Raw genomic sequence first — 57,671 nt, forward strand, 5'->3', positions numbered from 1 at the left:
ACGGGTATCTGAAGGAGAACATCGATGAGCAAAAAGGAATGCATCGCAATGCTCCTCGCAGGAGGACAGGGCAGCAGGTTGGGAGCGCTCACCTCTAAGATCGCGAAGCCCGCGGTCTCGTTCGGCGGAAAGTACCGCATCATCGACTTCACGCTGTCGAACTGCGCGAACTCCGGCATCGACACGGTGGGCGTGCTGACGCAGTACCGTCCCTACCAGCTGCATGCCTACCTGGGATCGGGCAGCGCATGGGATCTGGACGAGAAGGGCGCGGGCGTGTCGATCCTGCCGCCGTACGCCACCCAGGAGGGCGGCGCATGGTACGCGGGCACCGCGGACGCCGTGACCCAGAACCTCGACTACATCAAGTCGCATGACCCCGAGTACGTGCTCATCCTCTCCGGCGACGCCCTCTACCGCATGGACTACCGCGCCATGCTCGACTCACATATCGAGAACAACGCGGACCTCACCATCGCCGTCATGCCCGTGCCCTGGGAGGAGGCGAGCCGCTTCGGCATCCTCACCGCCGACGACGAGGGCCGCATCACCCGCTTCGACGAGAAGCCCGAGAAGCCCGAGAGCAACCTCGCCTCGATGGGCATCTACATCTTCACCGCCGACTTCCTCATCAAGGCGCTCGAGGAGGACGCTATCGACCAGCGCTCGAGCCATGACTTCGGCGGCGACATCATCCCCAACGCCCTCGCCGAGGGCAAGCGCCTGTTCGTCCACGAGTTCCACGGCTTCTGGCGCGACGTGGGCACCATCGCGAGCTACCACGAGACCTCGATGGACCTGCTCGGCTCGAACCCCGCGTTCGACCTCTTCGACAATGCCGTGCCCGTGATGTCGAACGACCTCACGCGCCCGCCTCACTACATCGGGCCCGAGGGCCGCGTCGACGACTGCCTCATCTCCAACGGCTGCCGCATCCTCGGCACCGTGCGCCACTCGATCATCTCGACGGACGCCGTCGTGGGCGAGCGCGCCGTGGTGGAGGACTCCGTGCTGCTGCCGGGTGCCGTCGTGAAGAGCGGCGCCTACGTGAGCCGCGCCATCCTGGGCGAGAACGCCGTCGTGGAAGAGGGCGTCAAGCTCGGCTCCGTCGACACCACGAAGGACACGGCCGTCGTCGGAAACGACGTCGTCATCGGGAAGGGGGAATGAACCGATGATCAACCAGAAGGCCATCGGCTATATCACCGCTAACTACTCGAGCTCGGAGAAGAGCATCCTCGTCGAGAACCGCTCCATCGCCTCCGTGCCGTTCATGGGCCGCTACCGCCTCATCGACTTCCCGCTCTCCAACATGGCGAACGCCGGGATCAGGACCGTGGGGCTCGTGCTGCCGGGCAACTGGAGATCGATCCTCGACCACGTGGGCCACGGCAAGGACTGGATGCTCGACCGCAAGAAGGGCGGCCTGTTCCCCGTGCCGGGCAACCCCTACGGCACCACCAAGCAGGGTATGCGCTTCCTTTTGCGCGACATCATCTCCAACAAGGAGCTCTTCCAGCGCTCCGACAAGCCCTACGTGGTCATGATGGCGTCGAACATCATCTTCAACCTCGAGCTCGACGAGATCATCGATGCGCACGAGCGCAGCGGCGCCGGCCTCACCATGGTCTACGTGCATGCCGAGCGCGCGCACAAGGACTGCTCGCGCCTCATCATCGGCGACCGCGGCCGCGTCCAGAAGGTCGAGCCCGGCTGCGAGTACGGCGACAACAAGTTCATCGACTGCTTCGTCGTGAACCGCGACCTCCTGCTGCAGATCATCGAGCGCTACGAGAGCGCCGACTACCTCGATATCTTCGAGGCCATCGCCGGCGACTTCGGCCTCATCGACGTGTGCAGCTATGAGTTCAAGGGCTATGCGATCGGCATCTTCAACGAGAAGACGTACTACGACCGCAGCATGGAGCTGCGCGACCCGCTCTTCGCCGACCAGCTCTTCCGCAAGGACCGCCCGATCATGACCAAGGCGCACGACGCGCCCCCGGCGAAGTACTCCGCCGGCAGCAACGCCACCAACTCCCTCATCTCCGCCGGCTGCGAGATCGAGGGCACGGTGCGCGGCTCCATCCTCGCCCGCGGCGTCATCGTCGAGAGCGGCGCCAGCGTCACGAACAGCATCATCATGCAGTCCTGCGTCGTCAAGAGCGGCGCGCGCGTCGAGAACGCCATCATCGACAAGGGCAACGTGATCCCGGCCAACACCGAGCTGCGCGGCACGCCCGACGCGATCCTGGTCGTCGGCAAGAACCAGATGCCCGCGTAGAGCGCGAGCAGCGAAAGCGTTACCATAGAACCGCCGCCCCGCCCCGCGCGTGGCGGCGGTTTTGGAATCCGAAGGAATCGGGGGATTCATATGTCCGATAAGAAACTGCAGGTGGTGATCGCCTCCGCCGAGTGCGCGCCGTTCGTCAAGACCGGCGGCCTGGGCGATGTCGCCGGCTCCCTGCCCCAGGCGCTCGTCGCCGCCGGGGCCGACGTGATCGTGATGGTGCCCAAGTACGGCTCGATCCCTGCGCGCTACACCGAGCGCATGGAGCACTTCCGTGACTTCTACGTGAGCCTCGGCTGGCGCAACGAGTACTGCGGGCTGGAGCGCCTGGACATGGGCAACGGCGTCACCTACCTGTTCGTCGACAACGAGCACTACTTCCTGCGCGACTACCCCTACGGCTTCTTCGACGACGGCGAGCGCTTCGCGTTCTTCTCGAAGGCCGTGTGCGAGAGCCTCCAGTACCTCCCCGAGGGCTTCGAGTGCGACGTCCTGCACTGCAACGACTGGCACACCGCGCTCGCGCCCGTGTTCCTGCGCGAGTTCTACCAGGGCCTGCCCCTCTACGAGCGCGTGAAGACGGTCTTCACCATCCACAACATCGCCTTCCAGGGCCAGTACTCAGACACCATCCTGAACGACATCCTGGGCCTCGCGCACATCCCCGCCGCCGCGGGCCAGCTGCGCTGCGACGACCGCTCCATCAACTACATGCAGGGCGCCCTCAAGTACACGGACGCCATCACGACCGTGAGCCCGAGCTACGCCTGGGAGATCCAGACGCCCGAGTACGGCGAGGGGCTCGACGGCATCCTGCGCGAGCGCTCGAGTGTGCTCTCGGGCATCCTGAACGGCATCGACACGGACGCCTGGAACCCGGCGACCGACACCGCCATCGCTGGGAACTACAAGGTCGGCGACATGGCGGGCAAGGCCGCCTGCAAGGCCGCCCTCCAGGAGGAGCTCGGCCTCGAGGTGCGCGACGACCGCCCGCTCATGGTCATGGTCACGCGCCTCACGCGCCAGAAGGGCATGGACCTCGTGACCTACGCGCTCGACCGCATCCTCTCGGGCGGCGTGCAGGTGGCGGTGCTCGGTACCGGCGACTACGAGGAGCCCATGCGCTACTTCGCCGACAAGTACCCCGGCACCATGGCGGCCCGCATCACGTTCGACTCCGCCCTCTCCCACCGCATGTACGCCGGCGCCGACCTGTTCCTCATGCCGTCGCTCTTCGAGCCGTGCGGCCTCTCCCAGATCATCGCCATGCGCTACGGCACCCTGCCCGTGGTGCGCGAGACCGGCGGCCTGCGCGACACCGTCATGCCCTACAACCACTTCACCGGCGAGGGCACCGGCTTCTCGTTCGCCAACTTCAACGGCGACGAGATGGGCGACGCCGTCTTCCGCGGGGCGCGCCTGTTCTGGGACGACCGCGCCGCGTGGAACCAGGTCGTCAAGCAGGCCATGGAGACCGACTTCAGCTGGACCCGCTCGGCTGCCGCCTACCTGGACCTCTACCGCGGTCTGCATCCCGAGTGCGCCTTCGTCGTGCCCGCGCCGGCCGCCGAGCCCGCACCTGCCGCCGAGCCCGAGCCCGCCGCGGCTCCCGAGCCCGAAGTGAAGCCGGCTGCGGCGCCCGAGCCCGAGGTGAAGCCGGCTGCCGCGCCCGAGGCGAAGCCCGCAGCCGCGGCCGAGTCCGCGGCAGATGCGAAGACGGCGCCCGCCCCCGCCAAGAAGCCCGCCGCCAAGAAGGCGCCCGCGCGCAAGACCGCCGCGAAGAAGGCCGAGCCCGCGAAGGCCGAGGGGAACGCCCCCAAGAAGGCCGCGCGCACGACGGCGCGCAAGACTGCGGCCGCCGAGAAGGCCACGACCGCGACCGCTGCGAAGAAGCCCGCCGCGAAGAGCACCGCCGCCAAGGCCGCCCCGGAAAAGCCGGCGACCAAGACGGCTTCCGCGAAGAAGGCGACGGCCAAGGAGGCCGCCACCGCGATCGAGACCGCGGCAGCCGAGACACCCAAGGCGACGACCGCGAAGAAGACCGCGACCAAGCGGGCCACCGCCGCGAAGGCCGCTCCCGCGAAGAAGGCCACCCCGGCACCCAAGGCGGCAGCTGCCGCCGAGGAGCCGGCGGAGAAGCCCGCGCCCAAGGCGCGCACCGTCTCGGCCGCCCGCAAGACCACGCGCAAGCGCTCCTCGTAAGCCAGGAGGCGCTGCCGTCCACCCCGGGCGCGAAAGATGGCGGCACGCCGCGAACGCGCCATAACATGACCGGGCGAGCGCCGAGACGGCGCCCGCCCGGTTCTGCGTACCCGAGTACCCCGAGCGTAAGGAGCCACCATGTTCTGCAACAAATGCGGCCGCGAGCTCCCCGAGGGCGCGGCGTTCTGCAACGCCTGCGGCGCCTCCGCATCCCTCGGCGCAGACGCCGCGGCAGCAGCCGACGGCAGCGCAGCCACGGACCGACAGGCCGGAGGCGACCCCTCCCCCTCGTCGGCGCCCGGCGGTGGCACCGGCCCCGCGGCATCGGGCGCCGTCCCGCCGCCGATCCCGCCCCAGGCGGCCGCCCAACCCCAGGCGCAGCGGACGCACAACGACAACGTCGCGCTCGCCTCCCTCGTCTGCGGCGTGATCGGCCTGTTCTGCAGCCCGACCCTCATCATCGGCATCGCGCTCGGCATCATCGCCATCGTGCTCGCCTCGTCCCATCGCAAGGCGGGCGGCACCAGCACCCTTGCCACGGTCGGCAAGGTATGCGGCATCATCGACCTCGCGCTGGCCGCGATCCTCTTCATCCTGTTCACGACCGTGGGGTGCACCACCTTCGCGATCGTGGGCAACGCGGCGCTGGAGAGCTCCTCGCGCGCCGAGAGCACCGAGAGCGGGACCGACACGATCGAGAACGGGAACGGGACCGGTGGAACCACCGGGACCTCAGAGCCGGCGACGGTCGAGCTCTCGGACGCCGAGGTCGAGGATATCTCCAACCAGGTCGCCGCCTATCTCGACCCAATCTTCGCGCAGGACAGCGAGGCGGTCGATGAGCTCGCCGCGCTCGCGGACAGCGAATTCCAGGAGGTCTTCGGGTTCGGGCTCGATGAGGCCGGCGTGGGGGCGCGCGAGTACGTGCTCTGGCGGCTCGAGGGCATGAGCTGGGAGATCTCGAGCATCGAGGCCTACTCCGACGGCACGGCGATAGCGAACATCACGCTCAACTCCTGCTACAGAAGAGACGTGCACAGCGCGTTCGCATACCTCATGGACGTGTACTTCGAGCGCGGCGGCGACATCCACGACCCCGAGCGGGTGGGACAGGTGCTCGCGGCATCTCAGGAGATGTTCTATAACACGGACGTCCCGGACTGGAGCGGCATCGACAGGACATCGGTCCCCTTCAGGTTCGTGCAGCTGGGCGATGGCTCATATGGGCCCCAAACGAACACCTGGGACTACCAGATGCGCACCACCTTCGCGCCGCTTAACGCCGACAGCATAGAAATCGTCCTTGCGGACGAGGAGCTGTGCCTGACCTACGAGATGTATCCCCCCGAGGAGTACGCCGACCCCTATCTCGAGGGCATCATCTAGCAGGCGCGCTCCGGCCGGTCCCTTCGCCTGCGCGCCGCGCCGCATGCCCTAGGACGATAGGCGGCGCGCCTGCGGTTCCGGTATACTGTTCTGCTGGTATACCGCCCGCAGGGCCTGCTGCATGGTGCCCTGCGCGATGATAGATCGGACCGACCATGAGACTTACCCATAACAGCCGCCTCGAGCGGTTCCGCTCCCCCTTCGGCGCGGTGACCGTGGGCACGCCCATCCGGCTCGCCCTCGAGGTCGAGGACGCCGACCCCGCATCGGTCGCGGCGACGCTGCGCATCTGGATCGACGGGCGCGGCGAGGAGCTCGTGCCCATGGAGCACGTGGGCGCCGGCCGCTTCGAGGCGACGATCCGCTACGACGACCCTCTCATCGTGTGGTACAGCTTCGCGGTGCGCTGCGGCGACACCGAGCTCCACTGCGGCGCCGCGCACGGGCGCACGGGAGGCGTGGGCGCGACCTACGACTACGCCGAGGTCCCCTCCTTCCAGATCACCGTGTACCGCCACCGCGCGACGCGCCCCGCCTGGTACGAGCGCGGCATGGTCTACCAGATCTTCCCCGACCGCTACCGCCGCGACGACGCCTGGCGCGAGCGCTGCGAGCGGGCGCTCGCCGAGCCGCACAACGGCATCCCCCGCCGCATCGTCGAGGATTGGAACGAGCCGCCGGTCTACGAGCGCGCCGCGGACGGCTCCATCGCGAGCTGGGACATGTACGGCGGGTCCTTGAAGGGTATCACGGGCGACCTCGACCGCCTCGCCGAGATGGGCATCACCGCGATCTACCTCAACCCCATCTTCAAGGCGGCGAGCAACCACCGCTACGACACGGCCGATTACCTCGAGATCGACCCCATGCTCGGCACCGAGGAGGACTTCCGCGAGCTCTGCCGTGAGGCCGAGCGCCGCGGCATCTCGATCATCCTGGACGGCGTCTTCAACCACACCGGCGACGACTCCGTCTACTTCAACCGCTACTACAACTTCCCCGAGCCGGGCGCCTGGCAGGGCCCCGAGTCGAAGTGGTACGACGCCTACTGCTTCAACGAGGACGGCACCTACCGCTGCTGGTGGGGCATCGAGAACATGCCCGACCTGAACCAGAGCTCGCCGCTCGTGCGCGAGCTGCTGCTCGGCGAGGGCGGCGTGATCCGGCGCTGGACGCGCGCCGGCGCGCGCGGATGGCGCCTCGATGTGGCCGACGAGCTGCAGGAATCGCTCATCGAGGACATCAAGGCGACGCTCCTGTCCGAGAAGCCCGACGGCCTGCTTCTGGGTGAGGTCTGGGAGGACGCGTCGAACAAGATCAGCTACGGCAAGCCGCGCCACTACCTGCTGGGGTCCGAGCTCGACTCGGCGATGAACTACCCGTTCCGCGATATGGTCCTGGGCTTCTTGCTGGGCACGATGACCGCCTCGGACGCGGCCGAGGCCATCGAGACGCTGCGCGAGAACTACCCGCCCGAGGCGCTCGCCTGCTGCCTCAACCTCCTGGGCAGCCATGACCGGCCGCGCATCGCCTCGCTGCTGGGCGGCGGGCCCGACGAGAGCAAGCTCCCCGAGGAGGAGCGCGGCCGCTGGCGCCTCTCGCCCGAGGCCATGGGCCTCGCCAAGGGCCGCTTCTGGCTCGCCACCCTCATGCAGATGACCTTCCCGGGCGTGCCCTCGATCTACTATGGCGACGAGTACTGCCTCGAGGGCCTCTCCGACCCCGGCAACCGTCGCACCATGCCGCTCGAGGAGGACATCTACGACCGCGACATGCAGGACATCATCCGCAACGCCGCGGCGATCCGGCGCGCGCTCCCCTGCATGGTCACGGGATCCATCGAGGCCTTCGTCCCCGAGGGCGCCGGCGACGACGTGCTCGCCTACACCCGGCGCGGCGAGGACGGCGAGGTCGCCTGCGTGCTCGTGAACCGCAGCCTCGACGCGACGCATACCGTCCGCATCCCCGCTCCGGCAGAGGCCGCGACCGATGTGGTCTCGGGCGCCGAGCTCACGGTCGAGGACGGCTCCGTCGAGGTCACGCTCTGGCCGTTCGGCTCGTCGGTCGTGTACTTCCACCCCGTCCAGCGCCTGCAGAAGCCGCTCGAGGACGGTGCGGGCGTCCTCTGCCATATCACCTCGCTGCCCACGGGCACCGGCAGACCCGGCACGCTCGGCGAGCCCGCGCGCCGCTTCATCGACCATCTCGCCGCCATGGGCATGCGCTACTGGCAGATCCTGCCCGTGAACCCCACCGACATGTTCCGCTCGCCCTACTCGGGGCCGTCGGCCTTCGCGGGCAACATCGCGCTCATGGAGGAGACCGAGGACGAGCTCAGGCGCGACTTCGCCGCCTGGCAGGCCGCCGGCGACGGCGCCGTCGACCGCGAGTTCACCGCCTTCTGCCGCGCCAACGCGAGCTGGCTCGAGCCCTACAGCGCGTTCATGGCCATCAAGCGCGCGCTGCTCGAGACCCCGCGCAGCGAGTGGCCGGCGGAGCTCCAGACGTACGACCCGGCGTTTCTCACCGACGCCCGCTTCGCCCGCGAGGCGAAGATCCAGGCCTACCTGCAGTACCGCTTCGAGCGCGCCTGGCGCGACACCCGGGCGTACGCGCACGCGCGCGGCATCCAGATCGTCGGCGACATCCCCATGTACGTCGCTGACGACTCCGCCGACGTGTGGGCGGCGCCCGAGCTCTTCTCGCTCGACCGCGACGGGCGCCCGACCCAGATCGCCGGCGCGCCGCCCGACGGCTTCGCCCCCGAGGGCCAGATCTGGGGCAACCCCACCTACCGCTGGGACGCCATGAAGGCGGACGGCTACCGCTGGTGGCTCGCGCGCTTGAGGCGCGCCTGCAGCCTCTATGACCGCGTGCGCCTGGACCACTTCCTCGGATTCCACAACTACTTCAGCATCCCCGCGGGCCAGAAGGGCAACGCCGGCCGCTGGCTCCCCGGACCCGGCCGTGAGCTCTTCGAGCTCGCCGCGCGCGAGCTCGGGCCGCTCCCCTTCATCGCCGAGGACCTGGGCATCCTCACGCCCGGCGTGCGCTCGCTGATGGCGAGCTGCGGGTTCGCCGGCATGGACGTGCTCGAGTTCTCCGACTACGACGTGCGCCAGGGCCTGCACCCGCACCCCGGCAAGGTCTTCTACACCTCGACGCACGACACCTCGACGCTCGTGGGCTTCTGCACGCGCTCCTTCCAGAGCATGGGCACGCTGCTCGGCGGGCGCGAGCTCGCCGCCGAGCTGGTGAGGGAGGCGCTCGCGAGCGACGCCGGCGTCGTCATGATCCCGCTGCAGGACCTCCTCGGCCTCGGCGACGGGGCCCGCATGAACGTGCCCGGCGTGGCCGACGGCAACTGGCGCTGGCAGGCGCACGAGGATGACGTCGCCGACTGCGAGCGGCGCATCGCCGACCTCATGGTCGAGACGGGCCGCTTCGCCCGGTAGCGGCCGCGCCGCATCCGACCCAGATGGAATCTATCGCCCCGCGTTTGCGCGCGGGGCGATTTCGGGTACAGTATCCCCTGGACATTTCGGGATTCATAAGGAGCTTTGAGCATGGCACGTTATGACTACCGCTGCACCTCGTGCGGCGCGGTATTCGAGGTCGAGCACGCGATGACGGAACGCCCCGAGGTGAGCTGCCCCACCTGCGGCGCGCCCGCCGAGAAGGTCTTCAGCGCGAGCGGCATCAAGTTCGTGGGGAGCGGCTTCTACAACACCGACCAGCGCGGCGGGGGCTCCTCGACCGCTGCCACGTCGGGCACAGGCGACGGCGCCAAGGCGGATGCGGCCGGCACCTCGACCCATTCCTGCGAGAACTGTCCCCACAAGAACGACTAGCGGACGATCGCGCGATGCCCGTGCTCACCGTGCGGCGCGCTTAGGCCCTGCGGACGAGTCGGGCGCAGAAGTGCCCGTCGAATTCTCCGGGAGCGGGGCATGACCTGAAGAGCCCGCGCGCGGTCCCATGGGCCCGCGCATAGGTGGCGGCATCGGCGAGACCCTCGTGTCCGAAGATCTCCACTTCGGAGAACGCGGCGATCTCGAACCCGCGGCCGGCATCGCTCTTAAGAAAGGCGTCCACCACACCCTCGTCCTCCTCCTCGAGCACGGAGCAGGTCGCGTAGAGGAGCTGGCCTCCCGACGCGACGCGGGCGGCCGCGGACGCGAGCAGGGCGAGCTGGAGGCCCGGCAGGCTATCGCGGGCGCCCATCTCCAGGTCCTCCGGCACGAGGCGCCACGGGATCTCCGGGTGGCGGCGCATGGTCCCCGTCCCCGAGCACGGCGCGTCGACGAGCACGCTCGAGAAGAGCGCGCGCTCCCCCATCCCCCTATCGATCCGCTCGAGGGCGCGGTCGAGGTCGCAGCCGTCCCCGGTGATGCAGCTCACGCCGCCATCGAGCCCGGCCCGCTTGAGGCGGCGAACGTTGAGCCGCGTCTTCTTGCGCGACAGCTCGAGCGCCACCGCGGCGCGCTCGACACCCAGGCGCGCCGCCTGCGCGGCCATGACGAAGGTCTTGGTACCCCGGCCCGCGCCGACCTCGAGGCAGCTGCCCGGCGCGAGCGCGGCCGTGGCGATGAGCTGCGCGTTGAGGTCGCAGACCGCGAGCCCCGACCGCCTGAGCGCCGCGCTGTGGACGACGTCGGCGCCCGCGACGCGCACCAGCGCGCCGGCGAGCGGCGAGGCGGGAGCCGGTGCCGCCGGGACGCCCTTGGCGGCGTCCCCGAGGCCCATGAGCTCGGCTGCGGCATCGTCGTCGAGGGGGTTCAGGTGGACGGCGACGGGAGCCGGGTCGAATTGCGACGCGGCCAGCTCACAGGTGGCATCGAAGCCAATGGAGTCCGCGATCCGGGCGGCAAGCCATACCGGCAGGCCGCCGGCCCGGGCGAGCGCGACGACGCGGCGCCGCGACGGGCTCGCGACATCGACGGCATCGAGATACGCATAGCGATCCTCGGCGATACGGCGGAGCACCGCGTTGGCGAACCCCGCGGCGCCCCTTGTCTGCGTCCTGACGAGCTCGACGCCCTGGCTCACCGCGGCGCGGGGCTCCCGCTTAAGATAGACGAGCTCGAAAGCCGCGATGCGGAGCGCCTCGCGCACGCGCCCATCCATGCGGTCGGGCCGGGCGGCATACGTGTCGATCAGCTCGTCGAGGCAGCCGAAGGAGGCGACGACCCCCAGCACGAGCCGCATGGCAAGGCCGGCGTCCCTCCGGTCGAGCGCGCGCACCGCGGGCGAGGCGTCGAGCGCGTCGCGGGCGTAGGCACCCGTCTCCTCGAGCTCGAGCAGGAGGTCGAGCGCCACGCGGCGCGCCGGCGAGAGCTCCGTCATGCGAGGGGCCCCCAGGTGCCGCTGCGGTCGCGCTGGCCGGCGGCCCAGGATGCGGCGTCCATCTCGCGCTTCCCATCGGGCTTGAGGGCGGTGACCTCGAGCGCGCCGTCGGCGGCGCCGAGCACGAGCCGCTTGCGGTCGATCTCGAAGGTGCCGGGAGCGGGCACGGGGACCTCGCCAGCCGCCGCGACGGGCACCGCGGCCGTGATGCGCACCGGCTTGCCGGCGAGCATGCAGCGGGCGGGCGCCGCATCGGAGGATGCCAGCACGCGGCGCGCGTTCGCCGTCGCCGTGTCGGCGGGATCGAGCCTGAGCTCCGCCTTCGAGATCTTGGCGGCATGGGTGACGAGCGCCTCGTCCTGCTCCTGCCAGGAAGCCGTCCCGTCGACGATGGCGGGCAGCATCTCGACGAGCAGCTCGCCCCCAAGCGCGGCGAGCTCGGAGGTGAGCTCGTCGGCCGTCTTGCCGGCGACCGTGCAGGACGCCTGCGCGCAGAAGGCGCCCGTGTCGACGCCCTTGCCGATACGCATGATCGACACGCCGGTCCGCTCGTCGCCGGCGAGGATCGAGCGTTGGATGGGCGCCGCGCCGCGCCAGCGGGGCAGCAGGCTCGCGTGCACGTTCACGCAGCCCGCAGGCGCCATGGTGAGCACCTCGTCGGGAAGGATGCAGCCATAGGCGGCGACGCAGAACACGTCGGCCTCGGCGGCGCGCAGGGCACCGAGCGCCTCCTCGGTCATGCGGGAGGTCTCGAGCACGGGGAGGCCGAGCTCGAGCGCGCGCACCTTGACCGGCGAGGGCTCGAGCTTCTTCCCGCGCGAGCGCACGGCATCGGGGCGCGTCACGACGAGCGCGACCTCGAACGCCTCGGCGAGCGCCGTGAGCGAGGGCACGGCGAAGGCGGGTGTACCCATGAACACAACCCTCATGGCGGGTCTCCTTTCCGGCGCCGGCCATGCGGCCCTTCGGCGCCCGAGGTCGGATGGCGCGAGCGGCCGGTGGCTACTCGGTCTCGCCGGGCTTGGCGCCGCGGGCGAGCGCCTCCTGGTAGTCGTGCAGGGCTTTCACGCGCTGGCGGGGCTCCAGGCGCTCGAACATCGTGATGCCGTGCAGGTGGTCGATCTCGTGCTGCAGGCACACGCAGAACAGGTCACCCTCCGCCTCGTAGCGCATGAGGTTCGCGTCGAGGTCGTAGGCCTCCACCACCACGCGGTCGGGCCGGCGGATCTCGCAGTTGATGCCGGGGATCGAGAGGCACCCCTCCGAGGAGGGCACCAGGTTGTCGGACTGCTCGACGATGACGGGGTTCACCAGCACGAAGGGGTCGTAGTCGTCGCGCGAGCGGTAGTCGGTGTCCACGATGACGAGCTGGATCATCTCGCCCACCTGCGGGGCGGCGAGGCCGCAGCCGCCGTTCGCGAACATCTCCTCCTTCATGCGCTCGGCGAGCTCACAGATCTCGGGCGTGATCTCCTCGATCGGGGCGCACTCCTGGCGCAGGCGGGGGTCGGGCGACAGGACGATGCCGTTCACTTCCATGACGTTCCTTTCACGACGAAGTACAATCCCCATCATTGTATCCGCTACGGGGCGCGCCCATGCGGATTCACCGGAATACCGCCGCCGGGGCGGGCCGCTACATCATGTCGTAGGCGTCGACATCGACGCTCACGTCGATACCGGGCCTCGAGCCGACATCGGCCAAGGCGAGCGAGATAGCGGAGGACACGTCGAGGCCGAGGGGCGCCTTCACAAGGAAGTGGTAGCGGTAGCGGTCCTTCGCCCGCTCGATCACGCACGGCGTGGGCCCCAGAAGCTGCGGCCCCCGCATGGCCGCGCCGCCGTCCACGCCGCCCGCATCCCCGTCCGACACCTGCGCCCGGCCAGGGTCGCCCGGCCATTCCGGGATGGCGAGCCGCTCGCGCACCGCGGCGGCGAGGACCCCGATATAGGAGGCGACCGCCCGCTCATCGCGCCCGCGGCACACCACGTTCACCAACCTGACGAAGGGCGGGTAGCAGGCGTCCCCACGGGTGGCGAGGTCGTGCTCGGTGAAGATGGAGCGGTCGTGGGCCACGACCGCGCGGATGACGGGGTTGTCGGGCAGGTAGGTCTGGATGATGACGCGCCCGGCCCGCTCGCCGCGGCCGGCGCGGCCGGCGACCTGCTCGAGCAGGTCGAAGGCGCGCTCGCCGGCACGGAAGTCGGGCATCTTCAAGGCGTAGTCGGCGTTCACCACGCCCACGAGCGTCACCTCGGGGAAGTCGAGGCCCTTGGCGATCATCTGCGTGCCCAGGAGCACCGCGCACTCCGCGGCGTCGAAGCGCTCGAGCAGCCTGGCGTGGCCGTCCTTGCCGCGCGTCGAGTCGGCGTCCATGCGGATCACCTCGACGTGCCCGGGCATGAGCTGGCGAAGCGCGTCCTCGACCTGCTGGGTGCCGAGCCCCATCTTCGCGAGGTAGGGGCTGCCGCACTTGGGGCAGCGCGACCCCTCGGCGGGATACGGCCGCACGCGGTAGGTGGCGCCGCAGGTGTGGCACTCGAGCGTATGGGTGCGCTCGTGGTAGGTGAGCGCGGTCGAGCAGTGGCGGCACGTGGGCACGCAGCCGCACTCGCGGCACATGAGGAAGGGCGCGAACCCGCGCCGGTTGTGCAGAAGCACCGCCTTCTCGCGGCGCTCGGCCACCTCGAGCAGGGCATCCGAGAGCTCGCGCGAGAAGATCGAGCGGCCGCCCCCCATGAACTCGCGCCTGAGGTCGCAGACGGTCACGCTCGGCAGCTGCGCGCCGCCGGGGCGCTCGGGCATCTCCACGCGGGTCCAGCGCTGCCCGCCCGCGCCGCCGCGCGCGCAGCGCGCAAGCGCCTCGAGCGAGGGGGTGGCGGAGCCCAGCACCAAGGGGCAGCCGTGGCGGCGCGCCATCTCGGCGGCGACCTCGCGCGCATGGTAGCGCGGGCTCGAGGACTGCTTGTAGCTCTGCTCGTGCTCCTCGTCGATGATGATGATCCCCAGGTGCTCGAGCGGGCAGAAGAGCGCCGAGCGCGCGCCCACCACGACGCGGGCCGCGCCCGAGCGGACCATGTCCCACTGGTCGAGGCGCTCCCCTGCCGAGAGGCGCGAATGGAACACCGCGACCATGTCGCCGAAGCGCGAGCGGAACCGGCCCACCGTCTGGGCCGTGAGCGAGATCTCGGGCACGAGCACGCAGGCGGAGCCGCCGTCGGCGATGACGCGCTCGATGGCCGAGAGGTAGACCTCGGTCTTGCCCGAGCCGGTGACGCCGTCGATCACGACCACGTCGCCCGCGCGCGCACGGCGGGCGTCCTCGATGGCGGCGAGCGCGCGCTCCTGGCCCGCGGTGAGGCGCTTAGGCGGGCGGGCGGTCGCCGACGAGAGGCGCGCCGCGCCGGCACCGCCCCCGCGCCAGGCGCGCCGCTCCTCGACCGTGACGACGCCGCGCCTCTCGAGCGCGCGGATCGCCGCCGACATGTCGGTATAGAGCGCGTTGAGCTCGTAGGTGGTCACCGGCCCGCAGGAGAGCGCCTCGATGAGCTGGCGCTGGCGCGTCGCGCGCTCGGGCGGCTCGAAGGCGGCCCCCTCGGGAGTGAGCGACACCCAGCGGGCGCGCACCTCCTTCACGGCGGGCTTCACGAGCTCGTAGCGGCCGTCCTCGCCGCGGCGCAGCCTGGGCGTGGCCCCGGGCGGGAGGAAGAGCCTCAGGCACTCCGCCGACGAGGCGACGTACTCGCGCGCCATCCAGAGCGCGACCCCAGCCGACGTCTCGGAGAACGCCGGCGGCGCGAGCACGTCTTGCACGGGCTTGACGCGCGCCGGTTCGAGCCCGGCCGTCCCGGGCAGCCCCTCGAGGTGCGCGGCGCGTGAGACCACGTAGCCGAGCGCCGGCCGCCTGCCGAAGCTCACGAGCACCGTGCACCCCACCGTGCAGGCGTCGGCAAGGCCGGCGGGGACGGCGTAGGCGAAGGGCTCCGCCAGCGAGCGCGTGGGGATGTCGACGAGGACGGACACGAAGGCGGCCCCGGAAGCGGCGGGAGCACCGCCGGCGCGCGCCTCCCCATGGGATCCGCGCTCCCGCGGCGTCTCCTCGAACAGACTCACCTGCTTCACCGGTCTCCTCCTCATGCGCATGCGCGGCCGGGCCCCGCCCTGCCTACAGAAGCGCCTCGTATTCGCGCCGTTGATGGAACACGCCGTACAGCGTGACGCGCCGCCGGCGCGCTGAAGCGGCCCCTACGCGCGCAGGTCGAGCTCCATGAGGTGCGCGGCGTGCACCACACCGTCCTCGTAGTGCAAAACGAAGACACCGCGGTCCTCGTAGCCGTGCGCGCGGTACAAACGCACCGCCGGCTCGTTGTTGTCGAACACGTCGAGGCGCAGCGTCGCGAAGCCGCGCTCGCGCGCCGCGGTGCTCGAGGCCTCGAGCAGGACGGGCGCGATACCCTGCCCCCGGTGCGCAGGGTCGACGACGAACAGGTGCAGGACGCCCACCTGGGGCTGCGGCGCATCGATGCGCCACGGCGCGACGGCATAGGTGGGGTCGTCGGCGTTGTCGACCACGCACGCGCCCACGACCTCCCCCGCGAGCTCCGCGACGATGAGCTCGCCGGCGGCGATGCGCTCGAGGAGCCCCTCACGGGTGGGGTAGTTCCCCCAGACCCACTCGATATCGAACGCGGTGCCCGCCATGTCGCGGCAGGCCGCCTCGTAGACGGCGCAGACCGCATCCAGGTCGGCCGGCGCCGCGGGCCGCACGCGCAGGTCGCGCGCGGGCGTCTTCCCAGCATGCTCGCAAGCCATGGAAACCCCCTAGAGGCCGCAGGCGGTGCGCAGCTCCTCGACGCGGTCGAGGCGCTCCCAGGTGAAGTCGGCGTCGTCGCGGCCGAAGTGCCCGTAGGCGGCCGTCTTCCCGTAGATGGGGCGGCGCAGGTCGAGGTCGCGGATGATCGCGCCCGGGCGCAGGTCGAAGACCTGCTCGACGGCGCGCTCGATGGCAGCCACCGGCACCTGCTCGGTGCCGAAGGTCTCGACCATGATCGAGAGCGGGCGCGCCACGCCGATGGCGTAGGCGAGCTGCACCTCGCAGCGGTGTGCGAGATGCGCGGCGACGACGTTCTTGGCGACCCAGCGGGCGGCATAGGCGGCCGAGCGGTCGACCTTCGTGCAGTCCTTGCCGCTGAAGGCGCCGCCGCCGTGGCGGCCGGAGCCGCCGTAGGTATCGACGATGATCTTGCGGCCGGTGAGACCGGTGTCGCCCATGGGGCCGCCCACGACGAAGCGGCCGGTGGGGTTCACGTAGACCGTGGCGCCGTCCCACGCGATGCCCGCGGCCTCCATGACCGGCGCGATCACGTGCTCGAGCATGTCGGCCTTGATGACGGCCATGTTCTCGACCTCGGGCGCATGCTGTGTGGAGATGACGATGGTCTCGACCGCGACCGGGCGGTCGTCCTCGTAGCGGACGGTCACCTGCGTCTTGCCGTCGGGCCTGAGGTAGGGCACCGTGCCGTCATGGCGCACCTGGGCGAGGCGCTCGGCGAGCCGGCTCGCCAGGTGGTGCGGCATGGGCATGTACGCGGCGGTCTCGTCGGTGGCGTAGCCGAACATCATGCCCTGGTCGCCCGCGCCGATGAGGTCGAGCGGGTCGGTGGTGGAGCCGGCCTGGACGTCGAAGCTCTCGTCGACGCCCTGGGCGATGTCGGGGCTCTGCCCGTGGATCATGTTGATGACGCCGCAGGTCGTGCCGTCGAAGCCGTACTTGGCGCGGTCGTAGCCGATGCGCGTGATCACACCGCGCGCGATCTCCTGCACGTCGACGTAGGCCTGCGTGCGGATCTCGCCGGAGACCACGACCATGCCCGTGGTGAGCAGGGTCTCGCACGCGCAGCGCACGTTCTCGAGCTTGGCGGGAACCCCGTCGGTGTCGACATAGCCCTGCGCCTCGAGGACCGCCTCCTTGGCGAGGATGGCGTCGAGTACCGCGTCGGAAATCTGGTCGGCGATCTTATCGGGGTGCCCCTCGGTCACCGACTCCGAGGTGAACAGATACGAGCGGGGCGCGGTCTTAGCAGCGCCGTGCGACGTGGAACGAAGCTCTTCCGACATGTTGGTTCCCTTCTTGAGATGACGTAGTCCACCGGCGGCCGTTACCATTCCGCCGGGCACGCGCTCGCGATGGCGAGCCTAGTGATTGTACTCCCCCGCCGGGACGCTCGGGCGCGAATCGACCGAGCAGCGTCTCATCCACCGAAAACGGACGAAACCGTCTCGCGGCCCGCGAGACGCTCGGGCCGCACGCGGCGCTTCGTGCGCGTGAGCGCGAGCAGGAGCGCCAAGGCGGCAGCGATCCACACCGCGGCCGCGACAGCCGAGGTGCCGAGCCCCGCCATCGAGCCCGCGACGGCACCCCTGAGCGCATCCGCGAGAAGCGGCACCGGAAGCACGCGCGCGAGCGCGGCCAACGCACCTCCCACCGCATACGAGGGCAGGACCGCGCCGGCGCACAGGAGCTGGAGGGCGAGCAGGCCGAGCGACACCGGCGCGGCCAGGCGGCCGCAGACGAGGCGGACGAGCTGGGCGATGAGCGCCAGCGCAACCGACCACGCGAGCACGAGGGCGATAAGCGCGGGCAGCGAGGCCGCCTCGACGCCGCCGATGAGCACGAGGGCGGCCACCGCGATAAGGCCCTGTGCGAGCCCGAAGAGCGCATGGAGCGCGCAGGGCGCGAGCACCGACGCGGGCGCAGAGTCCACGAGCAGAGCGCGCCGGTCGTAGGGCGCCACGACATGCGAGCACGCAAGGCACCCGAGCCAGAGCGCCGCCGCGAGCGCTATGGGCGCGATCTGCGAGGCCGTCGAGGGGGCCTCGTTCACCACCGTCGTCGCGAGCGTGACCGGGCGCGAGGCGACCTCGGCGCGCTCGTCCGCCCCGGACGAGACGTCCTGGAGCGCCTCGCCCGATGCCTGCATGGTGTCCGTGACCGTCTGGGACCCCTCGCCGAGCTGGCCGATCCCCTGGGCGAGCTGCCCCTGGACGCTCGCGAGGGCGCCGAGGCCGTCACCCAGGCCGGACACACCCGTCCCCACGGCCGAGAGCGCCTGGCCGAGCGTGACGCCGCCGCTGCCGAGCTGCGCGCTCGCCGAGGAGAAGCCCTCGAGCGCCTGCGAGAGGGCCTGGGTACCCGCCGAGATGCCCGTGGCGCCGGCGCCGATGGCGCCATCGGATGAGAGCAGCGAGGCCGTCGTCTCGACACCTGCCGAGAGCCGGTCCGTGAGCGCCGGCACCTGGGCGAGCTGACGTTGCGCGATGGCCACGTCGGCAAGTGCGGAGGAGATGGAGGTGCCATGGTCTGCAAGCGAGCCCGCGATGGATGCGGTGGCATCGCTCGCCGCGGCGGCGCTTTCCTGGAAACTCGACGCGTCCTGCGAGAAATCCCCGATCGCGGTAGCCGCCGCATCGATGCCGCCGGTAGCGGTCCCGGCGGCGGTCGAGAGCGCTTGCGCCTGCTGCGATGCGGTCTCCGCTCCCGCCTCGAGGCGCGGGGCCGCCTCCTGGAACGCCTGCGCATCGGCCTCGTAGGCGGCGATGAGATCGGTCTGCTCCTGGGTGATCGTCCCGCCGGCCGCCTCGGCCTCGAGCGCCGCGGCGAGGGCGATGACCCGGTCGCGGCCGTTCGCCCCGAGCCATCCCTCGCCCGCCTCACCCACTGCGGAGGCATCGGCGGCAAGACCGCTCTCGCCGTCGGCGCCGTTCACGGTGGCGGCCAGCGCGGATGCGGAGTCCGCTGCATCCTGGACCCCGCCGCGCGCCTGCTCGACGGCCTCCGCCGCTTCGGAGGCGGCACCCTGCACGCTATCGGCAAGAGACGACATGCTCGCCTGCGCTTGACCCAGTTCCTCCATCGGGGCGGCGAGCTCGCCCACGAGCTCGGCGAGGCCAGCGAGCGCCTCGGAGCTTTGCGCCAGCCGTTCGTTCGCGGCGCTCGTGAGCCCGCCCACGCCGTCGATGCCCTGGGCGACGGCGGCAAGGCCGTCCGCCGCCTGGTCGAGCCCCGTCGCGAGCGCCTCCGACCCCGCGAAAAGCGGGGATACCGCCTGCTCGTTCACCATGTCGATGCCCTCGGCGAGCGCTTGGTTTCCGGTGCCGAGCGCGCCGGTGCCCTGCGCGATGGCGTCGACGCCCTGGGTGAGCGCGGCGGTACCCTCCGCCGTCTGCTCGAGCCCCGAGGCGACGCCCGCCGCGCCCTGCCCGAGCGCATCATACGCCTCGTCGAGCATGACCGCGCCGTCGGCGGTGAGCGTGAGGCGCGACGCCTCGCCGCTCACGTCGTTCAAGATGGAGACGAGGTACTGCTCCCCGAGCTCGCCCCTCAGGCGCTGCTGCACCAGGCGCATGACGGCAGAGCCCTCACGGGTCGCGAGCACGTTTTGCGCGCCGTCCGAGATGACCTCGATGCGCGCCTGCGCGGGGTCGTCGCCCTCGAGGCTCGCCACCTGCTCGGAGTACTCCTCGGGAATCTGGACGATCAGGGTGTAGGCGCCCGACGCGAGGCCCTCGTCCGCCGTCGCGCGGTCCACCTCGTCCCAGGCGACGTCGCCCGCATCGATGAGCTCGTGCACGAGGTCGTCGCCCGCGCGCACCTCCTTGCCGGAGGCATCCTTCGCCCCCCGGTCGAGGTTGACGAGCGCGACCGCCATCCGCCCGCTCGCATCGAGCGACGGCGCCACCACCACGACGAGCATAAGCGCGAGCACCGCCGGGACCAGCAGCGCCGCGATGGCCGCGATGCCGTGGGAGCGCTCGCGCGCGAGGCGCGAGGCTGCCTGACGCAGCGTATCCATGAAGCCGTTCACGAAGCGGACACCTCCGTATCCTTAACGCCGCCGCAGGCACGGAGCGCCTCCGCGGCATCGATATCGAGCGCGAACGCGGCATCGGCCGCCCGGGCAGCGGCGGGCTCGGCCGTCGCGAACACGAGCGCGCAACCGAACGCGCGCGCTGCCGCGCCCAGCTCGCCCACGAGCGCCACCGCCTCGTCGCGCGGGAGCGCCCCGATGAGGGGATCGGCGAGGTCGACGACGGCGACCTGCGGTGTGCCCACACAGGCGAGGGCGGCCGAGAGGCGCGCCCGGTTGAGCGCGGCGAGCTCATCCGCGCGCCGCGACGCCTCGGTCGCGATGCCGAACGCCGCGAGATAGTCCAAGACGTCGCCGCCGGACCGCCGCGCACCCTCCCCGCGGGGGCCGCGCAGGTGCATCTCGCGCGCGACGGCCTCCTCGACCGTGGACGACCCAGGGATGTCGGCGATGCCTGAGAAGATGCCGATACCCACCGTCCCGCGCGGCAGCGGCGCGGCGAGGCCGCCCCGCAGGCCCCTCCCCGCCGCGGTGCGGGCGGCGGCGAGCTCCGTGCCCGCCACCTCAAGGGAGCCCGACACCGGGCGCACGAGGCCCGCGATGGCGAGCAGGAGGTCGCGCGCGGGAGCCGCCTCGGCGCTCAGCAGCGCGCAGGTGCGCGCACGGCGCGCCTCGAAGGAGACGTACTCGAACGAGCGGTAGCCGGATACGGCATATGAGGCGTCGCGCGCGGCGACGGCGATATCTTCAGAGGACACGAACCCTCCCGGGACGGTTTCGCTATATCTGCATAGTCATACCCCATTTCACCCCCACGAGACAATTCGCAAGCACGATATCGACGGACACGGGGTCCCGGCGCGGCCGCTCCGTCGATTGTCTGCTTGCGAATCCGTTCGGCGGGGCGCGCATCCATGAGGCGGTGCGCGCATCCGCGCGGCAAAGACCCGCGCATGTGCGTATAATGGCTAGAGCATCTGCGAGACCTACAGCCAAGGAGCTCTACATGTCCGACGTCCGCGTCCGCTTCGCGCCCTCGCCGACGGGCAAGCTGCACATCGGCGGCGCCCGCACGGCCATCTACAACTGGGCTTTCGCCCGCTCGACGGGCGGCACCTTCATCCTGCGCATCGACGATACCGACCCCACCCGCTCCACCGACGAGAACACCCAGATCATCCTGCGCGCCATGCGCTGGCTGGGCCTCGATTGGGACGAGGGCCCCGAGGTCGGCGGCGACTTCGGCCCCTACGCGCAGACCGAGCGCCTCGATATCTACCGCGAGGCCGCCGAGCGCCTGCTCGCCGAGGGCCGCGCCTACCCGTGCTTCTGCACGCCCGAGGAGCTCGAGGCGGACCGCGCCGCCGCCAAGGCGCGCAAGGACCCCTTCCAGGGCTACCAGCGCCGCTGCCGCTCCATCCCCGCCGACGAGGCGCGGGCGCGCATGGAGGCCGGCGAGCCCTATACGCTCCGCATCAAGGTGCCCGAGGACCGCGGCGACGTCATCGTCGAGGACGCCGTCCACGGGCGCGTGGTCTTCGACGCCAAGGAGCTCGACGACTTCGTGATCTTCCGCTCCGACGGCACGCCCACCTACAACTTCACCACCGTGGTCGACGACGTCGCCATGGGCATCACGCACGTCATCCGCGGCGACGACCACCTCTCCAACACCCCGCGCCAGGTCATGGTCTACGAGGCCCTCGGCGCGCCGGTGCCCGTCTTCGCGCACATCTCGATGATCCTCGGCGCGGACGGCAAGAAGCTCTCCAAGCGCCACGGCGCCACCTCGGTCGAGGAGTACCGCGAGGCCGGCTACCTCCCCGACGCCTTCGTGAACTACCTGGCGCTCCTCGGCTGGTCGCTCGACGGCGAGACCACGGTCATCCCGCGCGACGTGCTCGCGAGCCGCTTCTCGCTCGACCGCATCTCCAAGAACCCGGCGACCTTCGACCCCAAGAAGCTCGACTGGATGAACGCCGAGTACATCAACGCGATGGACGATGCCGCGTTCACCGACGAGATCATGATCCCCGAGCTCAAGGCCGCGGGCACCGATATCGACCGCAGCGCGCGCAGCGACGCCTGGTGGAACCTGCTCGCCGAGATCGTGCGGCCGCGGACGAAGATGCCCGCCGACGCCGCGGCGGTCGCCGCGCCCATCTTCGCCACCGCGAAGACCCTCGCCTACGACGAGAAGTCCGTCGCCAAGGGCCTCGCCAAGGAGGGCATGGGCACGGTGCTCGACGCCGCGCGCGTGGCGCTCGGGACCCTTCCCGCCGACGAGTGGGAGGCGGCCAAGATCGACGCCGCGCTCGAGCCCCTGCCCGACACCCTCGACCTCAAGAAGCGCGTCGTCTTCCAGGCGGTCCGCGTCGCCGTGTGCGGCACCATGGTGAGCCCGCCGCTCGGCGAGACGATGGAGCTCATCGGCCGCGACGACTGCATGGCGCGCATCGAGCGCGCGCAGGGGCTGGCGCTGTAGCCCGGCGTCGATGAGGCGCCCTCCCCATACGGGAGGCAGCGCTTGCGCATGAAACCAGGAGCGTCCCGTGCGGGGCGCCCCTGGTTTTTTCGTTCGCTGGCTCGCCAGGGCCAAGGTCGCGCTGCAGGGCAGCTCGAAGCGGCCGCCGGGGACGAGCAGCACGCACCCTTCAGAGCACCCGGCGTATCGGACAAGCGTACCGCTCTGGAATCGCCGGGACGGCGCGGGTTGCGATGAACGGGGCGCCATTCTGTGGGACAATCGGGCGTAGCGGACGTGGCCCCTCATGCAAGGCGACCGGGCGCCCGCGACGCTATCGGCTCGACCGGGAAGGTGAACATGGCGAATATCTCCGCGTTCGAGATCCTGGGCCCCATCATGGTGGGCCCGTCCTCCTCCCATACGGCGGGCGCGCTCAGGTGCGCCCAGGTGGCCGCCTCGCTCATGGAGCGACCGGTGGTACAGGCGAGGTTCGTGCTGCACAACAGCTTCGCGCACACCTACCGCGGGCACGGCACCGACCGCGCGTTGGTCGCGGGCATCTTGGGCCTCGCCACCGACGACGAGCGCATCCGCGACGCCTTCTCCCTCGCGCGCGAGCGCGGGCTCGCCTTCGAGTTCGTCCCCGGCGAGGACTCGGAGCGCCTGCACCCCAACACCGTCGACATCGAGATGCGCGACGACGCCGGCACCGTGTGCACCGTGCGCGGCGAGAGCCTGGGCGGCGGGCGCGTGCGCCTCTCGCGCATCAACGGCGTCGACGTGAAGATCACCGGCGAGTACGACACCATCTTCGTGGCGCATCGCGACGCGCGCGGCGTGCTCGCCGCCCTCACGGTCATGCTCTCCGACCGCGGCGTGAACATCGCCTTCATGCGCACCTACCGGACCGAGCGCGGCGGCGCCGCCTACACGGTCTTCGAGCTGGACGAGCTTCCCGAGGGCGAGGACCTCGACGACCTGCTCGGCTCGCTGCGCGCGCACGCCGAGGTCCGGGTGGCGACGCTCATCCGCGTGCCCGGGGCCGCGCCGGCGTCGGGCGCCACGGGTGCGGAGCCCGCCTTCGGAACCGCGGACGAGCTCCTCTCCCGCAGTGCCGAGCTCGACTGCACGCTGGGCTGCGTCATGCGCCTGCGCGAGGAGTCGCTCCAGGGCGCCGCGGGCGCGCACGGCGCCATGGCACGCGTGATCGAGACCATGCGCACCGAGACGACCGCGCCGATAGAGCACCCCCAGCGCTCGCTCGGCGGGCTCATCGGCGGCGAGGCGGCGCGGGTGCACGCGGGCGCCGAGACGCTCGCGCCCCAGCTCATGGGCTCCGTCCAGAGCGATGCCGTCGCGCGCGCCATGGCGGTCCTCGAGCGGAGCGCCGCCATGGGCGTCATCGTCGCCGCGCCCACCGCGGGCTCGGCGGGCGTGGTGCCCGGCTGCGTGCTCGCCCAGGCGAGCGCCCTCGGCGTCGACGATGCCGCGGTCGAAGGCGCCCTCTACACCGCGGCGGCCGTGGGCCTGCTGCTCTCGCAGAACGCGAGCGTCGCGGGCGCCGAGGGCGGCTGCCAGGCGGAGGTCGGCAGCGCCGCGGCGATGGCAGCCGCGGCCCTCGTCGAGCTCAACGGGGGGACGCCCGCCCAGGCGCTCGATGCCGCCTCGATCGCGCTCGGCAACCTCCTCGGGCTCGTCTGCGACCCGGTGGGCGGGCTCGTGGAGGTCCCCTGCCAGAACCGCAACGCCATCGGCGTCGCCGCAGCGTTCTCGTCGGCGCAGCTCGCGCTCTCGGGCGTGGCGAGCCTCGTGCCGTTCGACGAGATGGCGACCGTGATGCGCGACGTGGGGCGGGCCCTGCCGGCGACCCTGCGAGAGACGGCGAAGGGCGGCATCGCGCAGGCACCGACCGCCTGCAGGGCGTGCGCGGCGTGCGCGAAGGCGTGATGCCACGCAGGCGAGCATGAGCCCCGGGACTGCGGTCCGCGCGGACAGGTATAATCGCCTACGTGTACCCTACCGATGTGTACCCCACGATTCGCGGAAGACGGTGTCTCGATGCCCCTCCCTGAAGATCAGGCGCGCTCCTCGGTGACCGCGCCTTTGCCCATCAAGCCCGCCGGCGGCCACTTCGCCGGCAGCGAGAAGAAGCCCGAGGACGACCGGCGAGGTGACGCCGGCAAGAAGCCCGACGGCGACCCGGAGCGCAAGCCCCGCCGGCGCGGGCGCCTCGTGCGGCGCCTGCTTCTGGGTATCGTCCTTCTGGTCGGCATCGCCTACGGCGCGGGCGTCGCCGTGTTCTCCAACATCTACTACCCCGGCACCACGATCGCAGGCGCGGACGTCTCGCTCGTGGACTCGGGCAGCGCCGCCGCGCGCATCCGCTCATCGGTGAACCGCTATACCCTCACCGTCGAGGGCGCCGGCTTCAGCTGGCAGTACGCCCCCGAGGACCCCGACGAGCTCATATCGGCATCTGCGGCGGCCGAGGCGACGCTTGCCCAGAACGAGCCCTTCAAGTGGCCCGTCCGCCTCTACGAGGCCGTGACCGCCCCGCGCGAGCAGGCGACCTCAGCGCCCCTGGAGCTCGGGGCCGAGCCCGACTTCTCCCTCTTCGCGAGCGACTTCGACCGCGCCGGCTTCGAGGAATCGCTCGGCGCCGCCATCGACGCCTTCAACGAGGGCCGCTCGGGCACGTTCGATGCCGCGAGCGCCTACGACGCCGAGCAGGGCGCCTTCACCGTCGAGCGCGCCCGCTCGAACGAGAAGCTCAACCGCGACAACATCATCGCCCTGGCCGAGCTCGCGCTCTCGCGGCTCGACGCCACGGTCTCGCTCGATGCGCTCGGCGCGGACGCCTTCGTGCCGCTCAACGGCAGCATCGACGACGCGCACCTCGAGAGCGTCTGCGAGGGCGCCAACCAGCTTCTGGGCACCCAGGTCACCTTCCAGATGGGCGGGACCGAGGTCGCAAGCATCGACAACTCGACCGTCGCCCAGTGGATCGTCTTCGACGAGGCGCTCAACGCCTCGATCGACCAGGAGGCTGCGGGCGCCTGGGCCCAGAACCTCGCGAAGTCGCTCACGACGGTGGGCACCGAGCGCACCTACACGCGCGAGGACGGCAAGGAGGTCACCGTCTCGGGCGGTACCTTCGGCTGGAGCGTCGACGCGGACACGTTGACCCAGCTCGTGCTCGACGCCGTGACGCAGAAGCAGACCGGCTCCATCGACGTGCCCTGCGCCCGCGAGGGCGACCGCTACGGCGGCGCCGGCGCCCGCGACTGGGGTGCCTACATCGACATCGACATCTCCGAGCAGCACGCGCGCTACTACGACGCGAACGGCAACGTGCTCTGGGAGTCCAACGTCATCACCGGCAACCCCAACCAGGGCAACAGCACCCCGACCGGCGCGTACCGCCTGCGGGCCCGCTCGCGCGACGTCACGCTCATCGGCAAGAAGGACCCCGAGACCGGCGAGCCCGAGTACGAGACGCCGGTATCCTACTGGATGCCCTTCATCGGGAGCGCCGTGGGCCTGCACGACGCCTCGTGGCAAAGCGACGCCTCCTTCAACGACCGCAACGCGTTCCGCAGCGTGGGCAGCCACGGCTGCGTGAACCTGCCGCCCGCCAAGGCCCAGGAACTCTTCGATATGGTCTCCGTGGGCGTGTGCGTCGTCGTCCACTACTAGGCGGCGCGCATGGGTGCGAAGATCCTTCTGGTCGAGGACGATCCCACCATCGTCGAGTCCCTCTGCGAGCTGCTCGCCGGCGAGGGCTACGCTGTCGACTGCGCCTCCACGCAAGACGAAGCCATCGCGCTCGCCCTCGGCGGGGGCGGTAGTGCGGGCGCGCGGCCCGGCGCTCCCTACCGGCTCGTGCTCCTCGACGTGACGCTCGCCCAGGGCAACGGCTTCGCGGTGTGCGGCGCCATCAAGCGCGAGCGGCCGGAGCTGCCCGTGATCTTCCTCACCGCCTCCGACGACGAGTTCAACACGGTGACCGGCATCCAGATGGGCGCGGACGACTACGTGGCCAAGCCCTTCCGCCCGCGCGAGCTCCTCGCGCGCATCGCCGCCGCCATCAGGCGCGCGGAGCCCCAAACGCGCCTCGTGCGGCTGGGCGACCTCGTCATCGACACCGACCGCGCCCATGTCGAGCGCCAGGGCCGCGAGGTCGTGCTCTCGGCGCTCGAGTACCGCCTGCTGCTCCTGTTCGCCACCAACCCGGGCAAGCTCGTCACGCGCGAGATGATCCGCGACGCCCTCTGGGACGACGCGGGCACCTATATCGAGGAGAACACGCTGTCGGTCTACATCAAGCGCCTGCGCACCAAGGTCGAGGACGACCCCGCCCATCCGCGGCTCATCGTCACGGTCCGCGGCCTCGGCTACAAGGCTCAAGGCTAGGTGCGCCATGCTGTCGCGCAACCGTGAGCTCGCCCGCGCCCTCGCCGTCTGGCTCGCGCTCGTCGCCGCCGCGGGCATCCTCATAGGCCGCTCGGGCGGACCCGCCGCCGGTCTCGCTGCGGCCGCCGCCTGCGCCGTGACCGCGCTCCCCCTCCTCGCGCTCACCTGGATGCGCTACCGCCGGCTCGCGCGCCTGAGCGAGCGCCTGGACGCCGTGCTCCACGGCGAGCGTGACGTGGACCTCTCGAGCATGGACGAGGGCGAGCTCGCCATCCTCGGCAGCGAGCTCGACAAGATGGTCGCGCGCCTCACGCTCACGGCCGACGAGCTCGCCCGCGAGAAGGAGGCGCTCGCCGACGCCCTCGCCGACATCTCGCACCAGATCAAGACGCCGCTCACCTCGATCTCGATCACCACCGAGGTCGTGCGCAAACACCTCGCCGAGGCAGGCGGCATGGAGGCCGAGGTCGAGCGGCTGCGGCGCATCGAGCAGCTCGAGCTGCGCGTCGAGCGGCTCGTCTCCGCCCTGCTCAAGCTCGCGCGCCTCGACGCGGGGACCATCGAGCTCAGCCGGGCGCCGGTCGATGTCGCCCGGCTGGTGGAGGATGCCGCCGCACCGCTCGCCGTCGCCTTCGACATCGCCGACGTGGCGCTCGAGCGCGAGATCGACCCCGCCTGCTCGTTCACCGGCGATGCCGCCTGGACGGCCGAGGCGCTCGGCAACATCCTCAAGAACTGCATGGAGCACACCCCGGCGGGCGGCACCGTGCGCGTCGAAGCATGGGAGGATGCCCTCGCCTGCCGCATCCGCGTGACCGACACCGGGCCGGGTATCGCCGAGGAGGACCTGCCGCATGTGTTCGAGCGCTTCTACCGGGGAGGCCGCGGGGCCGCGGGCGATGCGGTGAACCCCGCGGGGGTGGGCATCGGGCTCTCGCTCGCCCAGAGCCTCATCGCCGCCCAGGGCGGGACCCTCACCTGCAGAAACGAGCGGGACCAGGCAGGCGCGGTCCGCGGCGCGCAGTTCGACATCGCATTCTTCAAGGCCATCGTCTGACGGCGGGTGGCACCAGGGCCGGGGCGCCAGCGGGCACGCCCCTACCATTCACGGTTCAAATGAACAGCGAACGGCAACGATCGCGCCATCCGCTATTCAAATGAACGGCGAGTGTCACAAAATGCCATCCGAATGGAAAATGAAGAAACAGAGGTTGCGCGGATCCATCCATGCAAGCGTTCTACCAGCGCGTTTATATGGTTGCGAAGCGGACGAGACCATCCGATTGATTTCTGAACCTCAATTCTTATTCAATAATCAATCGAATTGCTTTTCAGCCGAAGAATGCGAGCCGGGACATAGGAGGCGGACCGGATATCCCAAGCCGAGGAAGATTAGAATGCATATTCACATGCGCCTATTCCCGGGACAAGCGGCCTCGTGCGATCGCGGCGGGACAAACGGCCCCATCACCGATGTCACCCGCCCCGTATCCCACGTGACGGAATCGTCACGCGGCGGTCATCTGGGCGCAAGGGCGCATGCGCAGTATGGTTGGTGACGTATCCCCACGAACGCTAGGAGCACCCATGAATATCCTTTCCGTGGAGCACCTCACCAAGGTCTACGGCAAAGGCGACACCGCCGTCACCGCCCTCGACGACGTCTCGTTCACCGTCGAGGCGGGAGAGTTCATCGCCATCATCGGCAGCTCGGGCTCGGGCAAGTCGACCCTGCTGCACCTCATGGGCGGGGTCGACCGCCCCACCTCGGGCACCGTCCGGCTGCAGGGCCAGGACATCTTCGCGCGCACGGACGAGCAGCTCGCCGTCTTCCGCCGCCGCGAGGTGGGCCTCGTCTACCAGTTCTACAACCTCATCCCTGTGCTCGATGTGGTGGAGAACATGACGCTGCCGGTCCTCATGGACGGGCGTGCGGTGAACGCCAAGCGCCTCGACATGCTCATCGCCACCCTCGGCCTCAAGGGACGCGAGCACTACCTGCCCAACCAGCTCTCCGGCGGCCAGCAGCAGCGCGTCGCCATCGGCCGCGCCCTCATGAACGCACCGGCCGTGGTGCTCGCCGACGAGCCCACCGGCAACCTCGACTCCAAGAACTCGGCCGAGATCATGGCGCTTCTGCGCAGCTCCAACCGCCACCTCAAGCAGACCCTCATCGTGATCACGCACGACGAGGACATCGCCCTCATGGCGGACCGCGTGATCGCCATCGAGGACGGCCGGCTCGTGCGTGACGAGCGCCGCCGCCCCGTGACCCCCGCCATCATGGGCGGCGCCGCCCGCGGGACGGTCGGAGCCGTCCCCAGTGTCCCGGGGGAGGTGCGCTAGGATGGGCATCTTCACGCGCTTCACCGTCAAGTCGCTCAAGCGTAACCGCACCCGCACCGTCGTATCGATCATCGGCGTCGCGCTCTCGTGCGCGCTGCTCACCGCCATGCTCACGAGCGTCGTCTCGCTCACGAGCATGCTCATCGAGCGCACGGCGGCGGACGAGGGCTGGTGGTACGCTGAGGCTGCCGGCATCACGGCGGACGACCTCGAGCGCCTGCGCGAGGAGCCCGGCGTCGTCGATTGGACCGGCATCGCCGACCTCGGCACCGTCTCGCTCGGCGATGAGAACAGCAGCCTCTTCGGCAAGTACCTCTACGCCAAGACCTGGCCCGACGTGACGGGCGAGGATGAGCCCCTCGTCGCGACGCCCGAGATCGTCGCCGGCCGCGCACCCGAGGCTCCCGGTGAGATCCTCCTCCCCCACTACCTGCAGAACGCTGAGCTCGCCCCCTGCGGCCTCTCCACCGCGGACGGCGGGGCGATCGAGCTGGGCGACGAGGTCACCTTGGACCTCGGCACGCGCACGGTCACGAGCATCACCGACGGCGTGAGCTTTACCGTGACGAGCCTGCGCGGCGACTATATCAACGAGGAGACGCAGACCGAGTCCTTCAGCGCCGACCTCGGGCAGATGAGCGGCACGGTCGTGGGCTTCTACCGCAGCTACGGCTACTCCGCCACGCTCGCCATGCAGGGCAACGCCGTCTACGTCTACGACGATGGGACGGCGCTCGAGCGGGTCATGACGGACGGCTCCGACGCCACCTGGGCATCGGTCCTCTTCCGCACCGAGAACCCCGCGGACGCCGAGCCGCTCGCTGACGAGATCGTCAACGTCCACGAACGCACCGTCGACGGCGGATCCTCGGTCCACACGTCCCTCATCCGCTGGATGGGCGTCACGCCGGACACCGCCATCTGGAACACGCTCTACCGGATCGCGGGCATCCTCGCCGCCATCGTGGTCGTCGCGGGCGTGTCGCTCGTCTACAACTCCTTCGCGATCTCCGTGGCCGAGCGCACGCGGCAGTTCGGCCTGCTCTCGAGCCTGGGCGCGAGCCGCCGGCAGCTCCGCCGCACGGTGCTCACCGAGGCGCTCGTCATCGGAGCGATCGGCATCCCCGCGGGCGTCATGCTCGGCCTCGCCGGCTGCTACGCTGTCTTCGGCATCCTGGGCGAGGGCATGTCCGCGATGGCCGGCGGTGCGACGGCCCGTGTCGTGTTGAGCCACGTCGCGATCGCCATCGCGGTGGCGCTCTCACTTGTGACGCTCGTCGTGAGCGCCTGGGTCCCCGCGATCCGCGCGAGCCGCGTCTCCGCCGTCGACGCCATCCGCCAGACGCAGGACGTGCGCCTCTCCCGCCGCGCCCGCCGCGCCCAGCGCCGGGCCGAGCGCCGCGGGAAGCATGGCGACGCCCTTGCTCGGCCCCTCGGCCTCACGGGGCGCATCTTCGGCGTCCCCGGCCTCATCGCCCACAAGAACCTCACGCGCGCGAGCTCCAAGGGGCGGGTCACCGTGGCCGCGCTCGCCGTCTCGGTGGCGCTCCTCATCACCTCGGGCTCCATCGCCGACGTCATGGGCTACGCATCCGACACCGCCGTCGACACCATGGACGGCCAGGACCTCGTGCTCTACATCGACGCGACCGGCGCCGGAGCCGACCAGACGCTCGCGCTCGCCGACGGCAAGGTCGACGGGCCGGGCATGCAGGAGGCGCTCGAGCGCTTCTACGCCGACGTCCAGGATATCGAGGGGGCGGCGCCCAACGGCTACGCCACAAGCTACGTCTCCGACGCGCTCATGCCCGCCGGCATGCTCTCCAGCGAGGTCACGAACCTCGATACCGGCACGCCGCTTCTGGCCGACGGTTCCTGGTACGGCAGCGCCTACGTTGAGTTCGTCGACGAGGCCAGCTGGGAGGCCTATGTGGACGGGCTCGGCCTCTCGCGCGATGGGTTCTGCGACCCGGACCGTCCCCGTGCCATCGCCGTGAACTCCTATGACATCCACGATGGCGAGACCTACGGCAACTACCGGCCGTTCGAGGGCACCGGCACCGTGCGGTCGCTCGAGTTCGCCGACCTCGACGGCCGCTTCATCGCTCGCATCGAGGACGACCCCGCAGGCAGCCTGCGCGCGGTGTACTTCAATGACGAGGGCACCGAGTGCTACCTCCCCTACGACGAGGCGGTCGCCGGCGAGCAGGATATCGAGGTCGGTGCGCTTGCGGACACGAAGCCCGCCTGCGTCGATGCCACCGGCACGCTCACGCTCGTCCTCCCGGCCTCGGCCATCGACGTGGCGGCGAACAGCGGCTATGTCCGCGCGAGCATGTCCTTCGACACGGGCGGCGACGCGGCGCGTGCCACGGATGCCCAGGAGGCGATCGAGGCTATCGCCGCGGACTATCCCGAGCTCGACGTCACCTACACGAACGTCGCCCAGAGCAAGCTCCAGTCGCGCCTCATGGCGACCACGGTGAACACGTTCATCTTCCTGTTCGCCGTCATCACGGGCCTCATCGCCGTGGCGAACGTCTTCAACACGCTCGCGAACGCCCTCATCCTGCGCCGCCGCGAGTTCGCGGTCCTCAAGTCCATCGGCATGGGCAACCGCGCCTTCCGCCGCATGGTCGCCTACGAGTGCGCGAGCTACGCGCTGCGCGGCTTCGCGATCGGCTTCGCGCTGGCGCTGATCGCGACCTTCGGGCTCTACCAGTCCATGATGCTCTCGTACAGCACCTACGAGTTCACCCTGCCCTGGCTGCAGGTCGCGGTGGCGGTCGCCGTCGTCCTCGCGGTGATCTTGGCGAGCGTGGCGTACGCCATGGTGCGCACCCGCGCCGCGAGCATCGTCGACGCGCTGCGCACCGAATAGCGGGACAGCGGGGCAGGGCCGCATATCCCAAGATGGCACCGGGACGCGCATGCCGTCCCGGCGCCATTCCCGGCACCTGATCTGTAACCATGAAGCTGAGCCAACCGGACATCCGGGCGCCCGGGGCGATCGGCCCCGTCCCGGCGCCACGGCTACTTGCGGCGGCGGACCGCCTTCGGCGAGACGGTGATGCCACCCGAGGTCTGGCGCACCTGCTGGCGGCGCGGGCGCGTGGGAGCGGGCTGCGACACGGACGTCTTGGCCTCGGAGGTGGGGGCGCGATGGGCCTTAGCGGCGCGGGCGGGGCGCTCGCCGCCGTGCACGATGCGGTCCCAGCGAGCGTGGATGCTCGCGTTGCGGGCGGACTTGAGGCCGAGCAGCGGGGCCGTCAGGATCGTCGGCGCGAAGAACGTGATGAGGCGCCATACCAGGTAGCCCGCGGTCGCGGACGCCCCGAAGAAGTGGCCCAGGAAGAGCGCGAAGCCGCCCTCGGCGCCGCCCGTGCCGCCCGGCAGCGGGACCGCGGAGGACAGGAGCTGGATGAAGGCGCCGGCGGCGAGGCACGACAGGAAGTCGACCTCGTGGTTGCCGAACGCGAGCAGCACGAAGTAGGGCACCATGTAGAAAAACGCGAGCTGCGCCATAGTGACGATCATCGTGATGCCCATCGACGACAGGTGCGCCGCGGCATGCTTGAAGTGGTCGGAGAACGAGTAGATCTCGTTGTTCACGTAGTCGCGCCACCCGCGCGTGCGGTCGCTCTCGCCGCCGATGCGCTCGACGAAGCCGATGCACCACGTGGCGAGCTTGGTCACGAACCCCGGGCAGAGCGAGACGATGAAGAGGGCCGTGAGCAGCACGACGTGGCCGCCGAAGCTGAACAGGCACAGAAGCGTCATGTCGCCGTAGAGCTCGGTGAAAAAGGGCAGGCGCACCGCGAGCAGGATGGCGCCCCAGGCGACGAGGCCCACCTGGAAGACGATATAGCGCGTGAACTGCGTGGCACCCGCCTCGCCCACCGGCTGGCCCGCCTTGGTGAGGCGGTAGATCTGGGCCGGGGTGCCGCCGACCATCATAGGCGTCAGGTTGCCGAAGAACACGCCCGACGCCTCGACCGAGATGAGGTCGCGGATGCCCACGGGCGAATCGGGGTCGAGCCACACGGCGATCGCGTAGGCCGCGACGCCGAAGATGAAGTAGAGCACCATGCACAGGCACGCCACGACGATCCAGGACATGTCGACCGTGGCCAGAGCCTCGACGAACTGGGCCATCTGCCCGGTGAACACAAGGTAGACGATATAGGCCACGAGCACGAGGCCGATGAAGATCGCACCGCGGCGGGCGCCCTTCTTATCGTCCCCGCCGGCAGCCGAGGCGTCGACGCGCGGCTTAGGGGAGGCGGTATGCTGGGATTCCGACATGGTTCTCCTTGGATGCGCTTGCGCGCGATCGCAGATCCTCACAACACTCCTATTGTAAAGCAACGCATAGCCCGCGAGCCGCCGGGAGCGCTCTGCGATGTAACTCCATGCGCGCCGTGTGCCGCCGGGGCACCGCCCCGCACGCTCGTTGCGGTATTCGGTGTGAGTTTTCCCGGGACCCGCGAAAGCAAGGCAAGCCCGAGATCGTGACCTGCGGTTTTCCTGGTGGGCACGGACCGTCGCGCTGACTTTGAAAAATCTCGCACCGAATACCGCAACGAACGTTCCCGATGCACCGTCGAGCCGATCCCGCACCGGGAACGATTCGCTGAAGTTAACCCGCATGCCGCGCCGAGCCGCACCGCGGTGCCCAAAGTGGGTAGGATGGAGAGGATGCAACCGTTTCAAGGAGCGACCATGCCCACGCAAGACCCCACGCGCATCCCCTCGTTCACCGGCTCCTTCCGCCGCAACCTCGACGCGCTCATCGACCTCTTCGAGCGCGGCGACAAGGATCCCGCGGGCAAGAAGATCGGCTTCGAGCTCGAGCGCATCTTCATCGGCGCCGACGGCGCGACCGTCCCCTTCTCGGGCGAGCGCGGCGTGGCGGCGCTCCTTGATGAGCTGGCACGGGGCCATGGCGAGGACGAGCGGGTCATGATCGACGGGCACCTGCTCGGCCTCTCCTATACGACCGCGACCGAGCTCGAGCCGGTCGAGGTCAACGTGTCGCTCGAGCCGGCGGCCCAGCTCGAGATCTCGGCGGGGCCGGCCCACTCGGTCAAGGCGCTCTACGACGCCGTCTGCGCCTTCGATGCCGACGTCGAGGCGGCATGCCGCGCCATCGGCCTCGATGCGCACCTGGTGCCGGTGGGCTACAACCCCGTCGTCGCCGACCCGCGCGAGCTCGAGCTCATCCCCAAGGAGCGCTACCGCGACATGGACGCCTACCTCTCGCGGCGCGGGCGCTACGCGCGCGACATGATGCGCTGCACCGCCTCCACGCAGGTCTCGCTCGACTACGAGAACGAGCAGGACGCCGCGCGCATCTACCGCATGGCGACGCTTCTGGGGCCGCTGCTCGCCTTCCTCTTCGACAACGCCCCCGTCTTCCGCGCGAAGCCCTCCCCTGGCATGGCGCGCTCGCGCATCTGGCACCACGTGGACGTCGACCGCTGCGGCATCGTCCCCGGGGCGCTCGAGGGGCTCAGCTTCGAGGACTACATCCTCTGGGTCTCCGGCGTTAAGCCCATCCTCTTCACCGATGCCGGGCACGTCACGACCCCGACCGGCGACCGCTACGCCCGCGACCTCATGTCCGAGCGGCCGCTCGAGCGCTCGGAGCTCATGCACCTGCTGTCGATGGTCTTCCCCAATGTCCGCCTCAAGGGCTTCGTCGAGCTGCGCGAGATGGACGCGCTGCCGCCGCGGCTCGCCGCCGCGTGCACGAGCTTCACCGGCGCGCTGTTCTACGACAAGTGCCTCGAGGCCAAGCTCGCCGAGCTCCTCGCCGAAGCGCTGCCCCACGGCTTTGCGGGCATCGACGAGAACGACGCGGTCGTCGCGCGCATCCACCTCGAGGAGCAGGGCTGGGACGCCGAGGCCTACGGCGTGCCGGTCCCCGTCATGACCGAGGCGCTCGTCGCCATCGCGTGCGAGAACATCGCACTCGGCTGCGGCTGCACCGGCATCGGCGAGGACGCGCCCGCATCCGTCACGGTGCCCGTCGTGCGCGAGACCGGCGCGGCGAGCGACTTCGACCTCGAGGGCATCGAGCTGCTCGCCCGCATGTGGGCGGAGCGGCGCCTGCCGCGCGACGAGAGCACCCGCGAGATCGCCGCGCTCGGCATCGCCTAGCCGACGTCCGCCGCTCCACGAGTTGCCCACAACTTCAGGTTCTTGGAAAATGGGGCTTGCGCAGACGTGACGCTTCCCGTAATATTCTCTTCGCTGAGCACGCGAGTGCTTGCGACATGGCCCGTTCGTCTAGCGGTTTAGGACGCCGCCCTCTCAAGGCGGAGATCACCAGTTCGAATCTGGTACGGGCTACCAAGACCTTCACGCAGGCCCCATCGGGGCCTGTTTTCGTTTACGGGCCCCACAGTCCGCCCTTCTGAAATTGCCCATAAATTGGGGCTTGCGCTCTCGCGGTACCTGCCGTATTATCTTTATCTGCGCAGCCGCGAGGCTGTGTATGCCACTGGGATGTCGTCTAATGGCAGGACAGCGGATTCTGGTTCCGTCAATGGGGGTTCGACTCCCTCCATCCCAGCCATATGGCCCGTTCGTCTAGCGGTTTAGGACGCCGCCCTCTCAAGGCGGAGATCACCAGTTCGAATCTGGTACGGGCTACCACGAATGCGAACAGGCCCCGCAAGGGGCCTGTTTTCGTATCGGTTCATGTTCGGGCGTACGGCGGGCCGGCCGCCAGCGGGCGCGATCGCCGCCCAGGGCCGTCCCAGATGGCATGGGCCACCGGCTGCCGAGGCGACCGATGGCCCGAGCGGCGATCCTACCGGTGGAAATACGTGTGGCGCTCGTACTTGGGCTCGCAGCACACGTTGATGCCGAGCTTCTTGAGCAGCGCCTCATCGGTCGCCGAGATGATGACCGAGAAGAACGCGTCGCAGCCGCGCAGGAGCGGAAGGCCCGCGAGCACCTGGGCCGCCACCTCGCTCGTCGCCGAGGTGATGGAGAGCGCGATGAGGGTCTCGTCTGGATGGAGGCGCGGGTTGTGGCTTCCCAGCTGCGTCGTCTTGAGACGGGATATGGGCTCGATCGCCTCGTTGCTGATGACCTCGAGCTCCATGTCGACGCCGGTGACGCTCTTGAGCGCGTTCATGAGCAGCGAGCTCGCCGCACCCAGGCGCTCCGAGGTCTTGCCGGTCACCACCGAGCCGTCGGGCAGCACCATGGCACCCACCGGGGCGCCCGTGGTCTCCTCCTTGAGGAGCGCCGCGGAGCGCGCGGGCGAGAGGTCCTTCCCCACCCCGGCCTTCTTCATGATGACCTTGAGCTTGTCCACGAGCCCCTGGCCGGTGCCCGTGCGCTTGACGTTCACGGCGGCGGTGAAGTAGCGGCGCACGATCTCCATGCAGGCCGCGTCGCGGCAGGCCTCGTCGTCGGTGATGGCGAAGCCGACCATGTTGACGCCCATGTCAGTCGGGCTCTGGTAGGGGCTCTCGCCCATGATCTTCTCCATGAGCGCCTTGACCACCGGGAAGGCCTCGACGTCGCGGTTGTAGTTGACCGCGGTCTTGCCGTAGGCCTCCAGATGGAACGAGTCGATGATGTTCGAGTCGTCGAGGTCGACGGTGGCCGCCTCGTAGGCGATGTTCACGGGGTGCTTGAGCGGCAGGTTCCACACGGGGAAGGTCTCGAACTTGGCGTAGCCGGCCGAGACGCCGCGGCTGTGCTCGTGGTACACCTGCGAGAGGCAGGTCGCGAGCTTGCCCGAGCCGGGGCCGGGCGCCGTCACGACGACGAGCGGGCGCGTGGTCTCCACGAACTCGTTTCTGCCGTAGCCCTCCTCGGAGACGATGAGGTCGATGTCGTGCGGGTAGCCCTCGATCGGGTAATGGAGCTTGCAGGGGATGCCGAGCATGGCGAGGCGGCGGCGGAACACGTCGGCAGCGGGCTGGCCGGCGTACTGCGTGAGCACCACGGCGGCGACGGCGAGGCCGTTGCTGCGGAAGATATCGGCAAGGCGCAGCACGTCCTCGTCGTAGGTGATGCCCAAATCGCCGCGGGCCTTGTTCTTCTCGATGTGGTTCGCGTTGATGGCGATGATGATCTCGACGTCGTCCGAGAGGCTCTTGAGCATGCGGAACTTGCTGTCGGGCTCGAAGCCGGGAAGCACGCGCGACGCATGGTAGTCGTCGAAGAGCTTGCCGCCGAACTCGAGGTAGAGCTTGCCGCCGAACTGGTCGATGCGCTTGCGGATCTGCTGTGCCTGAAGCTCGATGTACGTGTCGTTACTGAATCCCTGGCGCATGGGACCGGTCCCCTCTCGTCCGCTCACAACAACCCAACCAGTATAGCCGAGGGCGCCGCGATTCCATGGAGAAGCGCCCCGCGGGGCAGCCGGGACCACGCGAAGCGCATCAAACGGATTCGCCCCCTCCCGTGCACGGTTCGGGAGGGGGCAAGGTAGGGTCACACCGGGCGCCAGGCGCTCCGGTTGACGACTCATGACCCCGGGGCCGCAGGAGACGGGCGGCCGGGGGCGATCCGGCTCGCGACTAGAGGATCACGAGAGCGGCCGTCACGACGATGATGCAGACGATGGACAGGACCACGATGAGCTTCATCGCGAACTTGAGCCAGGTCGTCCACTCGATGCGGGCGAGCGCGAGGCCGCCCATGATGGCGCCGGAGGTCGGGGTGAACAGGTTCACGACACCGCTGGCGCTCGCGAAGATCATGACCATGACCTCAGGCGAGAAGCCGAGGGCGCTGGCGAGGGGCCCCATGATGGGCATGGAGACCGTGGCCATACCGGAGGTCGACGGGATGAGGAACGACAGGACGAAGTAGATGAGCCAGGCGATGGGTGCGAACAGGATGCCGGACACGCCCTCGAGGGCGGTGGCGGCGGCGTTCAGCACATAGAGGTCGAGGCCCGTGGCGGCCATGAGGACGGAGATGCCGCGGGCGAGCGCGATGACGAGCACGACGCTCATCATGTCGGCGGCGCCGGCGATGAAGGTGTTCACGATCTCCTTCTCGGAGAGGCCGCCCACGATGCCGATGACGATGGCCATGATGAAGAACCAGGTCGATGCCTCATCGAAGTACCACTGGCCGATCGGCAGGCCGGTGATGATGGCGGACCAGCCCTGGGCGGTCTGCACGTCGGTGGTCGAGATGCCCTCGACGGTGCCGTCCATGGTGGTCACGGAGCCGTTGGCGTCGTCGTAGGCGGCGACGAGGTCGTCGCTCGTGACCTCGGTCTCGACGGTCTCCCACTGGGAGCCGGCGTCGAAGAAGTTCGCCACGCCCTCGTTGAGGTCGGCGATGGGGATGAAGCCCAGGATCATGACGACGAACGTGAAGGCGAAGATCACGAGGACGCCCTTCTGGCGACCGGTGAGCTTGATGTCCTTGTTGACCTCGGACGCGGCGGCGCCATGGGCCTCCTCGGCGTTCTGCATCTCCTGCAGCGACAGGATGGTCGAGCCCTTGTCGGCCTTGACCTTCTTGGCGTAGCTCATCACGAAGACAATCGAGATCGCCGTGGTGATGACGCAGAGCACGAGGCCGAGACCGATGATGATGGTCTGGTCGGCCTCGATGCCGACACCGCGCAGGGAGTCGACGGCCGCGCCGACGGCGAACGGGTTGACCGTGGAGCCCAGGCAGCCGCAGCCGGCGCCGAGCAGGACGGTGGCGGCGCCGACCATCGGGTCGAAGCCGGCGGCCATCATGGTGGCGGCGAGCAGCGCGTAGAACGGCACCGTCTCCTCGCACATGCCGTAGGTGGTGCCACCCAGGGCGAAGATGATCATGAGGACCGGGATGATGGCGATCTCGTTGCCCTTGAGCTTCTTGACGAGCACGGCGATGCCGTTGTCAAGCGCGCCGGTCTTGGTCATCATGCCCAGGAAGCCGCCCAGGATGAAGACGAAGAGGCAGACGGGAAGCGCGTCAGCGAAGCCCTTGACCGGAGCGGTGAAGAAGTCGCTCAGGTTGGCCGCGGTGACCTGGTCGGGAGCGACGCCGGACACGATGACCGTGACGATCGCTACAATTGCAAGCAACAGAAGAAGAATGGTGAACGACGATAGCATGCCGCGCTTTTTCTTGGTGGCTTCAGCCATTTCTTCTTCCTCCCTTCTAATCGATCGGCTGCAGGTAAACTGCCCTTCCGTGCATAAGGGATTCCAGCTGATTGGTTGAAATGGAATCTAATCGGTTCCCTGATATGGATCGGGCGGGCGCCCCCACGCCCGCCCGAACACGAAACCTACTTCAGGGTCGCGTACATCACGGCCTTGATGGTGTGCATGCGGTTCTCAGCCTCATCGAAGACCTTGGACTGCGGGCCCTCGAAGACCTCGTCCGTGACCTCCATCTCGGTGACGCCGAACTTCTTGGCGATGTCGGCGCCGATGGTGGTGTTGGTGTCATGGAACGAGGGCAGGCAGTGCAGGAAGATGGCCGACGGGTCGGCGAGGTTCATGAGGTCCTGCGTGACGCGGTAGGCCTCGAGCTGCTTGATGCGCTCGGTCCAGACCTCGTCGGGCTCGCCCATCGAGACCCACACGTCGGTGTAGATGACGTGGGCGCCGCGGCAGGCCTCCTCGGGATCCTCGGTGAGGGTGATGGTGCAGTTGTTGGCGGCGGCGATGGGCTTGCAGGCCTCGATCACGTCGTCGGCGGGCATGCACTCCTTGGGGCCGCAGGCGACGAAGTTCATGCCGAGCTTGGCGCACACGACCATGAGGGAGCGGGCGACGTTGTTCTTGGCGTCACCCATGAACACCAGGGTCTTGCCCTTGATGTCGTAGTTGAAGTTCTCCTGGACGGTCAGGATGTCGGCGAGCATCTGGGTGGGATGCCACAGGTCGGTGAGGCCGTTCCACACGGGCACGCCGGACTTGGCGGCGAGCTCCTCGACGTCCTCCTGGGCGAAGCCGCGGAACTCGATGCCGTCGTACATGCGGCCGAGCACGCGCGCGGTGTCCTCGATGGACTCCTTCTTGCCCATCTGCGACGAGCCGGGATCGAGGTAGGTGACGCCCATGCCGAGGTCCATGGCGCCGACCTCGAAGGCGCAGCGGGTGCGCGTGGAGGTCTTCTGGAACAGCAGGACGATGTTCTTGCCCTCGAGGTAGCGATGCGGGGTGCCGGTGCGCTTCAGGTCCTTGAAGTTCTTGGAGAGCTTCAGCATGTACTCGATCTCCTCCGTGGAGAAGTCGAGCAGGCGCAGGAAGCTGCGGCCGGAGAGGTTAACACCCATGGTTCGTTCCTTTCGTTCGAATCCGTGCACGGGGCGGCGTGCGCCCCATCCGTCGTTCAGGCAAGAGCACGTCTGTGATCCTGCCGAGGCATCTCGAGTGCGCCGGCGCCCGTGGTGAGAGGAGAGACACGCCGTTTCGCCGAACGCGCAGAAGCGCCGGGAACTCGAAACACCTAGCGGGTGCGGCGCGGCGCCTCGCGCTTGTCGCCGCACCCGATACTACAAATCATCGATCGCGGGCCCCCGCCGCATGGCGCGGGAACCGGATCGCACCGACAGACGGACTAGAGGTCCTCGCGCCAGAACGGCATGCTCATGCAGCGCGGGCCGCCACGGCCGCGGGAGAGCTCGGCCGAGGGCACGACCAGAAGCTCCATGCCCTCCTTGTAGAGGACGTCGTTGGTGACGTTGTTGCGCTGGTAGACGCAGATCTTGCCCGGGGCGACGGCGAGCGTGTTGGAACCGTCGTTCCACTGCTCGCGCGCGGCCGCGATCGGGTCGCCGCCACCGCAGGGGATGAGCTTAACGGCGTCGAGGCCCATCGCCTTGGCGAGGATGTTCTCGAGCTTGTCGTTGATCTCGACGATCTCGACCTCGCCGGGGTTCTTGCCCGGGGTGAGCTTGAACACCTGGAGCGTGCCCATGATGGCGGGATGGATGGTGAACTTGTCGACGTCGATCTGCGTGAACACGGTGTCGAGGTGCATGAAGGCACGGGACACGGGGATGTTGAACGCGAGGATCGTGTCGATCTTGGAGTCGGAGTTCCAGAACATGTTCTGGGCCATCACGTCGATGGCGGCAGCCTGGGTGCGCTGCGAGATGCCCACGGCCACGGTGTGCTCGTTGATGTTGAGCACGTCGCCGCCCTCGGTGTGGAAGGAGGCATCGCGACGGAAGTACAGCGAGACATCCTTGTAATCGGGATGGTACTTAAAGATGTACTTGCCGTACAGGGTCTCGCGGTTACGGGTGACCGAGTACATGCGGTTGAGGTTGACGCCGGTGCCCACGACGGCGAACGGGTCGCGCGTGAAGTAGAGGTTCGGCATCGGGTCGACGATCAGGTCGGACTCGCCCTCGTTGTTCACGAGCGCGTCGAGCGTCACCGAGCTGGTGTGGGGCATATGGACCTCGGCCTTGGTGATGCCGGCCATGGTCTTCTTGACGTACTCCAGGTTGTCGGTGATGGAGTCGAGGAGCTCGCTGACGGCAGCGGGCGCCATCTTGCCCTTGATGCCGGCCTCGGCCAGCCACTGCTGCTGGAACTCGGCTCGGGCCTCGGGGACCGCGTCGAACGCCTCGGCCACCAGCTTCTCGAGGTACAGAACCTCGACACCCTGCTCGCGCAGGATCTCAGCGAAGCGGTCGTGCTCCTGCTGGGCGACCTCCAGGAACGGAACGTCGTCGAAGAGCAGGCGCTCGAGCTCGTCGGGCGGCAGGTTGAGCAGCTCATCGCCGGGGCGATGCAGGCAAACCTTCTTTAGCTGCCCGATCTCGCTCGTTACGTGCAAGCCTTTCGTCATGTCCTCCTACCTTTCTGCCTTGGCCGCGAAGCGGCCGCCTACGCACCGTGCACAACGCACGATGCGTGTTGCACACACCATTGATATATCCATTTTTCCAAAATCTGAACCCTAGTTCCGCCAACGGTACTAAAGAGCGGGGGAACGGTATATTGCGAAACAATGACCGGTTTTGCACTTTATCTAGTTAAAGCGTTTACGTGCGCAAATAATATCGCTTCTATTAATAGATGGCACAGAAGTTGGATATTTTAGCTATCTTTCTGCATATTATTACCTCAACTATGTACCAGCCGCGGTTGTTCTATGACATCCTAGATACCAGTTTCCTATTCATTTGATAACCGAGTTTATTCAATTCAACATCGATTCGGACCGCTCGCCACCTGCGGGGCACCGTTCACGGCGAGGTGGCCGCCCCTCCATGCGTAAGCAGTTGATAAAGGTTTGCCCGCGAGACCGCTCGCCGACGCGCGTTGGCTTATAACCATAAGAACCTATACTTGGGGAAAACGTGCGCCCCGATACCTGAGGGCGCCCACGAATGGAGCAAGATCATGGCATCGAAGGAAGACAAGAAGGGCAAGAGCTCCCGGAAGCGCCGCAAGGACGAGGGCGTCGAGCGCGCCGAGCGGCACGACTTCTCCTACACCCAGAACCGCGAGCTCAGCTGGCTCCGCTTCGACGAGCGCGTCCTCGACGAGGCCTTTGACGAGAGCGTGCCCCTCTTCGAGCGCTTGAACTTCGCGGCCATCTTCCAGTCGAACCTCGACGAGTTCTTCATGATCCGCGTGGGCGGCCTCTCGGACCTCGCCACGCTGAAGCGCCAGCCCGTCGACAACAAGAGCAACCTCACGCCCGCAGAGCAGATCGACCTCGTCTTCAAGACGCTGCCGCCGCTCATCAGAAAGCAAAACGACATCGTCGCCGCCATCGAGGGCGAGCTCGAGCGCCGTCACGTGACCCGCCTCACCCCCGACGGGCTCGCCGGCGAGGACCGCACCTTCGTCGAGCGCTACTTCCAGACCTACGTCTCCCCCGTCATCTCCCCGCTCGTGATCGACCCGCGCCACCCGTTCCCCAACCTCAGGAACGGCGCGCTCTACCTCATCTGCTCCCTCGACAGCGACGAGGAGGAGAACCTGCTCGGCCTCATCGAGGTCCCCGTCTCGATGAGCCGCGTGGTCACGATGCCCTCCGACGAGGGGAGCCTGCGCTACATCCTCCTCGAAGACGTCATCCTCACCTGCCTCTCGAGCTGCTTCGGGTCGTACCGGCCGGGGAGCTCGGCGGTGGTGCGCGTGACGCGCAACGCCGACATCGACCCGGACGGCGAGGGCGTCGAGGAGGACGAGGACTACCGCCAGCACATGAAGCGCATCCTGAAGAAGCGCCTCAGGCTCCAGCCCGTCGCCCTCCAGGTCCAGGGCGAGCTCGAGCCCGCCACCTTGAAGTCGATCCGCAAGGCGCTCGGCCTCCCCGCCCGCTCGGTCCTGAGCTACACCACCCCGCTCGACCTGAGCTACATCTACAGCGTGGAGGGCCACCTGCCCGAGCCCTACCGCGCGGAGCTCCTGTTCACCCCGTTCAAACCGCAGCCGAGCCCCATGTTCGAGGCGGGCAGGTCCATCCGCGAGCAGGTCGTCGAGGGCGACAAGCTGCTCTTCTACCCCTATGAGTCGATGGGGCCGCTGCTCGACCTCATGCACGAGGCGGCGTTCGACGAGTCCTGCATCTCGATGAAGATCACCCTCTACCGCGTCGCCAAGCAGTCGAGGCTCTGCGAGTCGCTCATCGACGCCGCCGAGAACGGCAAGGAGGTCACGGTGCTCATGGAGCTCCGTGCCCGCTTCGACGAGCAGAACAACATCGAGTGGGCGGAGCGCCTCGAGGAGGCGGGCTGCACCGTCATCTACGGCTCGGAGGGCTTCAAGTGCCACTCCAAGATCTGCCAGCTCACCTATCGCGACGGCATGGCGCTCACGCGCCTCACGCTGCTCGGCACCGGCAACTTCAACGAGAAGACCGCGAAGCTCTACTCCGACTTCATGCTCATGACCGCGCACCCGGGCATCGGCGAGGACGCGAACGCGTTCTTCCGCAACCTCGCGCTCGGCAACCTCTCCGGCGACTACCGCTACCTGGGCGTGGCCCCCGCGGGCCTCAAGCCCCTCATCATGAACGGGCTCAACCGCGAGATCGACCGCGCGCGGGCCGGCGAGCGGGCGCGCGTCTTCTTCAAGATGAACTCACTCACCGACCGCGAGGTCATCGACAAGATCGCCGAGGCCTCGCAGGCGGGCGTCGAGGTGCAGATGATCATCCGCGGCATCTCGTGTCTTCTGCCCGACATCCCCGGCAAGACCGAGAACGTGCACATCCGCTCCATCGTGGGGCGCTTCCTGGAGCACGCCCGCGTGTACTCCTTCGGCGTCGACGCCGATATCGTCTACCTCTCTTCCGCGGACATGATGACGCGCAACACCGAGCACCGCGTCGAGATCGCCTACCCCGTGCTCGACCCGGTGTGCCGGGCGCTGGTCCAGGACTACATGCACGCCCAGCTGAGCGACAACGTAAAAGCCCGCGCCCTCTCGGACGAGGGGACCTGGGAGCGCATCGCGCGCGCCGAGGGCGAGCTCGACTTCAACTCGCAGGACTACCTGCTGAAGCGCGCCTACGCGCGCGCGGCCGAGGCCGGCGAGGCGGAGCATGCCGCAGGCGGGCGCACCCAGGCGCCCACGGGGAGCGCAGCGGACTATGACGCCGCCCGGTCCGTGCTCGAGGCGGCGGCCGCGGGCGCGGAAAGCGGGGGCGCCGAGCCGGCCGCCAGCCCGCAGGGGCAAACGGAAGCGCCCCGGGAGCAGGAGGTCCCCGCGGCAGCAGCGGCAGGCGCCGCGGCGGCGGAGACGGCCGTCCACGCGACCCTGATCGAGCCCGCGGACGATGCGCCCTCGCCTGAGCCCGCCGCATCGAGCGCGAAGCGCGCCGAGCTCGCCAAGCGCGCGCCGGGCCGCCTGCGCACGGGGCTCTCGCTCATCGGCATGGGGCTCAAGACGCTTCTCGTCGGCACGCCCGAGGAGCGGAAGCGCTCGGGCCGCCGCGCACGCTAACGGCCACGGCGGCGGGCACTCCCCATCGCCGCGCCACCGGGGCCCACCCCATCGACATGCGCTACACTGGACGGCGTGAAATCCAGCGCGTCGAAAGGCCGCCCATGAAGCTCACCGTCGAACGCATGGCCTACGGGCCCGATGCCGTCGCCCGCACCGACGAGGGGAAGACCGTCTTCGTCTCGGGCGCGGTCGCAGGCGACGTCGTCGAGGCCGCTGTCGACAGCGAGACCCCCTCATACCTGCGCGCCCATGTCGAGCGGCTGCTCGAGCCCTCCCCCGACCGCGTCGAGGCCCCCTGCCCCTTCGTGGGCATCTGCGGCGGCTGCCCCTGGGGCGCGCTCGCCCGCCCGGCGCAGCTCGCCGCCAAGGAGGAGAACCTGCGCTCCGCGCTCGCGCGCATCGGCCATCTCGCGCCCGATGAGATCGGGCGCCTCGTGCGCCCCATCCGCTCCGCGAAGGATGCCTGGGGCTACCGCAACAAGATCGAGCTCGCGGTGAGCGCGCGCGGCGGGCGCATCGCGCTCGGCATGCACGGCGCCGATCCCGCGCAGCTCATCAAGGTCGACCGCTGCCCGCTCTTCGAGAAGGCCTTCCCCAAGGCGCTGAAGAGCGTCGCCGGTGCCCTCTCCTATCTCGGCAACTCACGCGACCTCGCCCTCGAGCGCGTCGGGATCCGCGCGAGCCGGCGCACGCGGGCCCTCGAGGTCGCGCTCTGGACGCCCACGGGCGGCTTCCCCCGCGCCCACGTAGCACGCGTCCTCGAGGACGCCGTGGCCCCTACGAGCATCGTCCGCATCATGACGAAGGGCGAGCGCAAGGCGCGCCGCGTCGAGCGCAACGAGCTCCTCGCGGGGCAGGGGTCGTGGACCGAGCGCATCGGCGACGAGGAGATGCGCGTCTCGGCGCCCTCGTTCTTCCAGGTGAACACCGCCGCCGCCGAGATCTTGATCGAGCTCGTCCTGGACGCGCTCCGCCCGACCGAGGACGACGTCGCCTGCGACCTCTACTGCGGCGCGGGCACCTTCACGCTGCCGCTCGCGCGCCGCGCCGCCTGGGTGAGCGCGGTCGAGTCCTACGGCCCCGCCGTGCGCGACCTGCGCCGCAACATCGAGCGAGCCGGGCTCGACAACGTCGACGCGATCGGCGGCGACGCCGTGCGCGAGTTCCCCGCAGACGTCATCGACGTGCTCGTGGTCGACCCGCCGCGCGCCGGCCTGGACCCTCAGGCGGTCGGGCTCATCGCGGCGACCGCCGCGCGCGACGTCGCCTACGTCTCCTGCGACCCGGCGACCCTCGCCCGCGACTTCGCGCGCTTCCGCGATGCAGGCGCCTTCGAGCCGGTCGCCATCACGCCGGTCGACCTCTTCCCCGAGACCTTCCACTGCGAGACCGTGGTGCACCTCACGCGGAAGAGCCGGTGATCGGACGCCTCGCATGGGTATAAGGGCAAAGATGTGCCGCCGAGGGAAGGATTCGCCATGAGTGCCGTTGCCGTATTGGTCGCCGATGGGTTCGAGACCATCGAGTGCCTCACGATCGTGGACGTCCTGCGCCGTGGGGGCGTGCGCGTCGCGCTCGTCTCCATCCAGCCCACGCGCGACGCCGTGAGCTCGCAGCAGATCGACATCGTGTGCGACTACACCTTCGACGAGGTCGACTTCGACGAATTCGACTACGTCGTGCTGCCGGGCGGCATGCCGGGCACGATGCACCTGAGGCGCGACGAGCGCGTCTGCGACGTCGTGCGCCGCTTCGCCGCGTCAAAGCACGTCGCCGCCATCTGCGCCGCGCCCTCGATCCTAGGCGAGCTGGGGCTTCTGGTGGGCAGGCGCGCGACCTGCTTCCCCGGGTTCGACCGCGCCTTCCCCGCGGGCACCTTCGCCGGCGAGAAGACCGTCGTCGTGGACGGCAACATCATCACCGCCTCCGCCATGGGCCAGGCGCTCCCCTTCGCCCTGGCGGTGCTCGGGGACATCGCGGGCGAGAAGGCGGTCCAGAAGGTCCGCGAGGGCATCCAGCTATGATCTTGGCCTCGCAGTCACCGCGCCGCATCGCCCTCATGCGCGGAGCCGGCTTCGACGTGCGCGTGATCCCCGCGGACATCGATGAGCGCAGCGAACCCGGCGAGACCCCCGTCGAGCTCGTCGAGCGGCTCGCGCGCCTCAAGGCTGCCGCCGTCGCCGCGCGCGACGCCGCGCCCGGCGAGACCGTCCTCGCCGCCGACACGGTCGTCGCCCTCGACGGCTCCATCCTGGGCAAGCCCGCCGACGGGCAGGACGCCGCCCGCATGCTCTCGCGCCTCTCGGGCAGGACGCACGAGGTCGCAACCGGGGTCGCGATCGCCCGCGGCGGCGACGATGGCGCCGAGTCGTTCGTCTCCGTCACGCGCGTCACCTTCTACCCGCTCGGGGAGGACGAGATCCACGCCTACGTCGAGAGCGGCGAGCCGCTGGACAAGGCGGGCGCCTACGGTATCCAGGGCGCGGGCGGACGCCTGCTCGTGCGTAGCATCGAGGGGGATTTCTACACGGTGGTGGGCCTGCCCATCGCCGAGGTCGTGCGCCGCTTGCGCGCCCGGGGAGAGGCGCCCTCGCGCTAGCGCCGCCGCCGGAACCAGAGAACGAGGAGCATCCATGGCAAGCACCTACACGAGCGTCCCCATCGACGACATCCGGGGATTTCGCATCGGCAACTACACCGACCGCGCGGCGGGGACGGGCTGCACGGTCGTCGTCGCGCCCGAGGGGGCCACGGGCGGCGTCGACGTGCGCGGCGGCGCCCCCGCCTCGCGCGAGACCGACCTCCTGCGGCCCGAGAACACGGTCGAGGAGGTCCATGCTGTCTGCCTCTCGGGCGGCTCGGCATACGGGCTCGAGGCGGCCTCGGGCGTCATGCGCGAGCTCGAGCGGCGCGGCATCGGCCTCGCCGTGGGGCCGACGTGCGTGCCCATCGTCTGCTCGAGCTGCCTGTTCGACCTCGCCTTCGGCGACGGTACCGTGCGGCCCGGCATCGACGCGGGCGTCGAGGCGACCGTGGACGCGCTCGACGGCACGGCCCCCTGCCCCGAGGGCACGGTCGGCGCGGGCACCGGGGCGACCGTCGGCAAGCTCCACGGCCCCGCGTGCGCGATGAAGGGCGGCCTGGGCGCCCGGGCGCTCGAGGTCGCCGGCATCCGCGTGGGCGCGCTCGCGGCGGTGAACGCCTGCGGCAATGTGCACGACCCCGTGACCGGCGAGGCAATCGCGGGCATGCGCGACACCGCGGACGGCCGCGAAATCGTGGATATGGAGGACGCCATGTTCGCCGAGGCGGGCGGGCTCGCCATGCCGCTCGACCGCACCAACACCACCATCTCCTGCATCATCACCGATGCGCGCCTCACCAAGGCACAGGCCACCAAGGTGGCCCAGATGGCCGCCGACGCCTACGCGCACGCCATCCGGCCCACCCATACCACCAACGATGGCGACACGGTCTACGTCCTCGCCTCCGGTGCCGCTGAGCTTGATGTTCCCATCGACCTTATCGGGCTCGCCGCCGTTCGCGCCCTCGAGGAGGCCATTGGCGCGGGATGCCGGGCCGCTGACGGAATATGCGGCATCCCCGCGCATAGGGACCTCGCCGAGTAGGTACCATTCTGCATAGTTTGGACGGGCCGCTGCATCCCGGCGGATGCGGGGGCATCGTTTTCGCGTCTCTGGAACAAGCTAGGAGCACAACATGGAAGAGCATACCGAAGGCGCCCCCGCACAGGAGGCGCCCCGGAAGGGCATCGGCCTCATGGGCCTCATCGCCCTCGTGATCTCGTCCTCCATCGGCTCGGGCGTCTTCGCCCTCTCGACGGACATCTCGGCCGCCGCCGCGCCGGGAGCCGCCATCGTCGCATGGATCCTCACGGGCATCGGCTTCATCGCGCTCGGCACCACGTTCGGCCGCCTGTCGCTCGCCCGGCCCGACCTGTGGGGCATCGTCGCGTACGCCGAGGAGGGCTTCGGGCGCTTCGTCGGCTTCGTCTCGGGCTGGGGCTACTGGCTCGCCACCTGGATCGGCAACGTCGCGTTCGCCGTCATGCTCTGCACCGCGATCGGCTACTTCTATCCCCCGTTCGCGGGCGACCTCACCATCCCCGCCGTCATCTTCATGTCGATCGTGAACTGGTTCATCATCCTGCTCGTGAACCACGGCGTCGAGGAGGCGTCGGTGGTGAACGCCATCGTGATGGTGTGCAAGCTCGTGCCCATCTTCACGTTCATCGTCTGCATGGTCCTCGTCTTCAGCTTCGACGTGTTCACGGCCGACTTCTGGGGCACGCTCGCCAACAACATGGGCGGCGAGACGGCTCCCGGCAGCCTGGGGACGCAGATCGTGAACTGCCTCATGGTCATGATGTGGGTCTTCGCCGGCATGGAGGGCGCCACGGTGCTGGGGCACCGCGCCAACAAGAAGAGCGACGTCTCGCGCGCCACGGTGCTCGGTTGCATCTCGCTCGTGGTCATCTACGTCGCCGCATCCGTCCTGCCCTACGGCTTCCTCTCGCGCGATGAGCTCATGGCGCTCGGCTCGCCGTCGATGGCCTACATCTTCCAGGAGGCCGTGGGCCCTTGGGGCGGCGCGTTCATCTCGGGAGGGCTCGCCGTGTCCATCATGGGCGCCTGGCTCTCCTACACCATGCTCGCCGCCGAGGCCATGAGCAGCCTCGGCAAGATGGAGCTCGTGCCGAGCGTCTTCGCCAAGTTCAACAAGAACGGCGCCCCGACCGCCTGCCTCATGGCGACGGGCATCATGATCCAGGTCCTGTGCATCGTGGTCCTCTTCTCGGACGCCGCCTACCAGTTCGCCTACTCGCTCACCACCGCGGCGATCGTCATCTCGTGGGCGCTCGCCTCGGCCTACATGGTCAAGTGGGCGTGGCCGCGGAGGCATGAGGGGCAGCTGGGCTCGCTCGCGCTCGGCCTCGTGGCGACGGTCTACCTCGTGGTCGCCATCCTGCTCGCCGGCGTGAACCTGCTCATGATGTGCTGCATCCTCTACATCCCCGGCATGGTCGCCTACCTCATGGCCTGCCGCGAGTACGGGCGCAAGCCCTTCGAGCGCTGGGAGCTCGCGCTCGCCGTCGTCCTCATGGCCATCGCCGCCGTGACCATCTACCTGCTGGCCACGGGCGTGTTCACCATCTAGCACGCATAGCGGCGAGCGCCGCGCCAGCTCGCGCGCCACCCACCGCATCCACGAAAAAGGGGCCGCTCGGGCGGCCCCTTTCCTGTGCGTGTCGCCTGTCGTGCGGGCGCATGCCCTAGTTGAACTTGAAGATCTTGTTCGCCACGCGGTAGAGCGCGATCGAGGTCTTCTCGCCCGCCTTGGTGGGCAGGTTGGTGCCGATGCCCAGAAGGCCGCAGCGGGCATGGCGGTACATGCGCTCGTCATACTCCTTGAGCTCCGCCCAGATGCGCTTGTTCTCGGCCTTCATCTCGGGGTCCTCGGAGAGCTTGGAGAAGATGGAGCAGACCGACATCATCATCGTGAAGTAGCCCATCATGTACGAGCTCAGGCGCGGCTCCTTGATGTCGGTGTAGAGATGGTACGCGTGCATCATGATGCGCGTGATGCGGAACTGCTGGTCGAGACGGCGGATCATCGTCGCCTCGTTCACGCTCTGCCCCTCGCGGCCGATGAAGTAGCGGTAGAGGTCGATGTCGGCGTAGTACATGCTCTTGCACAGCGGCAGCGGCACGTACGCGTAGATGTTGTCGACGTAGAACGTATGCGGCGGCATCGGCAGGTTGGCCGCGCGCACCACCTCGGTACGGTAGGTGAGGCTGTGCATGAGCAGGTTCTGGTCGGGGCGGAAGTAGCCCACCTTGTCCCAGCCGAAGATCTTCTTGCGGGGCAGCGCGCCATGGTAGCTGATGGTCATGTGCTTGCCCTCGTGCACCTTCTCGTACACGTAGTTCGAGATGAAGAGGTCGACGAGCGTGCCGCGCTCCTCGAAGCCGCGCAGGATGGTGAGCATCGTGGAGAGCGCCGCGCCGTCGAGCCAGTCGTCGGAGTCGACGACCTTGTAGTACACGCCGCGCGCCTCGCGCAGGCCCGAGAGCACGGCGATGCCGTGCCCGCCGTTCTCCTGGTGGACGGCGCGGATGATGCCCGGGTAGCGCTCCTCCCACTCGTCGGCCTTGGCGGGCGTCTCGTCGTGGCTGCCGTCGTCGACGATGATGATCTCGACATCCGGCGCGAAGTTGCTCCCCTCGAGCAGCGAGGTGATGCAATGGTCCATATCCGCGGCGGAGTTGTAGCACGGAATGGCGAACGTGATGATCTTATGCATGGCAGGCAATGATTTCGTCCGATAGGTCGAGGGCGGATTCGGTCACGGCATCCATGTCGTAGTAGCGGTACTCGGCAAGGCGACCGACCGGGTGGAAGTTGGTGAGGTTCTGCACCCGCTCGAGGTAGCGCTCGTAGAGCTCGCGGTTGGCCGGGTCGATGATCGCGTAGTACGGGGTCTGGCCGCTACCCGGCTCGTAGGCGTGGCTGTACTCCTTCATGATGGTGGTCTTGCCGGGCACCACCTGGCCGGTCATGTTCTTGAACTCGGTGATGCGCGTGAAGTCCTCGCTCGTGGTGTAGTTCACGGTGCCCACGGGCTGGAACTGGTCCTGGTCGAGGGTCTCGAAGACCATGTCGAGCGTGCGGTACGGCAGCGCGCCCAGATCGAGGTCGAAGAGCTCGTCGAGCGGACCGGTGTAGACGATCTCGCCGCCGTAGACCTTGCCGCAGATCTTGACGTTGGTCTCGCCGATCTCGAAGATGTCGCGGGCGTCGACGCCGACGAAGACGTCGATGAGGTCATGGTCGAGCATGTGCTCGAAGAGCGCGGTGTAGCCCTCCTCCGGCATGCCCTGGTAGGGGGCCTGCGGGAAGTAACGGTCGTCGTCGCCGATGAAGACCGGCACGCGCCCGGTGACCGAGGGGTCGATCTCGTCGGGCGTCTGGCCCCACTGCTTCATGGTGTAGTAGAGGAAGACGTTCTCGTAGACGTAGTCCGCGACCTCCTGCAGGTCGGGGTCGTTCTTCTGGCGGAGCTCCATGATGGGGACCTTCTTGTCCTCACCGAAGGCGTCGACGAGCTTCTGGTAGAGCTGCTCGCCGCGCTCCTCGCCGAACGCGAGCTTGAGGCTCGTGTGGTTGAAGGGCACCGGCATGAGCGTGCCGTGGATATTCGCGAGGACCTTGTGCTGGTAGTCGGTCCACTTGGTGAAGCGCGAGAGGAACTCGTGCACGCGCTCGCTGTAGGTATGGTAGATGTGCGGGCCGTACTCGTGGATGAGGATGCCGCTCTCGTCCTTGCGGTCGTAGGCGTTACCCGCGATGTGGTCGCGGCGCTCGAGGACCGCGACGCGGAATCCGGCGCTCTCCGCCACGCGGCGCGCGCACACGGCTCCGGCGTACCCGGCCCCGACGACGATCATGTCGTAGGACTCGGGGTTGAACGTCTCGGGAAGGCCGCTCGTGATATCCATACATGCTCCTTGCAGGCTATTCTCGGATGTCCTCTAAGACATACGGGCATTTATCAGAGCGATTATAGCGCTCAGGGTCCTATAATAGGTCATGTCACACAAGGAAAGCTCAACATGCCGCGCCGTGTGTCGATTATCTGGACGCACGGATGCGCTTCGTGCGGACGCGATACCCTGCGGCGGCGTGGATGGGCCCTGATTCTAGGAGCAGTGATGAGTGACTTCCTGAACCGCATGAAGGCCGCCGCCAAGACCGACGTCAAGACGATCGTCCTCCCCGAGGGCGAGGACCCGCGCACCATCGAGGCAGCGAAGAAGATCATCGACGAGGGCCTGGCGAACATCGTCATCCTCGGCGACCCCGCCCAGATCGACGTCCCCGGCGCCCAGGTCATCGACCCGACGAGCCCCACCGCACCCAGGCACGAGGCCTACGCCCAGAAGTTCGCCGAGCTCCGCGCCAAGAAGGGCGTGACCATCGAGCAGGCGCGCGCCCAGATGATGGACGCCACCTACTACGGCACCATGATGGTCAAGATGGGCGACGCCGACGGCCTGGTCTCCGGCGCCTGCCACTCCACCGCCAACACCCTGCGCCCGGCGCTCCAGATCCTTAAGACCGCCCCGGGCACCAAGCTCGTCTCGGCCTTCATGGTCATGTGCACCCAGACCCCCGAGTTCGGCGCCGACGGCACGCTCGTCTTCGCCGATTGCGGCCTGAACATCGCCCCGACCTCCGACGAGCTCTCCGAGATCGCCATCGCCTCGGCGAACTCCTTCAAGACCTTCATGGGCGACATCGAGCCCAAGGTCGCCATGCTCTCCTACTCCACGATGGGCTCGGCCGGCGGCGACACCGCCAAGAAGGTCCAGGAGGCCACGGCCTTCGCCAAGGAGAAGGCGCCCGAGCTCGCCATCGACGGCGACCTGCAGCTCGACGCCGCCATCGTGCCAGAGGTCGCCGCGCTCAAGGCGCCCGAGAGCAAGGTCGCGGGCCATGCCAACGTGCTCGTGTTCCCCAACCTCGAGTGCGGCAACATCGGCTACAAGCTCGTGCAGCGCTTCGGCCGGGCCGAGGCCTACGGCCCGATCCTGCAGGGCATCGCCAAGCCGGTGAACGACCTGTCGCGCGGCTGCTCCGCCGACGACATCGTGGGCGTCGTGGCCATCACCTGCGTGCAGGCGCAGCTCTCCGCATAGCAGCCCGCGCCGCGCGGAGTGCTGGCACCGAGGGCCCGAAATCCGCATGACATCCATATCCCGCACCGCTGGGGCGCCTGTAGCCGACCGCTCACAGGCGCCCCGCGCCTTCTTCACAGGGACTCGACATCCGCTCGGCATAATGGGCGACGTTGCGCGAGCCCCCGCGAACGGGTGCGCGCGGCGAGCACCGGACCGGAGCCACCCCGGCAAGGAGACCAGCATGTACACGCAAGATGCCCCCGAGCAGACCATCAAGTACCTCTCGCTTCTGGGGCACCAGTTCCCCAACCAGCAGGCGGTCTTCACCGAGATCATCAACCTGCAGGCGATTCTCAACCTCCCCAAGGGGACCGAGCACTTCATGAGCGACGTGCACGGCGAGTACGAGGCCTTCCTGCACATCCTCAACAACTGCTCCGGCGTGGTGCGCGAGCACGTCGACGAGGACTTCGGCGACACGCTCACCGAGGAGGAGAAGGACAACCTCTGCACGCTCATCTACTACCCGCGCGAGAAGATCGCGCTCGTGCACGCGGCGCACCAGGACTCGCCCACCTGGTACAAGCGCATGCTGAACCAGCTCATCACCGTGGCGCGGCGCCTCTCGAGCCGCTACACCCGCTCCAAGGTGCGCAAGGCCATCCCGCACGACTTCGCCTACATCATCGACGAGCTGCTGCACACGCACCCCGACGAGAACAACTACCGCGTCCGCTACCACGAGCGCATCATCGACTCCATCCTGGAGACCGACTCGACCGAGGAGTTCATCTACTCGCTCGCTGAGCTCATCAAGGTGCTCGCGGTCGACCACATCCACCTGGTGGGCGACATCTTCGACCGCGGCGGCGGGGCCGCCAAGATCATGGACCGGCTGCTCGACTGCGTGCACCAGCGCACCGACATCCAATGGGGCAACCACGACATCCTCTGGATGGGGGCGGCCGCGGGGGACGCCGCGTGCATCGTGACGGTCCTGCGCAACAACCTGCGCTACGGCAACTACGAGATCCTGGAAAACGACTACGGTATCTCGCTGCGCGCCCTCATGTCGTTCGCCGACCGCACCTACCGCGCCGGCGAGCGAATCACGCCGCTCATGAAGGCCGTCGACGTGCTGCTGTTCAAGCTCGAGGGGCAGATCATCGCCCGGCACCCCGAGTTCGACATGGAGGACCGGCTCCTGCTCGGCAAGATCGACCTCGAGGCCGGCACGGTCGAGATCGACGGGCGGACCCACCCGCTCGTCACGAGCGACTTCCCCACCCTCGACCCGGAGCGCCCCTACGAGCTCACGGCCGAGGAGGAGCGCATCGTGCGCAAGCTCGTCGACGAGTTCACGGGCACCGACCACCTCAAGCGCCATATCGACTACCTGTACCGGCGCGGCTCGGTATACCTCGTGAGCAACAACAACCTGCTCTTCCACGGCTGCGTGCCGCTCAACGAGGACGGGACCTTCGCGAGCATCAACTGCGAGGGCACCTGGCGCTCGGGCCGCGACTACCTCGATTTCTGCGACCGCATCGCCCGGCGCGCCTGGCGCACGCGCGACCGCGCCGCCCTCGACTGGATGTGGTACCTCTGGATCGGCTTTCGCTCGCCGCTCTCGGGGCGCCACGTGAAGACGTTCGAGCGCTCGTTCATCGAGGACCAAGCGACCTGGCGCGAGCCCATGGACCCGTACTTCACCCTCACGAACGACCCCGCCTGCTGCGACGCGATCATGCGCGAGTTCGGCGTGCAGCCCGAGCGCGGGCACATCGTGAACGGCCACACGCCCGTCAAGACCACGAGCGGCGAGAAGCCCATCCGCGCCGACGGCAAGCTGCTCGTCATCGACGGCGGCTTCTGCACGGCATACCACCCCAAGACCGGCATCGCGGGCTACACCCTGATCTCGAGCTCGCGCGGCATGCGCCTGAAGGCGCACGAGGCGTTCAAGAACGTCACCGAGGCCATCACGCACAACGCCGACATCCACAGCGAGACCAACCGCTTCGCCTCCGCCGAACGCCGCATCATGGTCGCCGACACCGACACCGGCGCCGAGATCCGCAACCAGATCCAGGACCTCAGGATGCTGCTCGACGCGTACCGCACGGGTCTCATCAAGGAGCGCTGACGGGGCGCGGGCGGGCGCGCCGATACCGGCGTCTGCCGCGTCACGGTATCCGCGGCAGGCGGTCGGCTATAATACGTCGGTCGGAGACACGGTTGGAGACGGAAGAGACACACCATGGGCAAGCTCGTCGCGCAGATCATGAAGTTCGGCGTCGTTGGCGTCATCGCGTTTTTCATCGATTTCGGCGTGATGGTGTTCCTCACCGAGGTCTTCGGCATGAACCCGGTCGCGTCGGCGACGATCTCGTTCACCGTCTCGGTGGTGTTCAACTACCTCGCCAGCATGCGCTACGTCTTCCAGCATCGCGAGGGCATGAGCCGCACGCGCGAGTTCGTCATCTTCGTCGTGCTCTCCATCATTGGCCTCATCATCAACGATGTGCTCATGTGGGCGGGGACGGAATGGGCCTCGCTCGACTACCGGCTCGTGAAGATCTTCGCCACCGCGGTCGTGATGGTCTGGAACTTCGTGACGCGCAAGGTCTTCCTCGAGGAGCATGGCGCGTAGGGGCCGCCGCCCGCGCGGATCCCCGGGAATCCCGTGCGAAATGCGCAGATTTCGTCGTGCTTTTCTGCGTTATCGGTATAAACCCTTACCTGGACTTACAAAACCTTTACTGATGGACTATAGTCACTACCTGCGACGCGACCGATGCGCATAGGGCGCATGGCATGCCACGATACGGAGTGATCGCGTGCTCGATACGCTTAAATACCCCGGGACCCAGCAGTTCCTCAAGTTCGCCGTGGTGGGCATCATCTCCTTCGCGGTCGACTGGCTGCTCCTCGTGTTCCTGACCGACGTCTGCCGCGTCGACTACCTCGTGAGCACGAGCATCTCGTTTCTGATCTCCGTCGCCCTGAACTACGCGCTCAGCGTCCGCTACGTGTTCCCGCATCGCGATGACATGAGCCGCAAGCGCGAGTTCACCATCTTCGCCATCCTCTCCGCCATCGGTCTGGGCCTCACCGACGTCTTCATGTTCGTGGGCGTCACCATGCTGAACGTGGCCTATCAGGCCATGAAGGTCATCGCCACCTTCTGCGTGACCTGGTACAACTACTTCAGCCGCAGGAAGTTCCTCACCGCGGTGAAATAGCGCGACGCACCCGACCGGCAACGAACCTTGAAACGCCAGCCTCGCGGCTGGCGTTTTCGTCATCGGGGCGCTTTCGCGCTACGGACCCGACCCTCCATGGGATGCCGCTCGGAAACCCGCGGGATCGGTACGCTATCTCCCGACCGGAGCCTGCGATTTCGGCCATCCCATCGGCGACCCAGACACATTTTTCGATTTTGTACGATTGGCCTATGTTCGCCCCAAAATCGAGAAGCCCTCAACTGGGCTTTTCCCATGCGGCGGCGCCCCTTGAGGCAAAGATGCCAGAAAAGGCCGCAAACAGTCGTACAAAATCGAAAGAAGTGTCTAGGTAAACCACATAGAGCATGCCCATCCCGATGGAGGAGGAGGCGCGAAAACGCGTGGCGCCGCGGCAGAACCGATCACGTCGGAAATGTTGGTGTAAGAGGACGCTGCCTGTAAGCGAAACGGCCATTGCCTAGAATCTGAAATCGCGACATTACAGGTTCTAGAGAA

Annotated in this window: 39 protein-coding genes and 3 tRNA genes; 27 read left to right on the forward strand and 15 right to left on the reverse strand. The window is 68.7% G+C overall.

What is annotated here, in order from left to right:
• Positions 1 to 24: 24 nt before the first annotated feature.
• The 6 genes from FS885_RS01050 to FS885_RS01075 all read left to right on the forward strand — a co-directional run bounded on the left by FS885_RS01050 (position 25) and on the right by FS885_RS01075 (position 9,729).
• A complete protein-coding gene (locus FS885_RS01050) occupies positions 25 to 1,170 on the forward strand; it encodes a glucose-1-phosphate adenylyltransferase (protein WP_144743121.1) in 1,146 nt (381 codons plus the stop codon).
• 4 nt (positions 1,171 to 1,174) lie between these two features.
• A complete protein-coding gene (gene glgD, locus FS885_RS01055; RefSeq protein WP_144743123.1) occupies positions 1,175 to 2,284 on the forward strand; it encodes a glucose-1-phosphate adenylyltransferase subunit GlgD in 1,110 nt (369 codons plus the stop codon).
• Between the two features lie 90 nt (positions 2,285 to 2,374).
• A complete protein-coding gene (gene glgA / locus FS885_RS01060; protein WP_144743125.1) occupies positions 2,375 to 4,492 on the forward strand; it encodes a glycogen synthase GlgA in 2,118 nt (705 codons plus the stop codon).
• A 138-nt stretch (positions 4,493 to 4,630) separates the two neighbouring features.
• Positions 4,631 to 5,878 carry a zinc ribbon domain-containing protein gene (locus tag FS885_RS01065; RefSeq protein ID WP_144743128.1) on the forward strand — a complete coding sequence of 416 codons (1,248 nt, stop codon included), beginning with the start codon at positions 4,631 to 4,633 and terminating at the stop codon, positions 5,876 to 5,878.
• A 155-nt stretch (positions 5,879 to 6,033) separates the two neighbouring features.
• Positions 6,034 to 9,333, forward strand: a complete 3,300-nt coding sequence (locus FS885_RS01070) for a 4-alpha-glucanotransferase (RefSeq protein ID WP_144743130.1) — start codon at positions 6,034 to 6,036, stop codon at positions 9,331 to 9,333.
• A gap of 111 nt (positions 9,334 to 9,444) precedes the next feature.
• Positions 9,445 to 9,729 carry an FmdB family zinc ribbon protein gene (locus FS885_RS01075; RefSeq protein WP_144743132.1) on the forward strand — a complete coding sequence of 95 codons (285 nt, stop codon included), beginning with the start codon at positions 9,445 to 9,447 and terminating at the stop codon, positions 9,727 to 9,729.
• A 40-nt stretch (positions 9,730 to 9,769) separates the two neighbouring features.
• Here the strand turns inward: FS885_RS01075 and FS885_RS01080 are convergent, their stop codons facing one another.
• From FS885_RS01080 to FS885_RS01115, 8 genes are all read right to left on the reverse strand, one after another.
• Positions 9,770 to 11,224 carry a transcription antitermination factor NusB gene (locus FS885_RS01080; RefSeq protein ID WP_144743133.1) on the reverse strand — a complete coding sequence of 485 codons (1,455 nt, stop codon included), beginning with the start codon at positions 11,222 to 11,224 and terminating at the stop codon, positions 9,770 to 9,772.
• Positions 11,221 to 12,153, reverse strand: a complete 933-nt coding sequence (gene fmt, locus FS885_RS01085) for a methionyl-tRNA formyltransferase (RefSeq protein WP_144743135.1) — start codon at positions 12,151 to 12,153, stop codon at positions 11,221 to 11,223. The genes FS885_RS01080 and fmt overlap by 4 nt, the downstream gene beginning before the upstream one ends.
• Positions 12,154 to 12,226: 73 nt before the next feature.
• Positions 12,227 to 12,763, reverse strand: a complete 537-nt coding sequence (def, locus tag FS885_RS01090) for a peptide deformylase (protein WP_144743136.1) — start codon at positions 12,761 to 12,763, stop codon at positions 12,227 to 12,229.
• Positions 12,764 to 12,860: 97 nt separating this feature from the next.
• A complete protein-coding gene (gene priA / locus FS885_RS01095) occupies positions 12,861 to 15,362 on the reverse strand; it encodes a replication restart helicase PriA (RefSeq protein ID WP_144743139.1) in 2,502 nt (833 codons plus the stop codon).
• Between the two features lie 108 nt (positions 15,363 to 15,470).
• Positions 15,471 to 16,037 (reverse strand): GNAT family N-acetyltransferase, encoded by a 567-nt coding sequence (locus FS885_RS01100; RefSeq protein WP_144743141.1) that lies wholly within the window; start codon positions 16,035 to 16,037, stop codon positions 15,471 to 15,473.
• Positions 16,038 to 16,046: 9 nt separating this feature from the next.
• Positions 16,047 to 17,342: a methionine adenosyltransferase gene (metK, locus tag FS885_RS01105; protein ID WP_144743143.1), complete on the reverse strand. Its 1,296-nt coding sequence runs from the start codon at positions 17,340 to 17,342 to the stop codon at positions 16,047 to 16,049.
• Between the two features lie 134 nt (positions 17,343 to 17,476).
• Positions 17,477 to 20,089 carry a YhgE/Pip family protein gene (locus tag FS885_RS01110; RefSeq protein WP_144743144.1) on the reverse strand — a complete coding sequence of 871 codons (2,613 nt, stop codon included), beginning with the start codon at positions 20,087 to 20,089 and terminating at the stop codon, positions 17,477 to 17,479.
• Positions 20,086 to 20,850, reverse strand: coding sequence for a P-loop NTPase family protein (locus FS885_RS01115; protein WP_144743147.1), 765 nt, complete (start codon positions 20,848 to 20,850; stop codon positions 20,086 to 20,088). Before FS885_RS01115 ends, FS885_RS01110 begins: the two co-directional genes overlap by 4 nt.
• Positions 20,851 to 21,098: 248 nt before the next feature.
• On the opposite strand from FS885_RS01115, the gene gltX reads away from it, so the two are divergent.
• The 7 genes from gltX to FS885_RS01150 all read left to right on the forward strand — a co-directional run bounded on the left by gltX (position 21,099) and on the right by FS885_RS01150 (position 32,199).
• A complete protein-coding gene (gene gltX, locus FS885_RS01120) occupies positions 21,099 to 22,577 on the forward strand; it encodes a glutamate--tRNA ligase (protein ID WP_222419855.1) in 1,479 nt (492 codons plus the stop codon).
• A gap of 339 nt (positions 22,578 to 22,916) precedes the next feature.
• Complete coding sequence (sdaAB, locus tag FS885_RS01125; protein WP_144743151.1) at positions 22,917 to 24,506, forward strand: L-serine ammonia-lyase, iron-sulfur-dependent subunit beta; 1,590 nt, start codon at positions 22,917 to 22,919, stop codon at positions 24,504 to 24,506.
• A 111-nt stretch (positions 24,507 to 24,617) separates the two neighbouring features.
• Positions 24,618 to 26,255: a L,D-transpeptidase family protein gene (locus tag FS885_RS01130; protein WP_186365717.1), complete on the forward strand. Its 1,638-nt coding sequence runs from the start codon at positions 24,618 to 24,620 to the stop codon at positions 26,253 to 26,255.
• A gap of 9 nt (positions 26,256 to 26,264) precedes the next feature.
• Positions 26,265 to 26,972, forward strand: coding sequence for a response regulator transcription factor (locus tag FS885_RS01135; protein WP_144743155.1), 708 nt, complete (start codon positions 26,265 to 26,267; stop codon positions 26,970 to 26,972).
• Between the two features lie 7 nt (positions 26,973 to 26,979).
• Positions 26,980 to 28,029, forward strand: coding sequence for a sensor histidine kinase (locus FS885_RS01140; RefSeq protein WP_186365718.1), 1,050 nt, complete (start codon positions 26,980 to 26,982; stop codon positions 28,027 to 28,029).
• Between the two features lie 530 nt (positions 28,030 to 28,559).
• Positions 28,560 to 29,318 carry an ABC transporter ATP-binding protein gene (locus FS885_RS01145; RefSeq protein ID WP_144743156.1) on the forward strand — a complete coding sequence of 253 codons (759 nt, stop codon included), beginning with the start codon at positions 28,560 to 28,562 and terminating at the stop codon, positions 29,316 to 29,318.
• A 1-nt stretch (position 29,319) separates the two neighbouring features.
• Positions 29,320 to 32,199: an ABC transporter permease gene (locus FS885_RS01150; protein WP_144743158.1), complete on the forward strand. Its 2,880-nt coding sequence runs from the start codon at positions 29,320 to 29,322 to the stop codon at positions 32,197 to 32,199.
• Positions 32,200 to 32,351: 152 nt separating this feature from the next.
• On the opposite strand, the gene FS885_RS01155 is transcribed toward FS885_RS01150, so the two are convergent.
• Positions 32,352 to 33,623, reverse strand: coding sequence for a lysylphosphatidylglycerol synthase transmembrane domain-containing protein (locus tag FS885_RS01155; RefSeq protein WP_144743160.1), 1,272 nt, complete (start codon positions 33,621 to 33,623; stop codon positions 32,352 to 32,354).
• A gap of 417 nt (positions 33,624 to 34,040) precedes the next feature.
• Here FS885_RS01155 and FS885_RS01160 point away from each other — a divergent pair, with 417 nt between their 5' ends.
• From FS885_RS01160 to FS885_RS01175, 4 genes are all read left to right on the forward strand, one after another.
• Positions 34,041 to 35,480: a glutamate-cysteine ligase family protein gene (locus tag FS885_RS01160; RefSeq protein WP_144743162.1), complete on the forward strand. Its 1,440-nt coding sequence runs from the start codon at positions 34,041 to 34,043 to the stop codon at positions 35,478 to 35,480.
• A 118-nt stretch (positions 35,481 to 35,598) separates the two neighbouring features.
• Positions 35,599 to 35,675 (forward strand) — tRNA-Glu (locus tag FS885_RS01165).
• A gap of 149 nt (positions 35,676 to 35,824) precedes the next feature.
• A tRNA-Gln gene (locus tag FS885_RS01170) sits at positions 35,825 to 35,898 on the forward strand.
• A gap of 3 nt (positions 35,899 to 35,901) precedes the next feature.
• Positions 35,902 to 35,978 (forward strand) — tRNA-Glu (locus FS885_RS01175).
• A gap of 157 nt (positions 35,979 to 36,135) precedes the next feature.
• Here the strand turns inward: FS885_RS01175 and FS885_RS01180 are convergent.
• The 4 genes from FS885_RS01180 to arcA all read right to left on the reverse strand — a co-directional run bounded on the left by FS885_RS01180 (position 36,136) and on the right by arcA (position 42,110).
• Complete coding sequence (locus tag FS885_RS01180; protein ID WP_144743164.1) at positions 36,136 to 37,617, reverse strand: DUF1846 domain-containing protein; 1,482 nt, start codon at positions 37,615 to 37,617, stop codon at positions 36,136 to 36,138.
• Positions 37,618 to 37,864: 247 nt separating this feature from the next.
• On the reverse strand, positions 37,865 to 39,442 hold the full coding sequence (locus FS885_RS01185; protein ID WP_144743166.1) for a YfcC family protein: 1,578 nt from the start codon (positions 39,440 to 39,442) through the stop codon (positions 37,865 to 37,867).
• Positions 39,443 to 39,588: 146 nt separating this feature from the next.
• Positions 39,589 to 40,584 carry an ornithine carbamoyltransferase gene (gene argF / locus FS885_RS01190; RefSeq protein WP_144743168.1) on the reverse strand — a complete coding sequence of 332 codons (996 nt, stop codon included), beginning with the start codon at positions 40,582 to 40,584 and terminating at the stop codon, positions 39,589 to 39,591.
• Positions 40,585 to 40,868: 284 nt separating this feature from the next.
• Positions 40,869 to 42,110 (reverse strand): arginine deiminase, encoded by a 1,242-nt coding sequence (arcA, locus tag FS885_RS01195; protein ID WP_144743170.1) that lies wholly within the window; start codon positions 42,108 to 42,110, stop codon positions 40,869 to 40,871.
• A gap of 557 nt (positions 42,111 to 42,667) precedes the next feature.
• On the opposite strand from arcA, the gene ppk1 reads away from it, so the two are divergent.
• The 6 genes from ppk1 (at position 42,668) to FS885_RS01225 (ending at position 50,404) form a co-directional block, all read left to right on the forward strand.
• The gene (ppk1, locus tag FS885_RS01200; protein ID WP_144743171.1) at positions 42,668 to 45,223 is read left to right on the forward strand and encodes a polyphosphate kinase 1; all 2,556 of its coding nucleotides are present in this window, start codon (positions 42,668 to 42,670) and stop codon (positions 45,221 to 45,223) included.
• Positions 45,224 to 45,327: 104 nt separating this feature from the next.
• Positions 45,328 to 46,647 (forward strand): 23S rRNA (uracil(1939)-C(5))-methyltransferase RlmD, encoded by a 1,320-nt coding sequence (rlmD, locus tag FS885_RS01205; protein WP_144743172.1) that lies wholly within the window; start codon positions 45,328 to 45,330, stop codon positions 46,645 to 46,647.
• Positions 46,648 to 46,704: 57 nt separating this feature from the next.
• A complete protein-coding gene (locus FS885_RS01210; RefSeq protein ID WP_144743173.1) occupies positions 46,705 to 47,250 on the forward strand; it encodes a DJ-1 family glyoxalase III in 546 nt (181 codons plus the stop codon).
• Positions 47,247 to 47,825: a Maf family protein gene (locus tag FS885_RS01215; protein ID WP_144743174.1), complete on the forward strand. Its 579-nt coding sequence runs from the start codon at positions 47,247 to 47,249 to the stop codon at positions 47,823 to 47,825. Before FS885_RS01210 ends, FS885_RS01215 begins: the two co-directional genes overlap by 4 nt.
• Positions 47,826 to 47,859: 34 nt before the next feature.
• Complete coding sequence (locus tag FS885_RS01220) at positions 47,860 to 48,855, forward strand: P1 family peptidase (protein ID WP_144743175.1); 996 nt, start codon at positions 47,860 to 47,862, stop codon at positions 48,853 to 48,855.
• Between the two features lie 91 nt (positions 48,856 to 48,946).
• Complete coding sequence (locus FS885_RS01225) at positions 48,947 to 50,404, forward strand: basic amino acid/polyamine antiporter (protein ID WP_144743176.1); 1,458 nt, start codon at positions 48,947 to 48,949, stop codon at positions 50,402 to 50,404.
• A gap of 115 nt (positions 50,405 to 50,519) precedes the next feature.
• Here the strand turns inward: FS885_RS01225 and FS885_RS01230 are convergent, their stop codons facing one another.
• On the reverse strand, positions 50,520 to 51,551 hold the full coding sequence (locus FS885_RS01230; RefSeq protein ID WP_144743177.1) for a glycosyltransferase family 2 protein: 1,032 nt from the start codon (positions 51,549 to 51,551) through the stop codon (positions 50,520 to 50,522).
• Complete coding sequence (glf, locus tag FS885_RS01235) at positions 51,544 to 52,746, reverse strand: UDP-galactopyranose mutase (protein WP_144743178.1); 1,203 nt, start codon at positions 52,744 to 52,746, stop codon at positions 51,544 to 51,546. The genes FS885_RS01230 and glf overlap by 8 nt, the downstream gene beginning before the upstream one ends.
• Before the next feature lie 213 nt (positions 52,747 to 52,959).
• On the opposite strand from glf, the gene pta reads away from it, so the two are divergent.
• From pta to FS885_RS01255, 4 genes are all read left to right on the forward strand, one after another.
• On the forward strand, positions 52,960 to 53,946 hold the full coding sequence (gene pta, locus FS885_RS01240; RefSeq protein WP_144743179.1) for a phosphate acetyltransferase: 987 nt from the start codon (positions 52,960 to 52,962) through the stop codon (positions 53,944 to 53,946).
• Positions 53,947 to 54,169: 223 nt separating this feature from the next.
• On the forward strand, positions 54,170 to 56,074 hold the full coding sequence (locus FS885_RS01245; protein WP_144743180.1) for a fructose-1,6-bisphosphatase: 1,905 nt from the start codon (positions 54,170 to 54,172) through the stop codon (positions 56,072 to 56,074).
• A 114-nt stretch (positions 56,075 to 56,188) separates the two neighbouring features.
• Positions 56,189 to 56,581, forward strand: coding sequence for a GtrA family protein (locus FS885_RS01250; RefSeq protein ID WP_144743181.1), 393 nt, complete (start codon positions 56,189 to 56,191; stop codon positions 56,579 to 56,581).
• A gap of 187 nt (positions 56,582 to 56,768) precedes the next feature.
• Positions 56,769 to 57,173, forward strand: coding sequence for a GtrA family protein (locus FS885_RS01255; protein WP_144743182.1), 405 nt, complete (start codon positions 56,769 to 56,771; stop codon positions 57,171 to 57,173).
• Positions 57,174 to 57,671 lie beyond the last annotated feature (498 nt).

It is taken from the genome of Enorma burkinafasonensis, from assembly GCF_902150035.1.
Classification (GTDB): Bacteria; Actinomycetota; Coriobacteriia; order Coriobacteriales; family Coriobacteriaceae; genus Enorma; species Enorma burkinafasonensis.

Bases quoted from the DNA above. Each gene is read 5' to 3' on its own strand.
- FS885_RS01050 (WP_144743121.1), top strand. From the start codon at position 25: ATGAGCAAAAAGGAATGCATCGCAATGCTCCTCGCAGGAGGACAGGGC.
- glgD (WP_144743123.1), top strand. From the start codon at position 1,175: ATGATCAACCAGAAGGCCATCGGCTATATCACCGCTAACTACTCGAGC.
- glgA (WP_144743125.1), top strand. From the start codon at position 2,375: ATGTCCGATAAGAAACTGCAGGTGGTGATCGCCTCCGCCGAGTGCGCG.
- FS885_RS01065 (WP_144743128.1), top strand. From the start codon at position 4,631: ATGTTCTGCAACAAATGCGGCCGCGAGCTCCCCGAGGGCGCGGCGTTC.
- FS885_RS01070 (WP_144743130.1), top strand. From the start codon at position 6,034: ATGAGACTTACCCATAACAGCCGCCTCGAGCGGTTCCGCTCCCCCTTC.
- FS885_RS01075 (WP_144743132.1), top strand. From the start codon at position 9,445: ATGGCACGTTATGACTACCGCTGCACCTCGTGCGGCGCGGTATTCGAG.
- FS885_RS01080 (WP_144743133.1), bottom strand. From the start codon at position 11,224: ATGACGGAGCTCTCGCCGGCGCGCCGCGTGGCGCTCGACCTCCTGCTC.
- fmt (WP_144743135.1), bottom strand. From the start codon at position 12,153: ATGAGGGTTGTGTTCATGGGTACACCCGCCTTCGCCGTGCCCTCGCTC.
- def (WP_144743136.1), bottom strand. From the start codon at position 12,763: ATGGAAGTGAACGGCATCGTCCTGTCGCCCGACCCCCGCCTGCGCCAG.
- priA (WP_144743139.1), bottom strand. From the start codon at position 15,362: ATGAGGAGGAGACCGGTGAAGCAGGTGAGTCTGTTCGAGGAGACGCCG.
- FS885_RS01100 (WP_144743141.1), bottom strand. From the start codon at position 16,037: ATGGCTTGCGAGCATGCTGGGAAGACGCCCGCGCGCGACCTGCGCGTG.
- metK (WP_144743143.1), bottom strand. From the start codon at position 17,342: ATGTCGGAAGAGCTTCGTTCCACGTCGCACGGCGCTGCTAAGACCGCG.
- gltX (WP_222419855.1), top strand. From the start codon at position 21,099: ATGTCCGACGTCCGCGTCCGCTTCGCGCCCTCGCCGACGGGCAAGCTG.
- sdaAB (WP_144743151.1), top strand. From the start codon at position 22,917: ATGGCGAATATCTCCGCGTTCGAGATCCTGGGCCCCATCATGGTGGGC.
- FS885_RS01130 (WP_186365717.1), top strand. From the start codon at position 24,618: ATGCCCCTCCCTGAAGATCAGGCGCGCTCCTCGGTGACCGCGCCTTTG.
- FS885_RS01135 (WP_144743155.1), top strand. From the start codon at position 26,265: ATGGGTGCGAAGATCCTTCTGGTCGAGGACGATCCCACCATCGTCGAG.
- FS885_RS01140 (WP_186365718.1), top strand. From the start codon at position 26,980: ATGCTGTCGCGCAACCGTGAGCTCGCCCGCGCCCTCGCCGTCTGGCTC.
- FS885_RS01145 (WP_144743156.1), top strand. From the start codon at position 28,560: ATGAATATCCTTTCCGTGGAGCACCTCACCAAGGTCTACGGCAAAGGC.
- FS885_RS01150 (WP_144743158.1), top strand. From the start codon at position 29,320: ATGGGCATCTTCACGCGCTTCACCGTCAAGTCGCTCAAGCGTAACCGC.
- FS885_RS01155 (WP_144743160.1), bottom strand. From the start codon at position 33,623: ATGTCGGAATCCCAGCATACCGCCTCCCCTAAGCCGCGCGTCGACGCC.
- FS885_RS01160 (WP_144743162.1), top strand. From the start codon at position 34,041: ATGCCCACGCAAGACCCCACGCGCATCCCCTCGTTCACCGGCTCCTTC.
- FS885_RS01180 (WP_144743164.1), bottom strand. From the start codon at position 37,617: ATGCGCCAGGGATTCAGTAACGACACGTACATCGAGCTTCAGGCACAG.
- FS885_RS01185 (WP_144743166.1), bottom strand. From the start codon at position 39,442: ATGGCTGAAGCCACCAAGAAAAAGCGCGGCATGCTATCGTCGTTCACC.
- argF (WP_144743168.1), bottom strand. From the start codon at position 40,584: ATGGGTGTTAACCTCTCCGGCCGCAGCTTCCTGCGCCTGCTCGACTTC.
- arcA (WP_144743170.1), bottom strand. From the start codon at position 42,110: ATGACGAAAGGCTTGCACGTAACGAGCGAGATCGGGCAGCTAAAGAAG.
- ppk1 (WP_144743171.1), top strand. From the start codon at position 42,668: ATGGCATCGAAGGAAGACAAGAAGGGCAAGAGCTCCCGGAAGCGCCGC.
- rlmD (WP_144743172.1), top strand. From the start codon at position 45,328: ATGAAGCTCACCGTCGAACGCATGGCCTACGGGCCCGATGCCGTCGCC.
- FS885_RS01210 (WP_144743173.1), top strand. From the start codon at position 46,705: ATGAGTGCCGTTGCCGTATTGGTCGCCGATGGGTTCGAGACCATCGAG.
- FS885_RS01215 (WP_144743174.1), top strand. From the start codon at position 47,247: ATGATCTTGGCCTCGCAGTCACCGCGCCGCATCGCCCTCATGCGCGGA.
- FS885_RS01220 (WP_144743175.1), top strand. From the start codon at position 47,860: ATGGCAAGCACCTACACGAGCGTCCCCATCGACGACATCCGGGGATTT.
- FS885_RS01225 (WP_144743176.1), top strand. From the start codon at position 48,947: ATGGAAGAGCATACCGAAGGCGCCCCCGCACAGGAGGCGCCCCGGAAG.
- FS885_RS01230 (WP_144743177.1), bottom strand. From the start codon at position 51,551: ATGCATAAGATCATCACGTTCGCCATTCCGTGCTACAACTCCGCCGCG.
- glf (WP_144743178.1), bottom strand. From the start codon at position 52,746: ATGGATATCACGAGCGGCCTTCCCGAGACGTTCAACCCCGAGTCCTAC.
- pta (WP_144743179.1), top strand. From the start codon at position 52,960: ATGAGTGACTTCCTGAACCGCATGAAGGCCGCCGCCAAGACCGACGTC.
- FS885_RS01245 (WP_144743180.1), top strand. From the start codon at position 54,170: ATGTACACGCAAGATGCCCCCGAGCAGACCATCAAGTACCTCTCGCTT.
- FS885_RS01250 (WP_144743181.1), top strand. From the start codon at position 56,189: ATGGGCAAGCTCGTCGCGCAGATCATGAAGTTCGGCGTCGTTGGCGTC.